Origin of the sequence: Bartonella sp. MR100HLJHH (assembly GCF_042194215.1) — a bacterium.
GTDB classification, from domain to species: domain Bacteria; phylum Pseudomonadota; class Alphaproteobacteria; order Rhizobiales; family Rhizobiaceae; genus Bartonella; species Bartonella grahamii.
The window spans coordinates 1-57,671 of the sequence record NZ_JBHIMR010000003.1 but is presented as its reverse complement, the minus strand read 5'-3'; the positions used below and the strand labels follow the sequence as shown (position 1 = coordinate 57,671).

Here is a 57,671-nt window from a genome sequence, read left to right as displayed (position 1 = left end):
CACGTGTACGTGCCGTAGATAATTTTATCACTTTAGATATAAAGTTGTAGTTATAATGTTAAGCAAGAACTAATAAGAGGAAGGGTTTTTGAATTTGAAAAGACATGCCTCATGCAAAATTCGTATCGTTCTTTTACACGACTATGGCTTTATTATAATCGTATCTTCAATGACGGAGTTTATCAGATACCACATGTATTCCCTATGGGGCAAGCAGTAGAAAATAGAGTCATAGAAATTACAAGCATAGGAGCACGAAGCGGTTTTTCTGTGTTAATAGCTAAGAATTTACCTAATCTAGATGCAATAGATACAGGCCAATGCTTTCCACGGTATCTTTATAAAAATGTTGAATCTTCTATAACTGATCATGATGAGAAACAATCCCATTTGTTTACAAATTCAATAAAGGAAAGAAAAACATCTGGTTTACAGAGGCGTGATGCCATCACTGATAAAGGATTAGCGCATTTTAAGCTGCTTATCCTAGTGAGACCATAACTAAAGATGATCTATTCTATTACGCTTACGGATTATTGCATTCAAAAGATTACCGTACTCGCTATGCTCATAATTTATGAAAAATTTATGCAAAGAATTGCCTCGTATCCCTTGTGTAAAAAGCGCTGAAGATTTCTGGATATTGTGACAACAGAGTGTGAATTTGATCACTTGCACATGAATTATGAAAGTGTGGAGCCTTATCTTGTGACCTTTAAAAAAGGGTAATCCAAAACTGACTGACATCTCTAATCCCGAAAAGTTTTATTACGTGACAGAAATGAAATTCGCAAAAATTAAAAATAGTAAGGAAAAGGATAAATCTACTTTATTTACAACAGCAATATCATCATGACAGACATCCTTCTTGAAGCTTATGAGTATATCGTTAATGGCAACCCCACTCTTGAATGGGTTATGGAGCGTCAATATGTAAAGACAGATAAAAAGAGTGGCATTGTTAATGATGCCAATCGCTATGCTCTTGGAACCATTAGTAACCCTGCTTATCCATTAGAGTTGTTTCAAAGGATCATACTATAAATTTAGAAACAATGAAAATTATTAAGAAACTACCAAAATTAGAAGTGTGAGAAACCGAATAGACTTATGAGGTTAACACACCTCATAAAGGTCTCTTGTGTATTGCTTTAAAACGGCAGTCTATAACTTTAATCATCTTATTAAGTTTATTACCTACAATCTTAAAAGGATAGCTTATCATGCGTTATTCTAAAAAAGAAGCTTTGCACTTTTAAACACTGTTATTTGGATTGCTTTTAAAAGATTATATCGTAATCTAAAATGATAGCTTTATTGTTTTGAAAAACTCTGTTGAAAAAGAGCTTTATGTATTCATTTTACTTATAGATTTTGAAGGTGTCTAAAATCCTAAAAATCTTCAAAAATCTCAAAACTAATAACCATAATGGTCTTAATAGCATTTTTTATGACTAGAACCTATCTTTTGAAATGGCTTTAAAGAATCACATGCTTTTCATAAGGTATATTTAATCACTGACTAAAATGATCTATTTTGTCGATTCAATTTACTGACAGAAAAATGACAAAAGTCTATTAAAAGGGAGTTTGCTGACCTCTATAATTATCAGTCTCTCTTTAGATGTTTTTATAAAAGGCAATAAAGCGCATTATCATCTTTATCTTATGAAAATGAAAAATGGTGCCATGACTATAAAAATATAATAGCTATAGAGCATGCGTGAAAAAAGCAAGTTTTCATAATCACAATGCAAATGAACGCGTTGGTTATAAAGAGCGCGGTGCCTATTAAAGTTGTTCAAATTAGAGCCCCTTATAAACAAAATCTACAAAAATCATTAAAATCATTTAGTAAAAAACTGATACGTTATAAAGCTAAAAATACGCATGATGAGAGCGTTTATAAATATTATTAATGTTATAGATAATAAATAACGCAATTGTTTAATAAATTCCACAATATATCTTTAAAATACATAATAAAAAATAATCAAGTAATAATCATATAAACAATATTTACACATAATATATTTAAAAAATATAAAATTGTAAAATATTTATTTACAATAAATACGTATCGTGTTACATAAATTATAGATATATTATTTTATATGTTACGAAAAAGCCTTTTCCATACCTTTAAAATACTGATTGTCTTTTATGCTTTTGTTAGTATATGAGTACTTTGTCGGGTGTAGCTATGCCATACAATACCCTTTTATGGGAAATGCAACGCCACTCGTAATCTACATATCATTCAATATAATTTGAAACACAATACCAACAAAAATATCACATATACCATTGATATAACCAAATTAAATGATATCAACCGTCGTAATAGCCCCTATTCAATACCGGCCTATTTATCGAAGATAAGGAGTTAAATCACTCATGAAACGTACCGTAACATTTATTGTTTTATCTTCTCTATTGATCATTTTGTTTGCTGTATTAATATCACTTGGATATACCAAAGTGAATGATCTGAATCCGTACAACGAACTTTATCAGTCATACCTAAAATAACAACTATAGAAATTCAGAATATCGCTACAAAAAGGAAATAGCAAAAGAATAAATTATCTGTATAGAGAAAATGATACCCTGTAATTTTCCTACCCGTTTTAGAAATACATCTATTGCCTTCATGCTGACTGTATAACTATATCGTATAATGGTACAAAAAGGTATAAGAAGCCCCTTGAGATCTAGCTACTAAAAAATGGAAGAAGAAAAATTTAAAAGCGCACTAGATATGTTTAGCTAACAAAAAAGTTTTTGTTGCCCGTCTCTGCAAAAACTGAAATTTTTTATTTTTATTCCATACTTTACTCTTGTAACAACAGAATAACACATATTGATATAATATAATCAAATACATGGAGTGAGAATAATAACTGTAAAGAAAAATATCTCAAATGCTGTTTTTCTCATGCATAAAAATTCAATTTATTAATATTTAATGATGTAATTAACACCTTAATTCTATATATTATAATCTCTATTTCTATCTCTTTACATAATATATTTCTTTTTTATATAAAAATAAATTTGAGTTATACATACACAGATCTATCGGCATTTTTTCTACTGTCTTTTTAGCTTACTGAAAGATTGATATCGTAATTTTTGTATAATAAAATGCTCTTTCATATAAGCATCGTACATTGAATTATAATAACGGACTATTAAACGCAAATTATATTTTTTATCCCTTTTAAAAGTGAAAAATATTATTTTCAGACCTATTCATAAGTGGGATGAGCTATGTGAATAAAAAATGTTTGATAATAAGCTTAAGTATATCTTTTATGAGCTATCTTTAGCACAAAGGTACAACATTAAGATTACGGAAATATCGTGATATTATTGGGTATAAAAATCACACTGCCCAAGAGATTTTTGTATTGTACCCTTTATGAGAAATGTTAAAAGAAAGGCAGGATATGCTCTCTAGAGCAAATGAGTGAATGAGCCACCACGGTGATATGCATTTTTTAAAAAGTAGGAAGTCTCTTTTCTTCAAATTTAATAGGCACATTCTAAAAATAAAGGTTCTACAGATTCATTCCAAATAGAATAGTAATAAGACAAAAATTTTTCAGCATCTGTTTGTCCCATTGCAACAACCTCTTCTAAAGGATTAAGAAAATTTGTTTCATCAAAACCATTCGTATCATACTGTTTGCGATTTTTTAAGCCTTTGCGGGCAATAGCAAGAGCTTGTCGTGCTAACTCTAAAAGAATAGTTTGACGAAAAGGAGTTTTTAACCCTTCTTTAGGAACGCGTTGGCGCACATCTAAAACTTCTTCAAAACACCAATCTTTTGTCAAAGCTTCAGCCTCATTAAGTGCTTCCCTATCATAAAGAAGCCCGACCCAAAAAGCCGACAACGCACAAATGCGCTTCCAAGAACCGCAATCAGCTCCTCTCATTTCTAAAAATCTTTTTAAGCGGACTTCAGGAAATAACGTTGATAAGTGATTAATCCAATCTCCCATGTTTGGAATTGAATTTGCAACTTGTCCTTTTAATGCTCCATTCATAAACTGACGAAATGTTATATGTGTACAATCATAGTAACGACCATCACGCACAACAAAATACATTGGAACATCAAGAGCCCATTCAACATAATCAGCAAAACCAAAACGCTCAGAAAATATAAAGGGAAGAACGCCTGTCCTCTGATTATCCGTATTACGCCAAATTTCAGAACGCCACGACAAAAAGCCATTTGGGCGTCCTTCTGTAAAAGGTGAACTTGCAAATAATGCTGTTGCAATGGACTGTAACTTCATCGATACTTGCATTTTTCGCCGCATATCACTTTCAGATGAAAAATCAAGATTAACCTGAACTGTTGATGTGCGATACATCATATTAAGACCATTATGCCCCACTTTAGGCATATAATCAGTCATAATCTGATAACGTGATTTAGGCATTCGCGGCGTTTCAGCTAAAGTCCACTTTGGACTAGCTCCAAGACCTAGAAAACCTATACCCAATGGTTCTGCAATTTTTTTGAGAAGAGTTAAATGCTCCATCAACTCGTGATATGTATGGCCTACTGATTTTAATGGTGCACCAGATAATTCAAATTGTCCTCCAGGTTCCAAAGAAATGGCTCCCTGATCAACTGATCCTACAAGCCCAATAATATTCTCTTCATCTAAAATAGGTTTCCATCCTAAGGCGCTTTGCATCCTCTCTAAAAGCGCTTGGATTCCCCTCTCTCCTTCATAAGGAACAGGGTGAAAACCATCTTTATAAAACGGAAACTTTTCATGTTCTGTACCGATACGCCAATCATCTTCTGCTTTATACCCCCCTTGGAAATAGCTAACCAAGGAATCTAAGTTATAAATTTCACTTTCATCAGTTATATCAAGCGCCATAACTTATCGTATCCTATCATTGGTATCATCATCTTAAATGAACTGTTTAGAATGATTTTACAGATTTCTCAATCCATTGCCCAATCCCCCACGGTAGCATTAAGAAGAGCCAAAGCAGCAACAGCGGCAGTGTCAGCGCGTAAAATACGCGGACCTAATGATATTGGAACCACAAAAGGATGTTTTTTTAAAAAGCTCCGCTCTTCTTCACTAAAGCCACCTTCTGGTCCAATAAGAATACCAGGTGTTGTAACGTCACGCTTTTTAAAAGAAGGTAATGGATTATGCGATTTATGCTCTTCATCACAAAAAAATAAAGGCTGTGTCTCATCCCACCGTACTAAAAGTTCTGCTAATGATAGAGCAGATACGCATTCAGGGAGAGATAAAATGCCACACTGTTCAGAAGCTTCAATAACATTGGCTTCCATACGCGCCATATTGATACGCGTAACCTGCGTATGATGCGTTATAACAGGCTGCAAAATCGATACCCCCATTTCAACAGCTTTCTGCACCATATAATCCAACCGAGCGTTTTTGAGTGGAGCAAAGCAATAAATAAGACTGGAATGCGTCGTTTGTAATCTTTCTTGATGGATAAGTTGAACCACAACAAATTTTTTCTTAACAATGATAAGTTTAGCAAGCCACTCACCATCCTGTCCATTAAAAAGTAAAATTTCTGCTCCTTCTTTCATACGCAGAACGTGCACAAGATAAGAAGCTTGTGCCCCCTCTATCTTTATTTCTTCATTCAAAGCCAATGTCTGTCGTATAAATAATCTTTTAAGTTTATAATTTATGCGCATAAAAATTTTGCCAATGCTCACTATCGTCATCGAAAAAATAAAGAAAAATATATAGCAAAAAGAAAAAATTATATCTATAGAACTATAATATATTAAAGAATTATAGAGTTTTTTTAGCTTTATGAGATAATGATAGGAACTTATAGATCCTTAAGTGATTCTACTTTCATAAAAGTTTAAATAATGCACCATTCATCTTTGCATTCAGTCATTGATGCATCCGTGGAGGAAAAATATGTCTGCTAAAAAAGCTACAATTATTACGATTACAACCCTCTTAGCCTTTATTTTGATTACAGTGGGAATTGGTTCTGTTGGAGCAGATGGGAAGCATACAATTACCAAAGATGGTTATGGTATTTCTTCTGGGATTCAGTAAGCACTGGCCGACATCCCCCTTAAAAATTTAATGTTTTTTAGAAACTTTTATAAGATTTGCATCAATATTATGAATTTCTTGTATTTGAAAGATTCCATAAGAAGGATTTTTATTCCTCTCTTCAATCATTTATCTATATCAACCACACTTATGACGGAGAGAACGATTTTTACTGCTTCACCACGAACGGATTTAAAATGAGAAAATCTTCCGATAGAGTGGGACCTCTGATTTAAATTAAAAGACAATTTTAAGTTGCAAAAAGACGAATTACTATTATAAGATGGAGTGCTATATAGATAAAAAACAATTCTCAATCTGCGTCAATGTCTTTTGTAACCCAAAAATTACCATGGTTTTGCCCTTTAGAGCGTAGAGAAAATGTAAAAGGCCATGCAAGGCTATTAGCGAGACATTGGACATCTTTACATAAAGTTTCTGATCTATAGTTTTTGCGTAGTTGTGCCTGTAATATCAATTCATTCTGCTTCCCTTGCGCGATATCAGTTGCAACGGTTCCTTGAATGGATAAGCTCAAGTCTGCTGTACGCATTAATGACTCTGTCACCTTCATCATACCTTCTGAAAAGCTTGTCTGAATATCCCAGTGATCAAATGTTGTTGAAAAAGTATCATTAGTCATTAAAAGAAATTGTTGTTTATTTAAAAGTCTTGTTTGTAATTCATTCAAATCATATCCTAAGAGCCGACCAGAAGACATCTTCAGTGTTAATTCACCCTGCATTTGCGTAAAAATTTCTCGCCAAGAATCAGCAAGTGTTCGTATCGTTGCAGTAAAATTCGTTTTGCTTTGTATAAATGGAATCAATCCCAAGGTTTCTAAAGTCTCCTGCATATCAATAGAAGCACCTGAAATATTTCCTCCTATACGCACTTTCTGTCCAGCTGGCGTAACTTCAATATTACTTTGCACGGATCCACCAAAAATATTCGCATGTCCAAGATCAAAAATACCATGCCCATTTCTTATTTGTATTGCAGCAGCTAAATTTGTGAGGGAAATATTTCCTATTTTAGCTTGTGGCGCAGAAAGTCGTATATCCACGCCAATACGATCAAAAATTGTCATATCAAAGAAGGAATTTTTCTTTTTACCTGAAAAAAACATTGAACCCAAGAGGCTAAGATCTAGGTTATCAAAGGCTAACGAGCCCATAACATTTGGTACATAATCTTGAAAATCGAGTTTTAAAGCTCCTCGCGCATTGGCTTTCCCCATCGTAAATGTAACATTGTTCATTTGAATATGCATTGGCTGCGCTAAAAAATGAGATTCCCATACAATGGGTATTTTAAATTTATGTCCCCAAAACTGATTTCCACCAACCCAAGACAATGTCTGATTCCATCCCGGAGAACGCATCGATACTTTTCCGTCAAAAATATAGTATTCAGATAACCGAGCCTTTCCTGTAAAAGTTATTCCCCCACGTACAGAATTGAGACTTGCCCTAATATGACTTTTTCCTCCTGCAAGAAGCAGCAATGCTTGAGAAGCATCAATTGATAACTTTGTAAATTCTCCGCGCCAACGCGCATCTGCACGTAACCGTACTTCCTGAGTCGATTCCGGCCAATGTAAAGTCGCATTTAATCCTGTTATTTTTTCTGCCATCCCCGAAAAACTATCGTGATACACAAGAACACCATTTTTAATGACAATCCGCCCAAAAGGTTGTTTTAAAAGGTGCTCTATCTCTGGATGTTCAGGATTATGTTTTAATATTTCACGCGTATTGCGTATTGCCAACCCTAATGCACCTTGTGAGCGAGAAAACCGATCAAAAAAATCTGCTATTGTTTTAACAGGCTTTTCCATAACAAATTGAGGACGCATAATCCGCGTCTCTGAAAAAGAAACATGTCCCCAAAGAAGATCGACGACAGAAAGATCAACTTCTATTGATTCAGCTTCCATTAATGGCGCAACATCATCCATTTTTGATGTTAAAGTAACGCCAGAAAGAAATGCTTTAGGATAAGGAAAAAGATGTAACCGCGGTGGATCACGCAATTGAACATTGTAACCGGTCCATACACTCAAATCCTGCGCTAAACGAATACGAATCGCATCTGTAGAGATAAGATAAGGTAAAACGAGAATCCCCACTCCAAATAAAAAGATAATTGTAATAAAAATTCCGCTCAAAAATTTTATTATTCTGATGCGCACAATATCCCTCTATATTTATCCCCCCCTATAACAGATTAAAAACAAACTTAAATGATTATAAAAAGTTTTTATAACCCTATAATTCACTATATCCACTTTGTATCTTCATTATTTTTGTTCTTTATCCAAAATTTATTCAAACAGCAATGTTGCTGCTTCTTTATAAAGCAATTATTTAAAAGTCTTCAAAACTATAAATCCACAACATTATAAAACCATTCTTACTGTTCTCACATGAATATTGCTATAAAACTCTATCGTATTATTAGAAAATGCTTTACAAAAAAACAAACAGCCTTACCGAAAGGATCTCTGAATGAATAATATTATCGATGGAAAAAAACTTGCTGAAGAGATTATTGCGAAAGTTAAGGCCGAAACAATAAAGCTCCGCCATCACTATAATATACAACCTAGTATCGCTGTTATTATCGTTGGAGATGATCCCGCAAGTCAAGTATATGTCACCTCAAAAAATAAAAAAGCCGAAGAATGTGGGTTTCTTTCAATCAAACATGTCGTTTCTAAAGAAACGCAAGAAAAAGAACTCCTTCAACTTATTGCAACATTAAATTCTGATCCAAAAATTCATGGTATTTTGGTACAGTTGCCTCTCCCTGCTCATATGAATACAAATCGCATAACACAAGCCGTTGCTTTCCAAAAAGATGTTGATGGTTTTCATTATATTAATGTAGGAAAACTCGCGGCAAATGCACTTGAAGATGCGATTATTCCCTGTACACCAGCTGGTGCCATGATGATGATTGAACGACACTGTGGGCAAGATTTATCTGGACTTGATGCTGTCGTTGTTGGACGCTCTAATATTGTTGGAAAACCTATGGCTGCCCTTTTAACAGCAGCCAATGCCACTGTGACAATTGCCCATAGTCGTACCCGTGACCTTGATGATGTGTGTCGAAGCGCTGATATTTTAGTCGCAGCTGTAGGCCGCCCACAAATGATTAAAAAAGACTGGATAAAAAATGGTGCAATTGTTATTGATGTTGGTATTAACCGCGTTGCTGCACCAGAAAAAGGTGTAGGGAAAACACGTCTTGTTGGTGATGTCGATTTTGAAAACGTAAAAGAAAAAGCTGCTGCGATTACCCCTGTTCCAGGAGGCGTTGGACCAATGACAATTGCCATGCTTATGGTTAATACACTCAAAGCCGCCGCGCGATCACACAATCTGCCTATACCAAAATTCTAAGAATTGTAACAATTCCTTGTATATGGTTTTATTGTACATGATTAAGCTTGTTTATTTTTGCATTTTTCATGTCATAAAAACAGATGCCCCTTGATCTGCACGATTAACGGATTGACGAAAAACATGAAAAAGTTCGCGTCCAACACCATGTTCGTTTTTTGAAAGATCAGGAGGTATGATTTTTCGCGCGTTAAATTTTGCTAAATCCTCCAAAAGAGTTAGTTTACCCTCATGAGCATCAAGAAAAACAATATCACCATCCTGCAAACGTGCAATGGGGCCATTATCCATTGCTTCCGGTGTCACATGAATGGCAGCAGGAATTTTTCCTGACGCCCCTGACATACGCCCATCGGTTATCAATGCTACCTTTTGACCGCGATCTTGTAAAACGCCTAAAATGGTCGTTAATTTATGAAGCTCTGGCATACCATTGGCTTTTGGTCCTTGATAGCGAATGACGGCGATAAAATCTTTATCATACAACACTCCAGATTTAAAAGATTTTTGTAGTTCCTCTTGATCATTAAAAACAAAGACTGGTGCTTTAATCTGCCAATACTCTGGTTTAACAGAGGAAACTTTTATAATAGCTGTTCCCAAATCTCCCGATAAAACACGAAGACCACCGTCAGGCTGAAATGGCTTTCTCCACCCTGCTAACACCTTATGATCACCACTTTCCTTGAGAGCCGCTTCACGCACCACATGACCATCAGCAGAAAGCTTTGCTTCAATTGCATAAGCAGTGAGATCTTTACCAAAAACCGTAGAAACATCTTCATGTACTAAACCTGCCTCGATAAGCTCGCGAATAATAAATCCCATCCCCCCAGCAGCATAAAAATGATTGATATCCGCTAAACCATTAGGATAAATGCGCGCTAAAAGAGGCACAGCGGATGAAATTTCTGCAATATCATGCCATGTCAATTTAATACCGCAAACAGCAGCTATAGCAATCAAATGAATCGTATGATTGGTAGAACCTCCTGTTGCATTTAATCCTACAATGGCATTTACAAAAGAACGCTCATCAATGATCATACCAAGTGGCCTATAATGATCACCAAGATCTGTCATTTCAAGTACACGTTTCGTGGCTTCTTTTGTTAAAGCATCACGCAACGGTGTATTCGCATTAACAAAAGAAGCTCCCGGCATATGAAGCCCCATCATCTCCAGTATCACCTGATTAGAGTTAGCTGTTCCATAAAATGTACATGTTCCTGGTCCATGATAAGAACGTGCTTCTGATGCTAGAAGTGTTTGGCGATCTATTTTATTTTCCGCGTAAAGTTGACGTATCTTCGCTTTTTCATCATTACCTTGACCACTTGTCATAGGACCAGCTGGTATAAAAATTCCTGGTAAATGACCAAATGTTAGTGCACCAATCAATAAACCTGGTACAATTTTATCACACACCCCAAGATACAATGCTGCATCAAAGACATCGTGTGATAAGCTTATAGCTGTCGCCATTGCAATTACTTCACGCGAAAAAAGGGAAAGCTCCATCCCCGCATTTCCCTGCGTAACACCATCGCACATCGCGGGAACACCACCTGCAACCTGTGCAACACCACCAACCATACGGGCCGACTCTTTAATTAAGTGAGGAAATTTTTCAAAAGGTTGATGAGCTGAAAGTAAATCGTTATATGCCGTGATAATGCCAATATTCCCAACGATATTTCCCTTCAAACGCTCTTTATCTATTGCACCACAAGCAGCAAAACCATGAGCCTGATTGGCACATCCTAAAAAACTTCGTTTGGGGCGATGAACTTGTGCTTTCGTAATACGATCTAAGTAAATTTCTCGTGTTGATCGAGAACGTTCATAAATCCTTCGTGTAACTGTGGCAATTGTCTTGGAAAGTGCCATATTCCCCTCCCTCTTTCATTGTTGCTTCCCCTCATTCATTGAGAGAGATTACGTTTTTATTCACCTTGTCTCTCATATTCTAATTCACTTATTTCATTATCTGCAGGCGACCAATAAACCTGCACAAGATGAGGGGAATTACGCAAAACTGCCCGAATAGGCATTTCTATTTCAGATCCATCCTGACAAGCTTTTTCAAAACAATCGCGTTTCTGAAAACCTTCGATATGGAGAATAATACAACGAGACTGCATAATAACTGGCAAAGTTAGTGAGAGTCTTGGCTCAACAGCACTCTTAGCATGAAGGGGCAGAACAAGTGCTTGTGTTCGCAGATCAAGCGCTTGCTTTAAACGATCAGCATCAGGAAAAAAAGAAGCCGTATGTCCATCACCCCCCATTCCTAAAACAACAACATCAAAGGGTTTAGGCAAAGTATTAATACGACTCGCCGCTGAAAAAGCAGCAAGTTCAGCAGTAATCGCTTTATGATAAAGCCCTACAAAACGCGCTTTTTCGGCAAAATTTTGTAACAAATGACACCGTACCATATGCTCATTTGAACGTTCATCGTGTGTAGGAACGAAACGTTCATCGACCAAAGTGATAATGATATTTTGCCAATCAATATCCGCTTTTGACAAATAATGAAAAAACAATTCTGGTGTTTTACCACCAGACACCGCTAAAACTGCTCTCTTACGCTCAAGAACAGATACACTAAGTTCTGCGGCTACTCGATCTGCTAATGCCAAGGCTAAAGTCTGAGGGGTTTCAAAATCTAAACGGTCAATATTCATTCTATACATACTTATTGCTCTAAACTAAATTGTTCCATATACGCCCATCACGTTCCATGAGAATCGTTGAAGCAGATGGCCCCCACGAACCAGCGTTATAATTGTGAAAAGGCTGTTTTATTGCTTCCCATCCCTCAATGATTGGATCAATCCAACGCCAAGCAGCCTCAACTTCATCACGACGCATAAACAGCGTTTGATCTCCACGAATAACATCCATTAATAAACGTTCATAAGCATCAGGATTACGTTCAGAAAATGCGGAAGCAAAACTCATATCTAATGGAATGTGACGAAACCGCATACCGCCGTAACTTGGATCCTTAATCATCAACCATTGTTTCACACCCTCATCAGGTTGGAGACGAATCACAAGCCGATTAGAAAAAATTTCATCTAAATCCACATTAAAAATATTATGAGGAATAGGTTTAAAAACCACAACAATTTCAGACATTCGCGTGAACATGCGCTTACCTGTTCGTAAATAAAAAGGCGTATTAGCCCAACGCCAGTTATCAATCTTAACCTTAAGCGCTACAAATGTTTCACTCTTACTCACTCTTCCCAGATCATCGAAATAAGACTCTACAGATATACCATTTGATAGACCAGAAAGATACTGCCCACGTACAGTATGCTGTCCTACATTATGTACATCAAGCGGTGTTAAAGAATGTAAAATTTTAAGTTTTTCATCGCGCACAGCATTAGCACTGTTGGTAAATGGTATTTCCATCGCAACCAAACAAAGTAATTGCAGCATATGGTTTTGGACCATATCCCGTAGAGCACCAGTGCTTTCATAATATTCTGTACGCCCCTCTAACCCTAAAGATTCAGCAACGGTTATTTGAACATGATCAATATAGTTGGAGTTCCATAGCGGTTCATAAAGTGTATTAACAAACCGCAATGCCATTAAATTTTGAACAGTTTCCTTCCCAAGATAATGATCAATACGAAAGATCTGCTCTTCATTAAAGACGCTTGCAAATGCATCATTAAGTGAAACAGCTGTTTTTACATCGCAACCAATTGGTTTTTCAATGATAATCCGTGTTTGTGGTGTCACCAAATCATTTTTTCCCAACTTCATCGCAATATCAGCAAAAAGTGACGAACTAACAGCCAAATAAAAAGCTCGAATATTCGCTGAATCTCGTGACAGAAGGAGAGCTAAATCCTCCCACCCTCGATTTGAGGAAGCATCAACAGAAACATAGCTTAAACGTGCAAGAAAACGATTGAGTTCTGTTGAATTGAGATCTTTTGGATGGATATGTTTTTCTAAAGAAGTGCGGACAAAATTTTGATATTCTTCATGACTTAAGGGAGTGCGGGAAGCCCCAATAATACGTGTTGGCTCACTGAATTGACCAACACACTGACAATGATACAAAGCCGGCAAAAGCTTGCGCGACGCCAAATCACCATTGCCACCAAAAACAATACAATCAAAAGAAGAAACTGGAATAATTTTATGCACCATGAACTTGTTTATTTTTCTATTCGATTATGAAATCCCATATCACTTATAAAAGCTTCGCTCATTAAAGCAAACAGATACTAAAGAAGCCATTAATTTGCTTCATTTCAAGCAATGTTTCCATCAAAAACGATCCATTAAAGAAAACCAACGCATTGCTAAAAATATAAGCGGATAACGCAAAACTCTTCCCCCCGGAAAAGATGAAATCTTCAAGTCTTGGAAATAGGAAAAACGTTCATATTTTCCAGTCAACCATTCTGCGTATAATTTTCCTATGAAAGGAGCCAGCATAACGCCATGCCCTGAATAACCACCACAATAAGTCATCCTTGAGAAAAGTTGTCGAACATAGGGCATGCGCTCAACTGTAATGGCAACCGTTGCTCCCCAACAATGGCTTAAATTGATAGAGTGTAATTGAGGATAAACTTCAGCAATTTGCCGTTTTATACGTTCATCTAAATTTAAAGGATGTTTATTATCATAACTTTCTACGCCACCAAATAAGAGACGATTATCAACGCTTTTGCGAAAATAGCGAACCATAAAACGGGAATCATCAACCGATTCCCCGCCTGCGAGAATTGAACTGTGCTTTGGTAATGGGTCCGTTGCTCCAATATAAGAACGAATAGAAACAATATTTTTTTCAATAAAACGCTCCAGACCAAGTTTATACCCATTTGTTGCAAGTAACACATGCTCTGCTGTTACACTGCCTTTTTCTGTTATCACTTTCCAATGGGCTCCCGTGCGCCTTACGGTCGTTACTTGTGACTTCTCATAAAGCTTAGCACCAACATCTTTAGCTTTTTTTGCCAATCCAATAATCAATTTTAAGGGATTTATATGGCCGGTATCCGCATCATAAATACCACCACAATAAAAAGACGATCCAAGTCGCCTAGATGTTTCTGCCCTATCCATAAAAGTAAGCGCATGATAGCCATAACGCTGCATCACCTCAATATGCCGTTGATAAGAGAGAAGCTCACGCCTTTTATGTGTCACAGAAAGCTGTCCTCCTATCAAATCACACGAACAATTAGGCATCGCGCATAAAGATAAAATATCTCTTTTAGCTTCTTCTGCTAAATCAAACAGAGCCTTACTTCGCTCAAAACCATACTTTTTTTCTAATGTTTCTACCCATTGCCGTTGCCCTGTTCCCAGCTGTCCACCATTGCGCCCTGAAGCACCATCACCAAAACGTGATGCTTCAAATAAAACAACATCTACTCCAGCCTTGACTAAATGATAAGCAGCCGACAGACCCGTAAATCCGCCTCCAATAATGACCACATCACACTGTCTGTTTTCACAAAAAGAAGGATAAGAGGGACGTTCTTTTAAAGTATCTTCATACCAAGAAATTCCTGGAGAAATTGAATTATAATCAATCATCGTCATAAAATTTAAACATTCAGCAGAAGATATTCACGCTCCCACGGACTAATTACTTCCATGAAAGTTTCAAACTCTTGTCGTTTGATTGCAGCATAAGTACTGACAAACACATCCCCTAAAATAGCACGTATCGCTGTATCTTGTTCAAACAAATTGACTGCCTCAATGAGTCCACGCGGTAACTCAATATTATCAGCGTTTACATTATTTGTTGCTGGCTCATCCGGCTCAATTTTTTGTTGCAAACCAATAAGACCACACGCTAGAGAAGCTGCAAGGGCTAAATAGGGATTCGCATCTGATGAAGGAAGTCTATTCTCAACACGCCGCGCTTGAGGAGCAGAACGGGGAACTCGAAAAGCTGTAGTACGATTATCATATCCCCATCTCAAATTAACAGGAGCCGAATTATCAGGGACAAGACGTCGATAAGAATTCACATAAGGCGCAAGCATCACAAGTACCCCTGGCATATGTTTTTGCAATCCACCAATAAAATGGCGAAAACAGATACTTTCTTCACCATTTTCCTGTGTAAAAATATTCATACCGGTTTTCTTATCAACAACCGATTGGTGAATATGCATAGCAGAACCCGGCTGCCCTTGAATGGGTTTTGCCATAAAAGTTGCATACATATTATGTTTTAGTGCAGCTTCACGAATTGTTCGTTTAAACATAAAAACTTGATCCGCTAATTCAATAGGATCACCATGACGTAAATTGATTTCAAACTGACCTGCTCCTTCTTCATGAATGAGGGTATCAATTTCCAATCCTTGTGCCTCTGAAAAATGATAAATATCATCAATCAAATCATCAAATTCATTCACACCGGCAATGGAATACCCCTGTCCACCACCAATTGAACGCCCAGAACGACCAACCGGTGGAACTAACGGATAATCAGGATCGGGATTTTTTTGTACCAAATAAAACTCAATTTCTGGTGAAACAACAGGGCTTAAACCCATTTTTGTGTAAAAATGAACTACCGTTCGTAAAACATTGCGTGGTGTGTAATCCACAACCTGACCATTTTGATACACAAGATCACAAATCACCTGTGCTGTGGGAGCATCTTCCCATGGAACAATGCTTAACGTAGAAAGATCAGGCTCAAGGCGTAAATCACCATCTGCTTTAGGATATTCAAAACCATGACCATCTTCAGGATAATCCCCTGAAATTGTTGCCATAAAAACTGCTGAAGGCAATGCCAATGATGTTTCCGATGTAAATTTTTTAGAAAGCATCATCTTGCCCCGTGGTACCCCTGCTTGATCAGGCGTAATACATTCAATATCCTCTACCTTACGGAAAGCAAGCCATTGTGAAACTTGTTCCCAATTGCGCACACCACGTAAACTTTTGAGAAAACGAGAGACAGGTTTAAAATTTTTACTTTTCGTTTGTTTACCATTTTTTACAGCCATAACATACCAACTTTACAAACAATCAAGTTCTATTCTTATAGTATCAGCCCCTGCATAAACGACACGAAAAAAAATTATCAACTGATATTTTTGAAGAATACTATAAGATCTATCAAGGTAAAAGAACTTTACGCTCAACAAGCTATCCTATCACCATAGTGAAAAAGTTGATATTACACGCGATACATCGGTGCGAACCTTCTTCTTATATAAAACAGCGAGAAATACCATATTGTACGTAACCTAATTCCGATTCAAATAATCATATATAAGCAAACATTGGCGAGAATAATAAAGGTGAGATATTTAATTTCCTTTTGGTTGTAGTAATGCTTAATTAAAAGAAAAGAAACTTTTCTTTTAATATGAAGCAAGTTTTGTAACTCTATTGTTATCCACATAGAAGTAAACACCCTAGGATGGTGAGTAGCCTTTACAGCTAGTGCTTACAAACACTCACCCCGCCGTAATATGCGTAAATGTATTTTCAGGACAAGACATACGCTTAGCATTTCCGACATGAAACTTAACCATCCCCTGCATAATAGAGCTATCAACCTTGTTCTGAGCGGATACTTATAGACTCTGCACTTATATCAATTCCCACCGCTTGACATTGCACTTCGCACACAATATTTAGGGCTGAAAATACAGTAGAGCATACCAAATCCAATAGATAGGATTTTTTGCTAATTGCGCCATGCGGGATCCAACATTTGATAGTCTCCAGCCCACTAGGAGGTTTGTTATTTATATCTAAAAAGCCAAAAAATCAGGATATGAGAACACAATAATATCAATTTCCTTTGAACTAACGTCCTTCATCGTCGATCTTCCACCATCGTAAAATCTTTTTTGTATCAGTTGCTTTCATATACTTTGACTTATGATCTAGTGATACTGTGCATATTGAGTACACATCCCCAGAGCCCAGATTGTAATTAAGTTCGTACCATTCTGCTCTTTTATAGAGCTAATATTTGAAAATAAATAACCATAATCTTCAGATATAATACGCCTAGGTTCAATAATTACCGTAAGCTTATATAAATCACAACCCAATTGTGATAATGCCTCATAAATTTTACGAGGGTATTCGTCATTGACCGTCACGGCATCGCAAAACGCTGTGGAAATCGGATATCCCCCGCCTAGACTGATAAAACTTTTTTGATCCTTCAATGCGTAAATATCCTTTCCAGCCTTAGTTAAGGTGGATACTATTAACTCAGTCGAATTCAAATTAGAGCCCACATGCAAAGGCACCCTATTAAGCCTAGTCCTATTGGATTCTAGCAAAGATAATGCGGCACGTAACTCCGCCGCAGTCATACCAAAACGCGATCTATCCCCGTTTGCCAGTACATGGTACGATCTCAATGAGATTTTAGGTAATATGTCAAAATGGCGGGCAAGAGTGATGATGTCATGTAATTCGATAATATTATCACACTGGACATTTATATGTTTTCTAATAGATAATTCTATCTCTTCTCGAAGTTTTACAGGGATATTAAAAAATATATCTCTACCTTTAAAACCATCTTTTTGCGCTAATGATATTTCATAACCAGACGCAAATTCCAAGTCCCAGCAACATAACAATGATGCCCCGCACGTCCATTAAAATACCCTGCTTTTTCTCGCCCTAGGCATTCATAGCCCGACCACGTAAAACAGGATACCAATTACAATATCAGACCATAAGGCTGCAAGAGAAAGTTCTTTTATATTTTTATCTTTAGATTGCCTCTTAAACAAGCTAGCCTGTTCATATAGTAAGTTATATGTATAATACATATAACTTCTACAAAAGGAGGATTCATTATGTTCCGTGAAAATCTTTGGTAATACACTCGGGTGATTGGATCACCAGTCGCCCGTCAATAATATAGTGCAAGTTAAGAAATTGGGGGAGGTAAGCTATGCAACTCGTGGATCATCCTTTTGTGAAGTTCGATCAACTCAAGCCGATTTACGACTTCACATATCCGTTATTTTGCACTATTTTAAATGAATTTTACGATTACATAGACTTTAATAAACTAGCGCAAAGTAAGCAGATTCCACAAGCGCGTACCATTTCTCTTTATTTGCATATTCCCTTTTGCGAAACCATCTGTTCCTTCTGTCCCTTTCAGAAAGGGGCCTACAAGCACGTTAAGCAAATCGAATCTTATATGTCAGCGCTTACCACAGAGATCAGAACCAAAGGAAATTTCATTCGCTCGCTTAGAGGGCCCATCCGCAGCATCTATATAGGGGGCGGCACACCGTCGCTTTTGTCCGCAGATAATATCCGACACATCGGAAAAGTATTGCATGGCGAATTTGAGCTCTCTTCCTTAACCGAGTTTACACTGGAAAGCGAACCGAAGAGCGTCACACGTGATAAACTTTATGCTGCCCGTGAGATCGGCGTTAACCGGATCAGCTTCGGTATACAGAGTTTCATTGAGCGTTTCCGATCATTGTTTAACCTCACCTCAACACGTGAACAAATCAACAATACCGTGGCTTGGTCACAAGAGATCATTGGACATGTCGGTTTCGACCTACTATATGGCATGCACAGCCAGCAAGCCGAAAAACTATTATACGATTTGAAGCAAGCCAGCGAGATTCATCCTGAAACAATCAACCTCTATGCAATCAACAATCTGGCTATCACGTCGCAACTGCATAAGTCTTACGCACAAAAAGGGCTAAAGCCATCCAGCCTACAGCATCGACAGATGCTTCGCTTATTTAGCGACATCGTTATGCGCAGCTGCAGCTATGCGCCGTGTAATGGGCATTCCTATATCAAAATTGCCAATAACACTCCTCTAACGCTCGCTAAAACGAGTTCAGCTAATTATTTCCGCTATCACAAATATTTGCATGGTTATCATGACGATTATGTGGTTGGCTTCGGGGCGTCAGCACTGTCGGTTCTCGGCTCACTCGTCACACGAACCAATCCCTGTCGAAGCGGATACATTACCGACATACAACTTAAAGGCAAATCCAAAGTATACTACAATTGGGTATCAGCGGAGCAACAAGCCTCCAAGGCTTTGTGTATGCGGCTACCTTATAACGGTTATGCCAAAAAAGAAAGAATTGACTGGACCGCACTCCCCTCTTTCGTTTACAATAACCTACAACAGCTCATAGGTGCAGGTCTCATCGCAGAAAGTGATAACAATCTCCAGCTGACTCAGCGTGGTTGGCAATGGTATTCCAACCTTATGTATTTTCTTCTACCTCAGGCAGATGGGAATATCTTGGACGGCTATGTCTCAAACATGCTGAATACAACCGCCGTACTTGATGGACCTGCGGAAATCTGTGTGGCATCTTAAGGAGAAAAGAATGTTCACTCCTTTTGCCAATAAGAACATACGCTATTTTTGCCTAACCGTTAGTCTGCTCGCCTTACTCAGCGGTGCTTTGCGCACTGCCATCCCGCTATTAGCAAGACAATCTGGATATGGCGTAGTCGGAGTAAGTTGGGCGCAAGGTCTCTTCTCATTAGCGTGGCCAATTTTCGGAATCCTTGCAGGCACTTTACTTGATCGCTGCGACAAAATAAAACTTGCCACCTCGGCTCTCCTCATCTTCATGCTACTGCATATTGTACTGTTCGTACTGCTCATGATACAGATTGCTCCAGCCGAACAAATTTTCTTCTATGCAACCATTGCTGGATTCATCGTCGTTTCTGCCGAAGCTTATATAATGACGATTCCACCACTTATCATGGAGGGAGAGCGATTGATGACCTTCTACTCAATTGTCTTGTTTTTAGATTTCGGGGTCTCCTATTTTCTTGCCCCTGTCATAACAAGCAGCATTTTAGCGCATAGCACACTGCTATTTCTTGGCCTGTTAATCGTGCTTTTTATCACATTGATTTTTACCGCTCGCCATACTGTTCCGACATCGCCAACACCTGATAAAGAAAACATCACTTTTCGTTATATCATTGCCGGCTTTCGTTTTATTTTTTCAAATCGGCATCTTACCTCCCTTACATTACTCACATTCTTTCTATCGGTAGTATTTGGAGCATTCCTAACCTCGTTCATCTTCTTCGTTACCGACGGTCGGTATCTGGGCCTACATAGCAGCCAATATGGCGTGATGTTTGCAGCCTACGCGCTTGGTACAATGGCAGGTGCCCTATTTGCACCACATATACGCTATGCACCGGTGCGCCTAGCTGTTCTCACTGACGGTTTAGGGACGGTTATCTTGCTGCTGGTTCCAGCCTTTTCAAAAAGTGCTGTCGTCGTATGGGGCGTCACCTTTATCGCTGGCGTTGGAGCAAGCTTATGGTTTATTGGTGTTACCGCCTTCAGGCAGCGCCTCACACCAAAACAACTTCTCGGGCGAGCTAATTCTGCTTTTCGGGTGATCGGCTATGCTGGAATGCCGGTCGGAAGCTTTTTGGTCGGCGTCCTTGGTTCTTTTATATCATTGCAGTTTGCTGCCGCCTTTATCGCTGGACTACTATTGGTGGCTATCGCGATAACGCTTCCATTTCTTTGGCAGGCTGATCATATAGACACACCCAACCCTGCCACGAGGTAACAGCTGCCTTTTAAAAAAGACACGGTCAAAAAAGGCACACATACCCTATTACGCAATCGATTGACCTGTTCTTTGGACGAGGAAATTATAACCGTAATGGCTAATAGAGCCAGAGGCAATAATGGAAGCAGCTAAACAAGCGTTAAAGGCAAAATAGCCCCTTTTACGTTGCATTGGGCGATGATCTCAACGCCTATATGAAGGATGCAGAGAGCTTATAGCGTACGGAGCACAATTCTTAACTAAAAACTCCGCCCTAGCAATACCCACTTATACTCCAATTAATCTGTCACCCGCTGGACATCAAATGCCTCACCCCTTTACTGCTCCTCAAAATACATTTTGCTGCACTTACGCGCCGTATTCTTCCTTTGTAATTAAAAGAGCAGCCCTCCTTTCCTAATTTAAGATCTCTGTCTACAAAACGCAGCAACAGATGCGACCATATATGCAATCACGCCTTAGGACCTGCATAGTAGAAAGCTTAGTTCAAGAGATTCATAAAGCCTATATCCCAATAAATTTACCACCCAATTCACCTTTTAAAAGGGCGGCTTTATATAAACCGTTAGAGCAAGCTATGAAATCCTTAGGTGTATTAGAAATAATTGGCGGTTTTACCTCAGACCAATGTTGATTGACTTTTACTCGTGCATATACGCAAGCGGTGCTACTCTTTTCTCAGATAGAAAGGACATAATCGTTACCATCTGACCTATTATTGTTTGAAAATAAAGAAAAAGTATCAGTGTGACTGATGATATTGAAGAGCTATCTCATTATGTGGCTGTACTTAATTACGGCATTGGGAAGCTAGACACGCAATCACCCATTTCTGCGCGCCTTCTGCATGATATTCATAAGATTTTATTACGCGGTAAACGGGGTACGTCCAAAAGCCTTGGCGAATTTCGCAAAGCACAAAATTAGCTTGGCGGTACGCAACTAAAGACAGCGTCATTCGTGCCGCCCGCTCCTACCACAGCCCCCCACTTTCTCTACCACCATCCCCCGCTTAGAATCGCGCCAACTCATTACCAGAGCCTCGTCAAACACCACACCAGTCTCAAGGGCGATAAAATGCGCCTTGCCGCATTTAATCTTCAGCATTTCTTTAAGGCACAAATCAAACTCGCTATTCGTTCCTTTTGTTTCCAGTACAAAATAAAGCTTTTGCGCGCCTTCTCACTCTTAAACACCCCAAAATCCGGCGTGTAAGAGCCTATGAGCGTCATGATTTTAAAGCTCCTTGGCAATTAAAAAAATAATTTTACTTCGGAGGCATTATCATTAATTTTGCGCAAATTCTTTCTCAATTATAAACCACATGATCATATACACTCTTCTCACTCACCAGAGCTGTACGCTCTAAATTCGCCAAAAGTTAGCTACTTGCAAAACATTCTTGCACACTATAGTCTTGGCCAGCTAGTTTTAAATATTTAATACCAGCAATAGTAAAATTGACATACGCTTTATCGAGGATTTCCTCCGCGCACTCTAAAAAAGCTTGCGTTTTTTTGCAAAATCTAATACGCGCCCACTATTTAGCAAAACATCAATATCACAAGCTTCTTGATATGCTCGTTCGCGATATTTCTGGCTAATAGCCGCACAATCATTTGGCGCATTCAAATCGGTAAGCATCTCTACTAAAAACGATGGACAGCTATTAATTTCGACTCAATCCATATAAGATGACCCACACACTATTTTTTCCTGTGTCTTTATGTAAGTCATAGGCAAGTTCCTATTTAACAGTATCTTCACTTTCAAACCTTCTCGTCTTTTATTAACTTTTTATCAGTATAAAGCCAGGCCAAATTAAGCGGGATAATTAAACATATACAAAGCAAGGTGAAACAAAAAGCTGCTTCTATACAAACATTGTTCGCCAACCAACCAATCAGCACAAGCGCTAAAATACCAAAAATACGTGCAAGAAAACTAACAATGGATAAAACCGTATTTGCATTCTTTTGTTGAATATGTTTAAAAAATTCTGCTTCAAACTGCGTTACGGGGACAGAAAAAAAACTGTGAAATACGGTGAATAAAATAATGGGGGCCCAACTGTTTGCAACGAGAAGCAGAGCAAGCATAACAACAGCACTCAGGACTAGTGAGTACAAAGTTATCGCCATAGGAGCGTATTTTTGCATAAGATATTTAATTACAAAGCGATTAAATAAGTATTTTACGAGAGTATAAGACACAAAGCACAGGCCAAGAATAAGAATTTTAGTCTTTCCTGTTGCATTGTCTAATACTCCTGTTTGTCCCAAAATAAAAGGTTGCCAAAAATGAAATATTGGCTGCAATGCGGCAACAATAAAACCACATATCAATATATAATATAACCCGATTTTTGAGGTAACTAAATAAGCAAAAGCTTCTGTTGCATGCAACAAAGAACCTGAGTCTATTGGCTGACTATCCGAAACGGATGCAATACCTATCCCCGTCACCCGACTAAACAAGAATACAAGTACGAGAAATCCGAAAGAACAAAAATAATATGCCGACTGATAATTATCCATACACAAAACAATAAGAACACCTAGCGCACCAGCAACCGTATTCATGAATGCCGTTAGTTCCCGCTTATAGGCGTTTACTTGGTGGTAGATCAAACTATCCTTGTAACCACCGCCGTCGATTAAGCCTTTAATCCATGTGCTATCAGCGCCAGAACATAAAGCAAAGCCTAAAGCATAAATAATTTCTGCCGGAATTAAGACAGAAAGATTAGGCGCGTAGATACATAAAAAGAAGAAGAGCGAAAAAAAGAAACATGATAAGATAACATTTTGTTTAACGCCGATTTTATCTCCTAAAATCCCACAAGGCACTTCAAAAATACAAATAGCTACGCTAAACACAATTTGCAATAAAGCTAACTGTGTTATGCTAACGCCCATAGACAAGAAAAAAAAAGCATGGAAGGAACCTGTAATCAGCCGAACCCCACTCATTGCCGCACAGCCATAGAGCAACTTTTTAACTTCATAATCTATCGTCATTAATATATCCAAAGGCTATAAAGCTGCCAGCTTTATATATTCTAAAACCTCAATTCAGAAGGGAGCTTCGAGCAGCCATTTTCTGCTCACTTGCTCGGGCTTTGAGCACAGTAACATCACCCCGCTTAATTTGATTTTTTCAGTTGTTTATACATATTTTTAGTTTTCATAACTTTACCTCCTATATTAGAAGTGTGGATTATAGCTACTTTGTAGCCACCTTTTGTCAATTTATTATCTTGATATAAAAAGTTTGGCTGTCCTCCCCGCGCTCACGTTAAGTATTTCATGCACCAATCATTCTGCAACAACCACCGCAGCACTTGGAAACTCATGCGCCGCTTCGGGCAAAGTACGCTTATATTCACGCCAATTTGTCACCGGCTGGTCGTTAAATGCAACGCTCGTTTGCAGTGCAGCAAAATGCGCTTTGCCGCATTTAATTTTCAGCATTTCTTTAAGGCGCAAATCAAACTCGCTGTTTGCCCCTTTTGTTTCCAGCACAAAGTAAAGCTTTTGTTCGCCATCCCGCTCTAAAAAGACCGCCCAATCAGGCGTATAAGAACCAATGGGAGTGGCTATTTTAAAACTTCTTGGCAGTTTAAAAAACAATCTGACTTCAGGATCATTTTCAAGACTTTGTGCAAACTCTTTCTCCACACTGCTTTCATAAACCACATGATCATACACACTCTTCTCACTCACAACAGCTGTACGCTCTAAATTTGCCACAAGTTCTTCACTGGTAAAAAGCTCTTGCACACTATATTCTTTCCCGACCAGCTTTAAATATTTAATGCCATCAATTGTAAGATTAACATGGGTTTTATTGAGTATTTCTTCTATGCGCTCTAAAAAAGCTTGTGGATTTTTCACAAACTCATGCTCACGACCACTCTTTGTAAAAATACCAATAATTGTCTTTGCGGTTAATTTCAACTTTAAGGTCAGATAATGTACAATGTTCGGCAGTGCACACAAACTATAATCAAGCGTACTCTGCTTTAATAACTGCTCTTCGTAGGTCACACCAGCACTATCCAGTTCTATCTCTGCTGTTTGATAAACCAAATGCGCGGGCGCAACTGGCGCCATTTTTTTCACTGCATCCACTGCTTTGGCAACAAACTCTGTACGATCAAGCTTTGCACGATAAGTGGTTTTTTTATTGATCTTCTCCCACAAGGACAAAAACTCGGGCGAAGCCACTGTTTGCTTTTTAAGCTTAACCCGCACCTCGCGCGCAGCATTACGAATAATCGGCATGGCTTGGCTCGCTTCTAGCGCCTGCAGCACAGCCTGCTTTTGCCCTTTACTAAAACGTTCACTTAAATCCAACGCCCCAGTCGCCCATTGCGCTTTTAATGTATCTGTGATTTTTCCTGCTGATGTAAGCAAGGCTTTTTCACGCAACTCAACCAATATATCAGCAGCCTCTTGCGAAGACAGAATTTTTGTTTCCGTCACAGCTGTCATATAAATCAGATCTTGCAGCGTCTCAACATTAATAAGTGCGCCTGAATCAATTTTTTTCATAATTTCTTGACGCAATTCGCGTGGCATTTCCTCCGCCCCTATAGCTTCAAATTCGCTCGCCACTAAATCCTGATCTACTTTAACGACACCCGCCTCGTCAATCAAATCTTTTGCAACAAGCGTTTTAATAATTTTTTGTGCTTGTGGCACTTCCACTTTAGCGGCTGCATATTTTACATCTTCATAAATACGGCCAACCAACTCCTCCATCTGCAATGTACCAAATTTATAACCAATATCCGCCTCTAATTCTTTTTGCAATGTACTCACAAACTCAGCAAAGCTTTCATTCACCATGACATGCAGCACATTTATATCTTTATCTTCCACCCGCTCACCTTGTTGGTTTACACACAAACGCAAACCGCGACCAATCTTTTGCCGCGCGGTAAAATTCGATTTTTGCTCAATCAACATACACACTTGAAACACATTCGGATTATCCCAGCCTTCTCTTAATGCCGAATGCGAAAAGATAAAACGCAAGGGGCATGCAAAAGATAATAACCACTCCTTATCGCGCATAATCGTGTTATAAGTGTCATCATCAGCTTGGCTGTCGCCCTTTGTATCCTTATACACGCCTTTCTTGTCTTGCGAGAAATAACCGCCGTGTACGTTTCGAACATTTTGCGCAAACTCAGTTCGCAAGGAGGTATATTTCTTTTTCGCCAACAGCTCTTCATAACATTCTTCAAACATACGCTCATAAAGTGCTGGCTCTTCATCATTGCTACGATATTTAGCCACCTCATCAATAAAAAAAAGTGATAAAACTTTAATCCCTAAAGGCGCAAGCCGCAATTCTTTATCTAAATGTGTTTCTATAGTGCGATAAATTTGCGCGCGTTTAAGCTCTACTATATTCACATCACCAAGCGCGTGGCCAAACTTGACAATTTCAGTATCAGAAAACTCAACGGCTTCATCCCCCGCCATGCAATTGATACCCGAAACAATATAACCCCTATAAAGCTCACGCCCGCCCGTAACGCGATACAGATCATCGCCTTGTCTCACTGTAACTGTTTTGCGGCTCACAGTGCCATTCTTTCCCGCAATATCCAACTCTAAGCGCGCCTTAAAGCCATGTTTGTGTGATACGGATTTCAAGGCAATATAGGGACGGTTAAAATCTTGCTCTATCTGATTAGAAGAAACACAAATTTGCTTTACCAGTCCTTTTTGATAAGCATCAACAGGTGTTAAACGATATAAAAGATTAATCTCATCTTTATGCGTGGCACTATAGCGGAAAACACAAAGCGGGTTAAGGCTCGCAATAGCCTCCTTCGCTTTTGCTGTATTATCCACCGATTGCGGTTCATCTATGATCACAATCGGATTTGTATCTTGGATATAACGCATAGCACTTTCGCCATTCAGTCTATCTTGCGGAAGGTTGATAATATTTTCTGCTTTTTTAAATGCATCAATATTGATAATCATAATTTCAATATTGGTAGAGCTTGCAAATTGGCGAATTTGCGAAAGATCTTTTGAATTATAAATAAAATAACGATAGGGCAGATTATCAAACTCTGCTTGAAAATGCTCCCTTGTTACCTGAAGTGATTTATATACCCCTTCGCGAATAGCAACACTTGGTACAACAATAATAAATTTGGTAAAGCCATAGCGTTGATTTAACTCAAAAATCGTCTTGCTATAAACATAAGTTTTGCCTGTTCCCGTTTCCATCTCAATAGAAAACTGCTTTTGCTCTAGCGTCTTACTCGCCAAGAGTTTATTGTTCTGTTGCACCTCTTGTAAATTTGCTAATATGCTTTCATCACTAATTAATAATTGATTACCACAACCAAATTCATTTAACGCTAATTGTCCTTGTTCTGAATGCAAGAAAATAGAAGAATTCCGTCGTGGTTGGCCTTTAAATAAATCAATAACGCTTTTAACCGCATCATTTTGAAATTCTTGTTGTTTAAATTTAAGTTTCATATCGCCGCCCCAATCGTCTCTCTATAGTTTAAATTTTATCAAAACTTACTTCATTGTCTTTAAAGATAAAGTCGCAATTAATAAGCGCCTCATCACTTTTAAAGGCCGCATCAAGCGCTACGATTTTTACGGGCAAATACTTTATCATCTCTTCCGCATCTTCGGGTTCAAAGGGCGTGTCTATGGCTATAATTACCAAGACATCGCCTTCGCTCTCGCCTATATAATAGAATTTTTTGCCATTGATTGGTAAAGGGTAAATTTTTAAATCCAGTGGCCAACCATATTTAAGTATGATTTCGAAGATAATATCTTGATGAGAGCGCTCGGGATTCACCCCCTGCAAAATATGATCCAAGCGCATTTGCAATTGTTCTTTAACATCAAGTGCATTCGGATCAATCGGGCTATCGTCCCATATGGAAAAGTTGGAACTATCGAGCTCTAGAACGCGAAATCCGGTGTCTAGAGGCTGCTCACTTGTGAGTTCTGCTTCATGCTTTTGCTTGATTTGTGCACCAGCGCGGCGAATACGTTCAATACCTATATCGCAGATAGTTTTATAACCAGCTTTATAGGCTTCGCTCTTTTCATCACATAATTCAGGCAATTGCACCATGATGAATTTGCGATTACCACCATCTTCGGCATTCAAAGCCATCACTGCATGCGCCGTTGTACTAGAACCAGCAAAAAAATCGAAAATGATGTCGTTGTCACTGGTCGTCTGTTCAATCAATTGCTTTATAAGACTCACACCCTTGGGATGATCAAAAAATTGGCCGCCTAAAAGTTCTCGTAATTGTTTGGTCGCTATAAAATTCATATCTGTTTCAAGCATTGTACTAAATGGTTTAGTTTGAGATTTAACTTCTGTTTGATGACGTTTATAAGTAGGCGTACCTTGTCCGTTTTTTGGGAAGATCACCTTGCCTTCTTTGATGATGTTTGCCATTCGTCCTTTTTCATAAGCCCATACACGATTGGGATTACACTGGTAAACTACACCCGTTTGTGGATCAGTAATCGGGTAATTAAGATTTGGCCGCTCTGATGCTGTTTTATTGCATGTCAAATTATCAGCCATCCAAGGCCCGCGCGGGTCATTATCGGGGTTGGTATAATTTGCAAAACTCTTTTGTACTCCACTAAAAACAGTGTGCCTGCGACTATAACACAAAATGTAATCATGGTCTGTACTTACATTGTTTTGCGCATCATTAGCACCAGTGCGTTTCCTCCACACCAGCTGCGCAACAAAATTCTCTTCGCCAAAAACCTCGTCGCACACTTTGCGCAAATTATGCACCTCGTGATCATCTATGGATGATAAATATCACCCCATCGTCACGCAATAAGGTCTGTGCCAAACGCAAGCGCGGATAAATCATATTGAGCCAAGCCGTGTGAAACCGCCCCATTGTCTCAGGGTTCGATTTTGTCGTTTGGCTCGTCACTTCCTTATATCGCGCCAATGGGTCTTTAAAATCATCACCATAGATAAAATCATTACCCGTATTATAGGGCGGGTCTATATAGATCATCTTCACTTGGCCAAAATAAGCCCGCTGGATAAGTTTTAACACTTCGAGATTATCGCCCTTAATATAAAGATTATGTGTATTATCAAAGTTTACGCTCTCCTCGCGCTTCGGGCGCAATGTCGCAAATGAAGGCTTTTGAGCAAGCTTTAAACTTGCTCCTTTGCCCTTCCATTCAAATTTGAACTTCTCAAAATCATTATCAATATATTCGCCGCATAGATTAAGAAGCTGATCTATATTGAGCTTTCCCTCAGCAAAACATTGCGGAAAGGCTGCTTTTAACTTTTCTATGTCTGGATTAACTGGACTTTGACTCATGCCCTCTATTTTATCTTCACCTGCTATTATACTCATCTTTGCGCTTCTCCGTTACGCTTAGTATAAAATATGTCTATGAATATTTCTTTTTACTTACGCAAGTCAGCTAGATCAATTCGCATTACCACATGCGGCGATTTTATATTTTTTCTTGTGTGCTATTATGGCACTTATAAACATTATCAGTAAGCTTATCAATTGTCACAAACACATCCAAAATATGTCTATATTTTAGCATTGTCATATTTCTGACAAATCGAAGAGCTGTATCGTCAATTTGACGACATGCCACCATGGGTAATTTAAAAATTGCGTCACATGTGGCTTGGTCAAGCACATACAAGTACTATCACTGTCAATTAAAACATAAATTTCTTCATCATTTATTTCGACGCAATAAAAACCAATTTCACAAGAGATTATATCGGCATCCACTTCTAGTTCTCCCTTGTCCGTGCAAGCAAGATTTGTTAAAATACCTTTTACGGAGAGTAAGAACACCCTCAAACGCCCGACAGCATGTTGAAAATCCTCCCCATGCCATAAAACGCTTTACCTTTATAGGTCTTATACTGTGCGCCAGATTCATAATAAAATATAGCTCTTATCATTTTGTCCCTGAATAATTTATGTTGCCTTATCAATCATATAATTAGGCTCATGTGCAAACCATGCTTTTATAATCTGCCATAGGAATGTATTAATCTCTTGCACTCGCTCCTTAAATATATTGCGGCATGATTTTTACATTATCAGCAACGTTGGTATTAATTGCCAACCTTCATGACAATAAGCTTTAACAAAGCTTTCGCCTGCTTCTTTTTGTCGTCCAGTGAGCTAAACTCTTGCTCTAAGCCTTCTTCGGTGAATTTACGTCTATATATAGCGCCGCGTATTGATTTTATCGCTTGTTTAAGCACTTTTCTTGTCCCCTGTCATCCTCTCATCCACGCCTTAAAAGGACAAAAAATAAATGGCCATTCCAATTGATGTCGGTAATATGCTTGGCAATAGCTTTCAAGCTTTTGTAAATCTTTCCCTCATATTGATAGCCTTTTGGCACCACAAGCACATGATGCGTTTAGCCTAAATAATCGTCACTGAAATAAGTGTGTCATAAGGCTTTGGACTCCTGCATTGACGTATACTTTACAGTGGCTATTTCTTGCTCTAATTGCTTACAACTCATTGTCTAATCCTCTCAACACATGAATGTTCTATTTCCTCGATTAGTCAGAAATAGTGTGTGTTCACAAAGTTAGACCAAAATGCAATTATGTCGAAAAATAACCAACGCTCAGCGCAAAAAAACAATTTATTCTTTTGCATTGGATAGCTCAACCCCCTCCACGCTTAGAACCAATAAACCTAAGCTTATTGATCACGTTTTTCTGTATACCTCAATCGATCAAACACAATTTAAATAAACTCCTCAATAATGACGGTATCTGCTAACTATACACCTAAGCTTGTTACTGCTATAAGTCTACCGCGCACCCAAAACGAGAAATTTATATCCTATTGAAAAAAATAATAAATTTAGAAGATCCCTTCTTAAACGAAGTCTCGACTAAATAAGATGGTTTGGGTATTTTTAGCAAAAAGAGAAAAAAATTCACTGTCTCAAGGAACTTGAGCTACGTTATCGATCATATGCAAAAAAGGCTGAGAAGTGCAGATTTCTTAAAGAAACAAAAGAAATGAGAATAGTTTTATAAAGGAAAACGGTACTGCACGCGATACATCGGTGCTAACGTTCTCTTTAAAAACACACAGATAATTACAACCAGCTTCAAAAAACAGCCTTACCAATGAAGTACTCGCTAGAGGGTTGCGTGCACAACACAATAATGACACACTGATTCCCGCAAGCGTGCTTCACATATTGTACACGTAGCCTGTACAGAGTCTACCGCTCCTAAATACTCAGACGTAATGCTACTGGATCGTACAGTGACCGCAGTTGCACCCTTAAACACCGGTTCCTACCATATCATAATGCTTGACAAAAGCATCATGCCATCATAGCAACCGCTTTGCGTAGGGGTTCCACAACATAGTTCTACAAATTGTTGACGCATTGCCAAGCTAACAGTTTTCTTGCCCACCTACGCCAATGAGACCATCACTATCCTCTTTTTGAATCGTAAAACAAAATGATTTCCCATGAGCGATAAACCATCTGCTCAAAGTTCAGCTAGCTCAAACTCATAGCATTCTAAACCTTTAGGCTCGCTCTTCCCCCAAGGGGGCATAGTCAGATATATCACTTCCCTCACCTATTCACGCGCTGGGATAAAAAAATCTGAAACTACGAGGCAACGCTGCATTTGTATGCAGCGTTGTTGTTAGGAATAAGCTTCTATTGAGATAGTTCTAATGGGAAGCACCCACAGCTAATGGTATAGGGATTAATTTGAATTCTTTCGAAATGCTATATATAAATTTAATGTGCTGCCCCAAAACACACCACCAGTGAACCCACTTAAAAGACCAAAAAGAAGGTTAAAATCAAATGCATATCTCAAATCATGTTCAATCTTGAGAAAAGCAATCAATGTGAATTTGATGACAAAAGCGATAAGAATAAATGTCAGCGTCAACCGCGTACCAGGCAGAATAATTAAATCCGTTCCCTCTTTGATTTTTAAACGCGGAGTGGCATGCCAGAGCAACCAGCCAACGCCAACGCCGATCATCAGCCCCGCCAACATTGAGATTGCTCCCCAGCGCGGGAACACCAGCTGGTTAATCACATCGCTTGCGCCCAAAAAAAGAAAGATTATCGGCAATAGAAAAAGGCGGTAAACCTTCATTTCCCTATCTTTCAATGCGATTATTCCCCTCGCGATGAGAAAAATAAGTAAAATCCAGGCCCATAAAGGGGTTCCAGTCAGAATGTTAAACAATGACATATTATGCTCCATGATGTTTGACGCGATAAAAATATTGTATGATGTTAGGAAGATATTTAGAAAAAAGAATACCAACACAAATTAAACTCATAGTGACCAACCAAATCTGGGGGGTCCATGCAAAAAAAGCCACTAGAAGACCATTGGCAAAAAAGATGATTACCCAAATCCATGTAATATATTTATTGATGAGATAAAAGAGGATATGTTTGCGTTTTTCTTCAGAAACACCAGCAGGAGCATAAAAAATGGTAAAGGGTTTATTTACCAGCAAGCTCATCAATGAAACCAGAGCAAGTGACAGATAGCAAAAAACTGTGGGGTATTTCAGTAAAAGTGTAGACCATCCAGCGAAATAATTAACAAACAGGACAATAAATGTCAGAATGTTCGTAATCATCACGGGTTCTCCCTGTCGGATAATTTTAATATTCAGAGCAATAATGAACAATAAAAGCACAGTCAAGATGAGAGAGCGTTCGACCAGAGTTAAAACGTTTCCATTGATAACCCAGGAGTAAATACTCCACGGAAGAAAAGAGATTATTATGTTAAACATGGCGCATCCTCCTTTTTATATTTGATAGAAAACTTACCGCAAGTGCTTCGTTTTTTAGTTTCCGTATGAATATAAAAAACGCCACCCAGTTCACACTTTGTATCCTGTTTAATGGTCAACTGATAGGTATCTCTCGGATAAACTGCTTCAATGAACTTTACTTTTTTCAGCGCAACAGATGCGATATTTTTCGCCCTACCCTGCGTGGACAAAGCCAGAACCATCTCAATCAATAGTGAACCAGGACATACGGCGCGGGAGGGGAAATGTTCCTCAAAAAGCGGGTGATGCGCATTAAAGGAAAAAGTACAAGAATCTCCGGTTACGGAGGAAATCTTACATAAATCGCCTAGTAATGGAAGAGCGGCTTTCTCAGAACACGAGCTAAGGAAGCAGACCTTACTGACCATGATGATTGCCTGCGCAATAACGGCCCTGCCATTGCCGTATGGGCTGACCTTACAGTGAATACGGTAGGCCTCATTAATGCGTTCAATATGTCCTTCAACGCGCAACCGATCGCTATCAAAATGGGCGGTAGAGAAAAACTGTTCAACCATAACAGGGAGATAGCGATAAGTAAGATCCGAGTTTTTAGCCACCACGGTGGCGAATCGAACTGAAAACTGATGCAAGGCTTCGAGTAACAAGCCCTGTTTCAAATAGTTATGGGCTAAATCCCAGTGAGAAATATCGATTTGCCCGCAAGCACGCATCGGTGCGGTTAAAGTGATACTCTGACATATACCCAAGAAATTTGGCTCGGTGCGATGCTTCATAGCCATGATTGGGGGACCTTTTTATATTTTTCTCTTAAATCCTTTGATGATAAACCGAAGGAATGGCACTAAACCGCGCTTGATAGTGCGCGAGAAATATCGGCATATGACAAACGAAAAAAGCCAACAATCCCAGCTCAGAAGCAGCCCCATGTTTGCTCATGATGCTTGCAATTAGAAAATCGACATTGGGTTGCAGTCCTGTATTGTCCAAAATAGATCGCGCAAGCGAACTGAAGGGGCGCATAGGCGCCTGAAAGCGTAAAAAAAAAGAAATCAACCCGGACATCCCGTTGCATAATCGGATGACCAAACCCTAGCCAGGGTTTGTTTTTGCAATAATGCGTTACCACCGCCTCAAGATTCCCAGCTTCAATCTCATGGAGGACACTAGAAAGTCGCATGATAGCATATTTGCAAACTCCCATATGCGCGTGGCCAGTGGCACACCCTCCCCCCAATTAGTGCAGAAATGACGTCGCTCTTGGTACTGGACGCGTTACGTCGGTGCTAACCTTCTCTATTTTTTTGCAGAACAGAAAGCGCGTATCAGGCTCTCTAGCCATACTTAGAGTACGCAAAGTTATTCATCACTCTACAACACTTTAAGCGCGCAATTTTATGTTTTGTATTAAAGGATTTTTGCTTTCAAAATATACGAACAACATCACACAAAGTAGAATAAACAAGCTGCCCCCAACATTAAACCAAACCTTCTCTGTAACCAGCACTGTTGCACCGAAACAGTTAACAATAGCGTGGACAAAAAAAGGCGCACACGCATAAAATTTAGAGCGCGTAACAACACCACGATACGCCAAGCATGTATTGAAAATATGCATGAGTATGACGCTTATCAAAGCACACAAAAAAATACTCGCTTGCGTCCAGGAATAAAAAATTACATACTCATTGGCTAATAAGCTAGATCGAATAGGCCAACCATTATAAACAAGGAAAGGCCCTAGCGCCTTATGAACTAATTCGCATAAACCCCAGCCTATGCCAATATTCAGCGGCAAACGCCACAACAAACTAGGCGAGCACCGATAAAACTTAGTAACTAACCAACGACGCATAGCTTCTTCTGCTACAACAAAAAAAACCGAAAATGTTAAAAATAAAAAAACAAGCGCCAGCCCCTGCTCTGCACGACTCTTGGTTTCAACAATACTCATCATATAAAGCGTTTTTATTACAGATTGCTCCCAAAAAGCAATAAACCCGCCAGCAATGCAGCTAGCAACAAACCATCCCACAGCACCAGCGACAACCAATTTGAACTTCAGAAAATGATGAAACACACATAGAAGAAAAACAACGCCAAGCACTTGCAGTAAACGTAAGGCATCAAGTTTATGTTCTGTTTCCGAGTAACGCCATACTAACAGAACAATCACCCCAAAAACTATGCCGCTCAACAGCACATTTATCCAACTAAATGTAGAGCGAAAAAAATTATAAATGACAGCGCCATAAATAAGGCCTGCGAGAAGCGAAGTAATAAATAAAACCAACATTATTATGCCCCCTCATTTACTAAAGCGTAACTGCTATTTTTCTTCATGGATAATCTGTCTTGCACAAAATCATAAATTTGCCGCATAAGAGCAAACATAAGAATAGTAGCGATTGTATAATGCCCAATTGCAAGAAGTTCTGGCTCAGCGGCCCGCCATGAAAAGCGCGCCCAAGCCGCCAAGCATTGTAAAAGCAGGATAAGAACAAAAAAACGCCATTTCTTGTCAAGGCAAACCACAAGCATTAAAAAAGTTGATAAAAGATTCAGACCTATAATAAACGTATAATATATTACCGTCTCAAGTAAAAAAAGTAAGGCGTCCCTATCAAGACTAAAAGCCCCTTTTAGGATTTTCACAGTTTCTGGTAGAGATGTAAGCAGTGCAAGCCCTATAGCAGCCCCCCAAATCCCCATTCCCACGCCCAGTGCTGCCTCTACACCATTGCCATTATCTTCTGCCACCCAATGAGAGAGCAAAAAAAACTGCATAATCGCCATGCCTATAGGGAATAGACCAACAGCAAAAACAATATTAGGCGTACTATAAGCAGAAAAATCAAAAATCAAACTGCCTATCATACGCATAAAGCCGTATAGAAAAAAAATCAAAAGCACATAACAACCAGCGCTTGCCCCAATAATCGCCTTCGTGCCTTTAAACGTTTTAACCAAAGAGAGTAACCAGCGGTACCCCAATATAAGCGAAAGCGCCAAAACATAATAAGGAAAATAACTCGTAGCGCCATAAACATAAAGAAAAACAAGACACAAAACAACGAGCAAGAAAACCAAATGTTCAACCAATGTTTTTTTCTTCATCAAAGGGAAAATAATCAGCACCAGACAAAAAACGGCGCCGATAACAGATAATGTCAATTTGTCAAGCATTATTGCAAGCCTCAAAAATAGAATTTATTAATATTGCATAGCCTGAAGAAATGTCAAACATAAACAAAAGACCAACCGCAAAATGAATTACAAAAGGCAGATAGGAATAGACCTTGCGCTTATCTTGGAAACCAAGATACATAAAACGCGTATTTATAACATGCATCAATACAATCATGCCCGCGGCAATAAGATAGCTGATCGCTTGTGGACAAGATTCAAATGCGACATAGCCCACCATTTGTGGCGCCCTATCAACACGGTAATTCAAGTAAAGAAAAAGAGCTGGGAGGGTCTTATAGCATAAGTCTAGAACACCCCAGCCCAGCCCAAAATAAAGGACCTCACGCGCAGCTAATTCTGACTTATATACGCGAAGCAACCACAAACGCAAAAGCTCCGCAGTTAAAACTGATATCAAAAGGATAAAAAAGGGATAGTTTGCAGCAACCAAACTCATGTAATGCACCACCTGCTGCTGGCTATTATTAGCAGCAGACAAAGCAGGCAATGGCAACAAAGAGCTCAAATATACAAAACCTGCCCCAATACACAAGGCAGCAACTGCACCACAGAATCCAAGAACTAAATATTTATATAAGTAGTGCTCGTACAGAATTAAAAGCATGCCAAGATAACATACCAAAAGCAAAGATAAGTCTGTAAGCCCACTTTCACTATGTGGATAAGCGAAGATGATAGCGCAGGAAAGGCCAGCTAGCCCCCCCAAAATGACGCGCTCGCCCAACAAGCCATTGTTTTTAAGGAGACGAGGGCTGGAACTTATCCCAAAACTAAGCAGCATTCCAAAAATTAAGTCAGACATATAATTTCCTTAAAGCGCCTTGCCCTCCCAAGCATACCAAGATATTATTGCGGGAGAAAAACTCCCTGCTAAGAGGCTGATAGTGTACCCCTTAGCAAGGCCTTTACCTTGTTAAAAAAGCCAGGTCAAACAACAATTTCACCACTTAGAGCGAGCACAATCCCAACCAGCTTTAGCAATACCCGCGGCTGCGCCACGGGACCCCGCCTACTATTGCTCCAGAAACTGCCCCTCCTGGGTTGGCTGCTCTAGGCTTTAGGATAACCCAAAGAACTATAGCCTCCTGTCTTCTCACTCAGTTTTCTTTTTAAACGGGTTAATCACGCTAAGCTTCACATTCTTTGATTTAATGTAACGCGCGTACACATAAACAACAAACATCAAACAAATCCAATTTCTAACCATTCTATAGTCATCATCTGTATGAACAAACGCTACATAATAAGAAACAAAGAGGCTAAAAAACAGCTCTGCAAGAACATCAAGGACCAACCAATAATATTTCTTTGTAGTAACAAAGAGAACCATCAAAAATGTCAAAAAAACTTGGCCCGTTAGAATAGCAAAACCAAACACCGCATAATCAAACATTTTTTTCACTGCCTCCCTGTTTGCAAAACCTATCTGTTGATAGATTTCTCGAAGGTCTGATAAAAGCAGTGATGACACAAAAAAGATGCCTATGGCAAACCCACAGCCAATGCAAATGCTTAAATCTAGCACTGACATAGATTTTTCCTTCAAAGCTTTAGCAATTAGGACATAGCGAGCCCCCCCTATCATCAACGGAATAATGAAAAGCAGATAAATATAGCTCGAAAGCTGCAGATCAAAAAAATCTAACAGAAGGTCATCACTCACAACAATAAAACCAGCTGCGATGAAAAAAATGGGGCAACTTGCGATAATGGCCAAACTAAAGCATTTTATATTGTTTACTATATTGGGTATAAATTCAATGCAAAAAGAAAGAAAGAACATAATTATAGCAACATGAGAAGATGTTATCGACACATCGTCTATATACTCAAAGATATATATGATGGGAGGAACAACCAATGCCGCCACTATGAATGCAACCATGCTCCCCTTGTATAACATGCTTTTTCCATTAATAGCAATAGTTTTGAAGAATAGACACATGCCAAACCACAGACAAAAATAAGCGAGCACTAAACCAAACGCGCCCATAGCTCCTCCTGTGTAATATTCCAAACATAAAGGTGGCACCTTTTACAGTACCACCATTCTAGGCTTTAGGATAACCCAAAGAACTACATCAAAAGTGCATCAACATCCCACCACCTGAATTAGCAATAGATTGACCCAACAACTGTGTGCCACACTGGACAGCAGCCACACCATAACCAGCATAACCGCCTATGGTGTCTCCGAATTCATTGCCTACAGCTTGCCCAAAGCTTGCTACGGCCATGCCAGTCATAGGATTACGCCCCGCTGCCCATCCTAGGAAAAAACCACTCGCAAGGCCAACCTTACCACCATGCTTGCTACCAAACGCACTACCAGAGTTATATTTGCTACTAAAATTATCGGCACTGCAATAATCGTACGAACTACTTGAAAATCTCATTTATTTTCTAATTTAGTGTATAGATACCCCCCCCAAGGTTACTTATGTCCCCGCGCCAGAATGGCCTACCCATAATCAACCACCGAAACACCCCTGGAGATATGAATGCACTTTCATGCAAGTCCGCATTTATAATATATAGTTGACAAAATCAAGGTAATTGTGTCAAAAATATGTCATATTTTAGTAAATTTATGCTTACTTACTTATTTTATGTGTTTAAACTTAATGGTTTATATTATGAGCAATAATAATGAAAGTCGAATAAGATTCTCTTAGTTTACAAAATATACTAAAAGTATATAAATATACTGATAGAGATATTTATTGTTGCAATTGCAATCAGAATTATAGATTTAGTTAACCCGTTTATATTTCAAGCGATTATTGATCGTATCATTCCGTTTTGGGCAAAATTTGAGGAAAATCATCCGCGCAAGGTCTCTGCTCCGTGACGGCTCACACGCAAAAAATCCCGCCAAGCACGGCTTTTAACCGCCTCACAAAACGCCCAAAATAAGAATTAGAAAAGTTGTAACAAGATAAATGGTACGGTTGGTGGGATTTGAACCTACGACCTCTGGTGCCACAAACCAGCGCTCTAACCAACTGAGCTACAACCGCATAAAAGAAAATGTATCATAACTGTTCACGATTTCGTAAACATTTATTCTTATGCTTATGTGACATAAGGAAAATCAACAAAGTTTGCAAGCCCCTTTAAAAAAATCTCGCAATTTTTTGTGAAGAAAAAAGCGTTTTTACAAAGGAAATTTTGCCCAACGCTCAAGACTGTGATCACGATAGCCTTTTATGTTATCAACACCGTCTTGTTGCATCATCTGCAAAATCTCTTGCAGAATAGTTATAGCAAGATTTGGACCTTCATAAACCATCCCACTATATAATTGAATTAAATCTGCACCAGCTTTTACTTTTTCCAAAGCGGTTTGTGCGTCCTTTACACCGCCAACACCAATAATTGCAATCTCCTTCCCTAATTTTTGACGCATTTTTGCAAGCACAATAGTAGAACGCTCAAAAAGTGGACGTCCAGAAAGCCCCCCCTCTTCATTACTGAGGTGACTATTGCTAAGACCTTGGCGTGAAAGAGTTGTATTGGAAACAATCAGTCCATCAAAATCAGAAAGTTTTATTTCTTCTGCAATATCATCCAATTCTTTCTCTGATAAATCTGGAGCAATTTTTAAAAAAATGGGAATGGAAAATCCATGCTTTTTCTCTTGCTCCTTTCGCGCTTGCGAAACTGCACTCAACAAAAGATGCAAACTGTCACGGGACTGTAAATCACGTAAACCTGGTGTATTAGGAGAAGAAATATTAACCGTAAAATAATCAGCAACATCATAAAAATGAGCAATACCAACAGTATAATCATTAATCTTATCGACCGTATCCTTATTAGCTCCAATGTTAACTCCTACAACACCAGTTTTTTTACACGCGCGCAATCTGTTGTAAACAACTTGATGTCCGTCATTATTAAAGCCCATTCTATTAATAATCGCTTCATCTTCTTTTAAACGAAAAAGCCGTGGTTTAGGATTTCCAATCTGAGGCTTTGGTGTCACTGTCCCAATTTCAGTAAAACCAAATCCTAAACGAAAAATACCATCCACAACCTCTGCATTTTTATCAAACCCCGCTGCGAGACCAATAAAATTTTCAAACTCAAGCCCAGCAACAGTTACACACAAACGTTTATCGATAACCTTTTGACAGCCATTTAATCCACTTTTCAGCCCGAGAATCGCTAAACTGTGTGCTTGCTCTGGATCCAACATAAATAAGGCAGAACGGCCAATACAACGAAACAAACTCATCAATCCTTCTCCACAACATAAAAATAATCCATCGCACCTCACCTATATCTTTTAACATAAAAGATCACCAATCAAAGAGAGCATATTATCCAAATAATATTCCCCTTCTAGAAGAAAATTCATCACATAATAGCCATACATGTTTATATTGATGTATACTGTGTAAAAAAATTTTATTCTTAAAAAACGTTTTTCTTTTTCGACATTTTTCAAAGATTAAAACGTGAATCCTAATCTTATAAAATGCAGCATGAATTGAAACATCAATGGCTCTTCACTATAGCCATGGTTTTGTGACATCTCATGCAGACAAGCTCATAATTCTCTTAAAAATGCACGCAAATTATCCCTATTCCCAAAATTCCTTTGTGTAATATTGTTTCCAATAGAAACAGAGCTTGCTCTATAAAGCTATTTTTTCCTAGCATTTATAGAATACATGGTTCATAAAATTATCTAAATTCATACTATTGTTGCGCTATTTATTAGCAACAGGATATTCAATCATTTGTACTCTATTGATAAATTTTTGAAGAAACTGCATTGTTTGCTTTGCCATTTCTGATGCACTAAATACAATTTAGCATCTATAAGTGCTCTGTCTAACATATAGTTTAAGTAATGACAGTTGATCATTGAACTCCCACCTATCATACCAACGACTTCCAAACCAAAATAATCTTGCAAACCCTAGAGCTCTGCTATTTATAAACTGATACAATCTTCCAACAAATGAAATGTGTTTCTTCCATTGGAATTATCGCCATTTTAGCTCATGCAACCCAGTAAAAATAGCTTTTAGATAAGCCATAATGCCCTCCTAATTGCTATTATCGCTTACTGAATTAAGAGGAATTAAATTATAAGTTTTCTCCTGCCTCATCTATCTATTTCTTCCATCAGTGCTGAAATATATTTTTTATTTCAAAATTCTCTTTTTATAACAATACGTTATACCAATATATGCACTTCATCTGAGAAGCGTCCTGATAGCTCAACTTTCAACCCTGCTCATTTTGTGGTATTCTGTAAAAATCTTTCTTTTTAATGTTATCATAAAAATCTTGAGGCAATTATATAAATTAAGCTACGGTTTTCTACTTTCTGTTGAAAAAAGCATATATAGTTTTTATCAAAAAAGCTTTTTTCTCAGAAATGTTCTATGTACATTCAAATAGAGCCCTAATGCTCTTTATTAAGCCTTATAAAGTTCTTTGAAAATAATATTAATATTGTAATATAATCCTAAAAATAAAATCTGCCCTTTCCTTTTTCATCAAAAGCGGTAAGTAAATTACCGTATATCGCTTACATAAAGGGGAAAACGCAATGCTGAAAGAATTCAAAGAATTTGCCCTAAAAGGTAATATGATTGATCTTGCTATCGGTGTGATTATAGGGGGCGCTTTTGGTAGCTTGGTCAACTCAATTGTCAATGATATTTTTATGCCAATCATTGGACTGATTACAGGTGGAATTGATTTTTCTAATATGTTTATTCAACTTGCTGGCGAAAAACAAGCAACATTGAGTGCCGCAAAAGCAGCTGGAGCAACCATTAGCTATGGACACTTTATTACTTTACTTATCAATTTTCTCATTATTGCTTGGGTTCTTTTTTTATTCGTTAAAGCTATGAATAAAATCCGTAGAAAAGAAGAAGAAAGCCCAAAAAAAACGTCTTCAGAAGAACAACTTTTAACAGAAATTAGAGATCTTTTGGCTAAGAAAAAATAATTTTATGCAAGATTTACATCATGGAACACGAGGAAAAAACATTTCCACAGTTGTTCCATGATTGGGTTTTGAGAACAATAAAAATTGTCCCCCTCTTTCTTCCACCATTGCTTTACACATTGGGAGTCCTAAACCTGTTCCTATAAAAGCGCTATCTCCAGATCGTCCATCTTTGCGCTCTACTTGACCATAAGGTTTCAGTGCCTGTGCAATCTCTTCTTCGTTCATCCCTATACCATTGTCACTCACTGAAATTTTTACACGTTCTTTTCTATAAGAAACGTGAACAATAATCTGTCCACCCAAAGGTGTAAAACGAATAGCATTGGAAAGAAGATTCCATATAATCTGGCGAAACACTTGTTGTGATACAGGAATAAATGGAACGTGAGGTGGAGCAACAATGCGCATGATAATGCCGTTCTGATTGGCTTGAGTTTCAAGAAAAGCTATCGTCGCACGTAAACAAGATATCACATCAAATGTTTCAGAAATAATGGAAGAATCAATCTGGTTATTGGAACCAGAATAATTTATCTTCGAGCACTCTAGTAATTGATTAATCAGCAATAATATATGTTTTCCAGAGGAAATAATATCGCGTAAATATCCACGATAGCGCTCATTTTCTATCGAACCAAAACGGCCTTCTCTCATAATTTCTGCAAAACCAATAAGAGCATTCAAAGGTGTTCGTATTTCATGAACAACCCCAACAATTTTATCCTCTTCTGCTTTTTTTCCTCCTGATGGAACTGTTTGTGTCCTATCCCGCAACATAATAGCATAATTGCCTTGCTGTGCCAAAAATACAATCGTTATCAAAACGGTTATATTTTTATGATTTTTCGTCATTAAATCAGCTGTTTCTCTGCGATTTAAAACCTGATTTTTCCCCTCCACACGGATTGATTTAAAATATTTTTCAACGAAAAATCGGCTTTGCAAAGTAAATAATGAAGAGAGTGGCTGTCCTCGTAGTTCATTTATTTCATAACCCATCAATGCTAAGGCTGCCCTACTTGCTGATTGAATAAAGCCCTCTTCATCCAACCATAAAACACCATCTGTTGCTGTATCCAACAATGATAAAACTGCTGCGGGCTCTTTTACGAGAGCTTGTTCTATAGCATTTACCGGCAATGTTTGTGTATATGGTAACTGAATAGCTGTTTCTTCAACTAATTTTTTTTCTTTTACCGATGAATTCAATTCATCACGTAATTTCTCTGCAATTTCATGAAAAGCTGAACGTTCTATCTCCGTAAGACATGGCATTTCTGTTTCCAGCTTTTCATCTCTTTTTTCTTGGACTTTTTTTCGTATTTTTAAAATACCAAAGCCACGAAACCCCTTAAGCTGCTTTTTAACATCAAAAATTGGCAAAGCCGACAACTCAACATCAAGCCATTGTAAGCAACCATCAACAGGCCATTGAACAATCTCTTTACTCCAAGGCATAGCAGCTTCAATAAAATGACTGAGAACCAGATATCGATCATCATTAAATTGATGAGCAAGCTCACGAAAGCTACATCCTAAAATAGAGGAAGAGAGAGGACCAACAACTTCAGCTAGCTCTTTTGAGACTTCACAAAATAAACCATTATGATCGATTTCCCACGTAAAAGGCCGAGGCAAAAGCTCTGGTGTAAAACGAAAAGCTTCTTGCTGACATTTTAATTCATTTGTATTTAACTTCAATTCATCTGCTTTTAATGGCATAACTAAAACTAAAAAGTGTTGGATTTACTCTCAAATGAATAATGCTAATTTGTTTACAATTACCTGTTCTGGTTAAAATAACTTGATATCTCATATCAATTGTCTGTAGCAAAATTTTGACTGTTTCATCAACAAAACAAGAATAAAAAGAATCCTCCAACTCCTGTTGCTTATTCACCCATTATTGTAACAAATCTTGTTACAATAATGGTAACATCTCCCTCGCATAAATAGTACTCAAAAAGAATACACTTATTTTACACATTCATGTGCCTGTTTTAAAAAGATATCTCCCAAGCTCCCCAAGCTTATTTTACGACGGCATCCGTAAATGGTATAATGTAAAGTCCCCCATAACAGATAGCAAGGCATTGTACATTACATTTTTATGCTTATAAAATAGCTGGTTAAAACCATCATTATACTAATTTTAACCCCTAATGTTGTTACCAATAGTTCTTGGCATTTGAAGGCGTTCATAAGCAGCATTTTTATTTCTTTTTTTTTACTTTTTTACCCCTACATTATTATGATACGCAAGAAAATCGTTTTATTTGTTTCAACAGAAACAGATTTGAAATGAAAAAAAATTACGATATTTGAAATTTTTATTCAATATTTACAATGATAAATTATCATTATAAATCAATAAATCGCATTATAAAAATAGAAATAAAAATTTCTTTTTCACATAAAGTTTCTCGTAAGAACACCTTTCTTGTGCCAATAATATCAAATGATGACAAATTTAGTATAGTGCTTTAAAGCACCCAATGCAATAAAACTTGCATATTGGATACTCTTCTTATGATGCTCTCCATAATTCCCAAAAGACCTTTCTTTCATCAGAACCGCTATAGAAGAGAAAACAAAAATTATCTGTTCTCATATAAAGATTTGTTTAATTTCTTTACATTCCAGATCATCTAGAAATGTTAAAAATATCTCCCCTTTTGGTATCAGCAGTCAAAAGATCGCTTTTGCTTTATTACTCTCCACTCAATTTTTTAATATTATTATAAAAATAAATACATGGTCACATCTGCTTTGAAAAAATAAAACAAGCATTCGCTATTTAAATAATAACTGTCAAACATTTTAAAAATCGCATATTTTAAATCGCACATTTTAATGTGCTTTTTTATTTCCCTGCATTGAGTAAAATTTCACGTTTTCCCACATGATTAGCGGCTCCAACAATGCCTTTTTCTTCCATCCGCTCAACAAGAGAAGCTGCTTTATTATAGCCGATTGAAAGTCGGCGCTGAATATAAGATGTTGAACATTTTTTATCACGCATAACAATCTTTACAGCTTGATTATAAAGCTCCTCTCCCTCTTCATCAAAATTTTCTTCCTCAGAAACTTCAACCGTTGAATCGGCAGAAGCATCCTCTTTGTTATCGTCTTCGTTATCTGTGACGGTTGCTAAATAATCAGGTTTTCCTTGCAGTTTAAGATGTGCAACAATAGATTCAACTTCTTCATCAGAGACAAAAGGTCCATGAACGCGTACAATACGCCCCCCACCTGCCATATGAAGCATATCTCCTTGACCTAAAAGCGTTTCAGCACCTTGTTCACCTAGGATCGTACGACTGTCAATTTTTGATGTCACTTGAAAAGAAATGCGGGTAGGAAAGTTCGCTTTAATTGTCCCTGTGATAACATCAACAGAAGGGCGCTGCGTTGCCATAATAAGATGAATACCAGCCGCACGCGCCATTTGTGCTAAGCGCTGAATGGCATTCTCTATTTCTTTCCCTGCCACCATCATGAGATCAGCCATCTCATCAACAATCACAACAATATAAGGAAGCTGCGTAAGATCCATGGCTTCTTCATGATAAAGCATTTCCCCTGTTTCCTTATCAAAACCCGACTGTACAGTACACATGATCGTTTCACCTTTTTGAGCCGCAAGTGCAACGCGTGCATTAAAACCATCGATATTACGTACACCTAACTTAGCCATTTTGCGATAACGCTCTTCCATTTCACGAACCGCCCATTTTAAAGCTGTTACCGCTTTTTTAGGATCTGTTACAACAGGTGTTAAAAGATGTGGAATGCCATCATAAACAGAGAGCTCTAGCATTTTAGGATCAACCATGATCAAACGACACTGTTTTGGTGTCATACGATAAAGAATCGACAAAATCATTGTATTAATTGCTACAGACTTGCCTGATCCTGTTGTTCCTGCAACCAATAAATGAGGCATTTTTGCTAATTCTACAATGACCGGCTCACCACTAATCCCTTTCCCCAAAGCAAGAGCAAGTTTAAATTCACTTTCACGAAAAGAACGTGTTTGAATTAATTCCCGTAAATAAACGGTTTCACGAACCGCATTGGGTAACTCAATCCCAATAACATTCCGTCCAGGAATGACAGCAACGCGTGTAGAAATAGCAGACATAGAACGCGCAATATCATCAGAAAGATTAATAACGCGCGATGACTTTACACCCGCAGCAGGCTCAAATTCATACATTGTAACCACTGGCCCTGGATGCACATGAATAATTTCACCCTTAATGCCAAAATCTTCCAAAACACTTTCCAAAAGCCCAGCACCGCGTTCCAATGTTTCCTGAGGAATCATCGTACCTTCATGAAAAACAGGTTCCTGTAATAAATTGATCGGAGGAAACTCATAAACATCACTGTCAATAGATTGAATATTTTGCATAAAAGCAGAATCATAATTGCTTAATGGCACGCGGGTAGATTGCAATATTTTCGTTTTACGATTTGCTTGCATCACAGACAAATCTTTTGAATTCGGTGTGACATTCTTTGTTATACAATCGACAATATTATTGGTTTTTTTCGTCTCTATACTAGCCTCAGAATCGCTTAGTGCCTCAATATCGTTTAACGCCCTTGCATTACTTAACGTATGAGCGGAATCTTCAACAGAAAGCTTAGAATGACATTCTTTAGTAATATCATTATTTGTATGCATTAAATCAGAAATTTGCTCAACGCCTCGCATCCTTTCCGCTGGAGATTCCGATGTAATGGAATCATAGAGTTGCGGAAAGCGGTATTCGAGAACACGGTAAAGAGCAGTTATTGACTCATCAAAGACAGAAGGAATATCGGATGTAATTTTATTTGTCGTGTCAATCGATGTTTGATCCTCTTTTGAAGTTTGAGTATCCATATGTTCAAATATCAAAGATACGCATTCAAAAAATGCATCATCGGAAAGATGCCAAGCAGGATTCATTTTTTGTAGCACATTTTCTACTTGTAATTTATGCTCTTGTTTACCCTCCTCAAGAGGGATATTTTCTGATGGTATACGAGTAACTTGTCGTGACAACTGCTTCAAAACTGTTGAATGACAAACCGACGTTTTATTTTCTATTGATTGAGGATTAATGACTTTTTTTGTCGATGAAACGCTTGTTGTTTTCTTGTTACAACGTACAATATCTGTATCTGTATCTGTAATTTTTTTTTGATCTTGCTTCGTAAAAATTTTAAACTGCTTTGCAAAAACTGGATCTGTTTCTATACGACGACGCAAAATCTCAACTTCTGGAGTTCGCGTGAAACGGACATTTTTTCCGAGGGTAAATGCCTTTTTCCATACTTCCGGATAAGGAAATATCTCAGTAATCTTAATAGATAAATCTTCTCTTGATGCACCTTTCGTACCATCATCAGAAAAAGAAGACGCAGAAATAGATTTTGTTTTCGAATTATGCATGGCACCCAACAAATTTATAGCAATGAGAAAAATAACCTTTTCAAAAAGAATTCGTAGAAACTATCATACGAAGGTTAATAACCTTTTGCTGATGGTTACTTTTTAATGAAAAAAATAATGCCATAATGCATATTCATAATCTCTCTTCTGCATATTTACGATATAAATTGTCTATAGCTCTCTTTCTCTCTCATTTCATAAAAGCAATTAGTCCTAATAATACAAATGGGTATATAAGCATTGCTCTGTTGAATTCTCCATGCTCAGTTATCATGATACAATCTAATTTCTCGCGTTTTTATAAGATTACCCTTGTTATCCTCGTTTAAAACGGCTTAGACTAAGATAATCATAATTAAATAAACACAAATAGAAAAAAGGGAGTGAATTATGTTTAATAAACGGAAATTTTATATCAATGGTCTATGGGAGGACCCAAGAACTCCTCACGATTTTGACGTCATTAATCCATCAACAGAAGAGGCTTGTGCTGTCATTAGCCTTGGAAGTACAGAAGATGCCGATAAAGCAATTAACGCAGCTAAAGAAGCGTTTCAAAAATGGAAAACAACGTCACCAAGTGAGCGTCTTGGGTTCGTTGAAAAAATTCTAAATATCTATGAAAAACGCTCTAAAGAGATGGCAAAAACCATTTCAATGGAAATGGGAGCACCAATTGATATGGCACTTAATGCGCAAACCGCAACTGGCAGTTCCCACATTCGCAATTTTATCGAAGCTTATAAAGAGTTCTCGTTCCAAGAAACTTTAATAAAGGGAAATGAACAAGCAATTCTTCACTACGACCCTATCGGCGTCGTAGGATTAATTACGCCATGGAATTGGCCCATGAATCAAGTAACTCTTAAAGTTATCCCTGCTCTCTTGGCTGGCTGTACCATGGTATTAAAGCCCTCTGAAATTGCGCCTCTTTCTGCTATGCTTTTTGCTGAATTTTTAGATGAAGCTGCGCTCCCTGCCGGTGTTTTTAATTTAATCAATGGTGATGGTACAACTGTCGGCTCTTACCTCTCAGCACATCCAGATCTAGAAATGATTAGCTTTACTGGTTCAACTAGAGCAGGAAAAGATATTTCTAAAAATGCTAGCGCTACTTTAAAAAGAGTCTGTCTGGAACTTGGGGGAAAAGGAGCGAATATTATCTTTGCTGATGCCGACTCAGATGCTATTCAACGTGGTGTGCGACATTGCTTTTATAATAGTGGACAAAGCTGTAATGCACCCACTCGTATGCTTGTGGAACAAAGCATCTATGACAAAGCCATAAAAATAGCTAAAGATATTGCAGAAACAACAAAAGTAGGACCAAATTGCCAAGAAGGAAATCATATTGGTCCCGTCGTTTCAAAAAAACAATATGATAAAATTCAAGATCTTATCCAATCGGGAATTGATGATGGTGCAACTCTTGTTGCAGGCGGAACTGGTTTACCAAGAGGAATTGAACGCGGTTATTATGTCCGTCCAACAGTCTTTGCTGATGTAAAACCTCATATGCGTATTTTCAAAGAAGAAATCTTTGGTCCAGTTCTCTCGATTCTTGCTTTTAATACAGAAGAAGAAGCTGTCGCTTTAACGAATGACACTGAGTATGGTCTTACAAACTATATTCAATCACAAGATCGCAACAAATATCGTCGTATTGCGGCACAAGTACGCTCTGGTATGGTAGAAGTTAACGGACATGGATTACCCAGTGGAAGCTATTTTGGAGGTGTAAAATTTTCTGGACGCGCCCGTGAAGGGGGACATTGGGGAATTAAAGAATTCCTCGATAGTAAAGCAATTTCGTACTGGTAAAATCTTATTAAAAACTTAATAGGAATCGTATGGTAATACAAAAAATAACGGATGAAGGTGCTCTTGGGCAACGTCTTGATCAGTGGCTAGCAAAACAATATCATAATGTGTTCTCACGTTCACGTTTGCAAACCCTCATCCGTGAAGGCTATCTTAAAATTGATGGTCAATTCATAAAAGAACCAAAAACAAAATTAAGACCTAAGCAAATAATTGAATTGGCAATGCCTGACCTTCGTGATGCAGAACCTAGTGCTGAAGCTATTGCATTGGACATCCTTTTTGAAGATGATCATATCATTGTTATTAACAAACCAGCAGGTCTTGTTGTTCATCCTGGCAATGGAAATTGGACCGGTACGTTGGTTAATGCCCTTATCTATCACTGCGGTAATAGTTTATCTGGTATAGGTGGTGTTAAACGCCCCGGCATTGTCCATCGTCTCGATAAAAATACAAGTGGTGTTATGGTTGTTGCAAAAAATGATCTGGCTCATAAAAGTCTCAGTGCTCAATTTTCTGATCATGGACGTACCTGTGCATTAGACCGACGCTATCATGCCTTGATTTGGGGGACACCTCACCGCAATGTTTGGACAATTGATGCATCACTTGGCCGTTCGCCCCACAACCGAACAAAGCAAGCTGTTATCCATAAGCAAAACCCTTATGCTCGTCATGCTGTTACACATTTTTCTTTGCTAGAAAAATATGGCTCTCATGCAGACTCAACATCTTTTGCTAGCCTTCTGGAATGTCGCTTGGAAACTGGACGCACCCATCAAATCCGTGTTCATATGGCTCATATTGGGCATCCACTCATAGGCGATACAGTTTATGGAAACGCTTTTAAAACAAAATCAAACGCATTCAACCCCACTATTAGAAATGCAATCGATCAATTCAACAGACAGGCACTTCATGCCGCAAGTCTCACTTTTGAACACCCTTCTACCGGTAAAGTTATGTCGTTTTCCGCACCACTACCTCAAGATATGGCTAAACTTATTAAGCATTTTAAAAAAATGAATTGAAACTTTTCTCCTTCTCAAGATTTCACAATAAAATATCTTTTTTTGAACAAAATTGAAAAATATGCTAAAGTGAATGTGCACAGGTATTACTATCTGAAACATAGAATTTGCCTTATCAGGGAATTCAGACAAAAGGAGGGTGCTATTATGGCCCATATGAATTTGTTATCAGTAACCACAAGCGATGGCGGATTAAACCGTTATTTGGAAGAAGTACGTCGTTTTCCAATGCTTGATCCAAAAGAAGAATATATGTTAGCTCAACGTTACCGTGAGCATAATGATTTAAAAGCAGCGCATAGGCTAGTAACCAGTCATTTGCGTCTTGTAGCTAAAATCGCGATGGGATATCGCGGCTATGGACTCCCCATTGGGGAAGTCATTTCAGAAGGCAATGTTGGACTCATGCAAGCTGTTAAGCGTTTTGAGCCAGAACGTGGTTTTCGTCTTGCAACCTATGCAATATGGTGGATTAAAGCATCAATCCAAGAATATGTATTGCGGTCTTGGAGTTTGGTGAAGATGGGGACAACAGCTAATCAAAAGCGCTTGTTTTTTAACCTTCGTAAATTAAAAAGTAAACTTCAAGCACTTGATAACGGTGATCTCAATGCAGAACAAGTAAAAGAAATTGCAACTCAGTTGAATGTCTCAGAAGATGAAGTTATATCAATGAACCGCCGACTTGGTGGTGACACTTCACTCAACGCACCCCTTCGTACAAAAGAAGGGGAAAACAGCGAGTTGCAAGATTGGTTGGTGGATGAATCTAACGATCAAGAACAAGTTTTAATTGAAAAAAGTGAATTGGAGAATCGTCGTTCCATGCTTATAAATGCCATGGACAATCTCAATGAACGTGAAAAACGTATATTCAAAGCACGTCGTTTAAACGATATACCATTAACTCTAGAAGAACTCTCTGGTGAATTTAACATTAGTCGAGAACGAGTAAGGCAAATTGAAATGCGTGCATTTGAAAAAGTGCAAAATTCTATCAGAGATTCCGCTTTATCTCAAAGTCAAATATAAGACTCTAGAATTAGGTATGAAGCCAATTGTTTGCGCATTTTTAAAGTAGAAATGAGAAAAGCGTATGTTGGCTTTGTACTTGTAAATTAGTCTGTAGAATCCTTTGAGTTATAGTATACAATTTTATTGAGCGTGTTTGATATAACTAATAAAAATCAATATCGAGAAATAACCTTTTATTTTATTTGCATCTATGTTTTATTTTTCTGATCAAGAACTGTTAACTTATCTTGTTGTGCAAGCCATTGTCCAATAACTTTATTGAAAATAGACTCACCTGTTGGCCCTTTTGCAAAAGTTAATTCATTTATACGTCCGTTTTTATCCGTTAACACTAAACGCACCCAATCTAATTCTCGCATCAATTGCAAATTTCGATCAAGAAATGGATGATTACCACTCAATGCAACAAGAAAAAAATCATCGTTAATTTTTGTAGAAATAGTTCTTACTAAAGGCTGCCCAATAGATTGTTCACTTGCTTTAAAGGTTAATGCTTGAACACTGCTTATAGCTTTACCTGAGAATTTATCAGAAAGAATAAAAATAAGATCCATAATATATGCAGCAGGAAATGACCGATCGGTATTGCGACGTAAAATTAACCGTAATGATAGCCCTTCATCAGGAATTGTTATATCACCTTGTATGGCTGTTTCTTCTGGAGCCCCCTTCACATAAGACTCCTTTATAAGCGTCCAGCGAACACTTCCGGTTGCTATCTTTTCTGCATCATAATTTGTACGTGCTTGATAAAAAACAGCTTCACCTAATTTATCAAGCGATTGCAAATTGCTGGAAACAACGGTTGAAACTCCTTCTTCATCCGAAGAATCTGTCGCTTGTTTTAAACCGACATCAATTTCACTCCCATCCTCTAATAAACGTTGTGTTAACTTTCTCTTAACCGAAAGTGCCTTTGGTACTTCGTGAGAAACTTGAAGATTTTCTCCTAACACTTGATGATCATTTGATACAAATACACGCCCACCAATAAAAAAAATACCAATAGTAAAAACAGCAAAACTAACAATAGAAACAGCACTTATCACAATACGCCTTTGCACCAATGATTTATTAGCACGACGTAAAGCCTGAGAAAAAATATGCGAAACAATATGAGGATTATCTTCTTGCGACGAAGAAATCTTTAACTCACAGCTATTAACATGCTGAGAAGGTACATCAGCCTCCATATTAACAGGCTCTGCATCTGGTATATCTGATACCCAAGGCTCATCAAATAACTTGCTATCCTTTGGATGTGTAACAAAATCCTGCTTTCTTTTTATGTCTACCACTGAAAATTCATTATTCTTTTGTAATATAGTTTTTTTTGTATATTTCTTATCTTCATTTATATTTGTGGAATCCCACCCAATAACTGAAGAAAGCAACTTCTTTTCAACTGCTAAATATTCTTCTTCAACAGTTGCAATAGCACTCTGAAGAATCTTTCTTTGTTCATCTGCTATTGCTTGTGGTATTTTTGCTGTTACAAATTGATATTCTAGTGTTTCGATAGCCCGTTTATAAATCCGCTTACGCACTTGTGGTGTAACATTATTTTGTGCATTAATTGCCTTTTTTAAGATTCCAACGAAATCTACCATTTCCTCTATAATCTCTCTTAAACTAAGCAAAGAAACCCTAGCACTCAGGCTAAAACGGCTTTATTTTAGGCTCATAAGTTTATTGTCATTTATATTGGTACAACTATTGTCATAGTGTAAAATGAATATGAAAAATAAACAATGTCATTTTACACCTTTCTTTCACGCACTCTTAAAAACTCTTTTTGTTAAAAGATATAGAAGTGAACAAAAGATCTATATGGAAACCTAAAAATAATAATCAATTTGCAAAAGGATCTGTAATAAGAATAGTATCTTCACGTTCTGGACTCGTAGATAATAAAGCCACTTTTGTGTTAATCAGTTCTTCAATATAGCGTATATATTTAACAGCTTGCATTGGTAAATCTTCCCACCTCAATGCATGGGCTGTTTTTTCCTTCCAACCTTCTAATGTTTCATAAATAGGCTTCACACGGGCTTGGGCTCCCATGGAAGAAGGTAAATAATCAATCCTTCTACCATCAAGCTCGTAACCAATACAAACTTTTATTTCATCCAAACCATCCAAAACATCAAGTTTTGTCAATGCTATACCTTGAACACCGCAAACTACTACCATCTGACGGACTAAGACAGCATCAAACCAACCACATCGACGCTTTCGACCCGTTACAACACCAAATTCATGCCCACGCACTCCCAGAAATTCACCAATATCATTTATCTGCTCTGTAGGAAAAGGTCCTTCTCCAACACGTGTGGTATACGCTTTTGTAATACCCAAAACATAATGAATTGCACTAGGTCCCATCCCTGAACCTGTACATGCCTGCCCAGCAACCGTATTCGATGATGTTACGTACGGATAAGTCCCAAAATCATTATCGAGTAAAGCACCTTGCGCACCTTCAAAAAGAATGTGTTTCCCTCCTCGATAACCTTCATCTAAAAGACGCCACGTACAATCCATAAAGGGCAAAACTTTATCCGCAACTTGCATCAATTCATCATAAAGCGCTTGAGAATCAATCTCTACAACACCCATCCCACGACGCAAAGCATTATGATGCCTCAAAAGCCGCTCAATCTTAGCCATAAGTGTATCTTTTTCTGCTAAATCCATCACTCGGATAGCACGACGTCCCACCTTATCTTCATAAGCCGGTCCAATACCACGCTTTGTTGTACCAATCTTTAAACCAGATAAACCGCTTTCTCGAATTGCATCAAGATCACGATGCAAAGAAAGAATCAAAGGAGCATTTTCAGCAATACGTAAAATTTCCGGTGTGATTTTCACGCCCTGATCACGTAGCTTTTTTAACTCTGCTACAAAATGATGGGGATCAACTACAACACCATTCCCAATAATTGATAACTTCCCACGAACTAGACCCGATGGTAAAAGTGATAATTTATAACTAACTCCATCAATAACCAATGTGTGGCCAGCATTATGCCCCCCCTGATATCTCACCACGATATCTGCTCGCTCAGACAACCAATCTACAATTTTACCTTTGCCTTCATCACCCCATTGTGTACCGACAACAACTACATTGGCCATAACTTTCTCCGTCGTGTTTAGTCAAAAAAACCAGCATTCAAAAACAAACACTTCTTTATAACGAAACCTTAGAGCAAGTGCGACTCCTCATTTCAGATTTTTCTCAATCTTCAAGTTATTAAATTTTCAAATTTTAACGATAAGCAAATATCAAAATATTTTAAATCTGTCATTTTTGCTACAAAAAGTAAAAAAATAGAGATTTTAATTTGTGCGTATCCAACACCTGACAGAGCATTTATTCCTCCTCTTAATCTTTTACAATTCATGTAATATTTAGAGGCTGTTTGTCTGATACAAGAATACGAAAGATCATCATAATCTCTCGTATCCTTTTTCTGTTTAAAAACACCCTGTGAAAATCACCAGTAATTATTTAAAGCTGTGCTTTTTCAAATTGGAACGCCCACTCAAGCCATTGTGTTAAAATTTCAAGATCGGAAGCCTCAATTGTTATACCCGCCCAAATTCGAAGCCCCGGAGGAGCATCGCGATACGAACCAATATCATAAGCAACTCCTTCTTCATCAAGACGTTTCACAACCGCTTTTATGAAAGATACTCGCTTTTCCGTATCCAAAGCAGTAATCACTGGATCCACAATATCTAAACAAATAGCGGTGTTAGAACGCACTTCAGGATCTTTTGCCAAATATTCTAGCCATGGTGTTTTGCGAACAAAAGCATCAAGTACAGAAAAGTTTTTCTCCACCCGTGCTCTTAATGCCGCTGCACCTCCTAGAGATTTTGCCCACTTCAACCCATCAAGAAAATCCTCAACACAAAGCATAGAAGGTGTATTGATTATCTTTCCTTTAAAAATATCTTCGTTCAATTTTCCATTTTTTGTCATATAGAAAAGTTGAGGCATAGGCCAAGCTGGAACATAATTCTCAAGCCTCTCAACAGCACGAGGACTTAAAATCACCATACCATGCGCAGCCTCACCTCCCAAAACTTTCTGCCATGAAAAAGTAACAACATCTAATTTTGAAAAATCAAGATATTGCGCAAAAGCTGCAGATGTTGCATCACAAATGGTCAATCCAGCCCGCTTATGGGGAATGAAATCTGCATTAGGAATACGCACACCAGAAGTCGTCCCATTCCATGTAAAAACAACATCACGATCAAAGTCAAGTTGTGTTAAATCTGGTATTTCACCATAAGGAGCTTCAAAACGACGCACATCAGAAAGCTTTAATTGCTCGACAACATCTTTATTCCACCCAAATCCAAAACTTTCCCACGCCGCCATATCAATGCCACGCTCACCTAATAGAGACCATAGAGCAGCCTCAACAGCACCGGTATCTGAACCTGGCATAATTCCTATACGATGATCAGAAGGAACCTCAAGAATCTCACGGGTTAAATTAATAACTTCAGCAAGTTTTAATTCTGCTTCTCTAGATCTATGTGAACGCCCAACTAATGCATTTTTAAGAACATCAAGAGTCCAACCAGGCCGTTTGCTACAAGGACCTGAAGAAAAATTAGTATTATTGGGACGACTGCTTGGTTTTTGTAACATTATCATTATTTCTCCCCTTTTAGATGTGTTTTTCTTTATAAAGAAAAACAAATTATTATAAAGACTAATCAATAATCTTTTTAGAAAAAAGTCAAAAATATTTTCTATTATTTCGTATGCTTAAAATTCACTGAAACTTTATTAAAAAAACTTTCTTAATCATGCTTCTCGATTGATTCTTTTAATTTTTTGTATCATCACCACGATAAGACATTATTCTACTAACAATACACTAACACGTCCAATATGCCTATCAAATTTATTTTATGATAAAGATTCATTGATAACTCTCTAGAATAGGGAGATAAACTTATTAAAAAATCAATTATTTTTCTTTTGATGACTGGACAGAGAAAATTTTAATGTTATAACCGCAAGCGCTTTATATTTTTTATGAAGCATGCCCAGATAGCTCAGTTGGTAGAGCAGCGGACTGAAAATCCGCGTGTCCGTGGTTCGAATCCGCGTCTGGGCACCACTTTTTATTTTTCCTTATTTAGTATCTTGTTTTATTATATTTTTAAAACATGATGGATTCGTAAATAAAGGTTAGGGAATAGGATTTTGTGACATGCTTCTCAATTATTGCGAATCAGTTTTTTAAAGGGCATAATCAACTTCTTAATTAAGTAAATCTGAATGCGTACCTGTCCTATCAAAATGGATACGCTTTTCATCAACTATATAAATTAATAACCAATCGGGTTCTATATGAAGATCTCGACGAGGCTTCTAGTTTCCTTGTAATGTATGATCATTTAAAATAGATAGCAATTGCTTCTTATGAATTAGAAGTTGCATCACTCCTGTGAACTTTCGCATATCTTTTCCACGCTTTTTTGCTCATTTTACATCCTTTTTAAACTTTCCTGAATAACTCACTGAACGCATAATCAGATATCCAGTTGCTTAATCAAATCAGCAATATTTTCAGCATAAAAAAACATCTTCATTGCTATCGCTTTTATGAAAAATTTCAAGCGTTTCTTTATTGAGTATCTTATTATTTTCAACGTACACACAAATAAGATCACGTAAAATTTGAGATGCTGGACGGTGTTTTATTTCAGCTATAGCCATAAATGCGCTTTTTAGATTCATATCTACTTTAGCTGCTATAAGTCACTTTTTTCACTCATAATATTTCCTCTTTAAGAATTTTAATGATTAACATTATTTAGCTTAGTTAAAACATTTAACTTAGTTAAACATAGTGTTACTTATCATTAATATTAATTTCTTTTCTTAAAGAAAAAGTTTTTCAACTTTTTGTTAGCCACTTTTTGAGGTGTGAGAAGATACTTTCTAGAGTATCCATAAAGCGGGCAAAATCGATAATAAACACAAAGACAATGAAGGCAATCAATTTCATGAGGCGTGACATCATCTTTAAGCCTTGATAGGTCTCTATCATCTCATGAAGGAGCTGTTGTTCTTTTTCTGTAAGACCTTTATCTTTGCTGCTTCGTTTCTTGACCATCTTTCCAACCACATAAATGGG

General features: G+C 37.9%; 41 protein-coding genes, 2 tRNA genes and 3 pseudogenes (1 of these 46 running past the window's edge). 11 read left to right on the top strand and 35 right to left on the bottom strand.

The window, feature by feature from the left end; all coding sequences use genetic code 11:
* Positions 1–1,094 (top strand): annotated as a pseudogene (locus ACFIJ7_RS02735) (type ISP restriction/modification enzyme); its annotated part reaches 85 nt to the left of the window's first position; the annotation flags it as partial.
* A gap of 2,440 nt (positions 1,095–3,534) precedes the next feature.
* Here the strand turns inward: ACFIJ7_RS02735 and ACFIJ7_RS02730 are convergent.
* Positions 3,535–4,908 (bottom strand): glutamate--cysteine ligase, encoded by a 1,374-nt coding sequence (locus tag ACFIJ7_RS02730; protein ID WP_375635796.1) that lies wholly within the window; start codon positions 4,906–4,908, stop codon positions 3,535–3,537.
* A gap of 68 nt (positions 4,909–4,976) precedes the next feature.
* On the bottom strand, positions 4,977–5,720 hold the full coding sequence (locus tag ACFIJ7_RS02725) for a 16S rRNA (uracil(1498)-N(3))-methyltransferase (RefSeq protein ID WP_375644556.1): 744 nt from the start codon (positions 5,718–5,720) through the stop codon (positions 4,977–4,979).
* A 235-nt stretch (positions 5,721–5,955) separates the two neighbouring features.
* Here ACFIJ7_RS02725 and ACFIJ7_RS02720 point away from each other — a divergent pair, with 235 nt between their 5' ends.
* Positions 5,956–6,099, top strand: a complete 144-nt coding sequence (locus ACFIJ7_RS02720; protein WP_012754785.1) for a hypothetical protein — start codon at positions 5,956–5,958, stop codon at positions 6,097–6,099.
* 313 nt (positions 6,100–6,412) lie between these two features.
* Here the strand turns inward: ACFIJ7_RS02720 and ACFIJ7_RS02715 are convergent, their stop codons facing one another.
* A complete protein-coding gene (locus tag ACFIJ7_RS02715) occupies positions 6,413–8,293 on the bottom strand; it encodes an AsmA family protein (RefSeq protein WP_375635798.1) in 1,881 nt (626 codons plus the stop codon).
* 316 nt (positions 8,294–8,609) lie between these two features.
* Here ACFIJ7_RS02715 and folD point away from each other — a divergent pair, with 316 nt between their 5' ends.
* Complete coding sequence (gene folD / locus ACFIJ7_RS02710; RefSeq protein WP_375635799.1) at positions 8,610–9,509, top strand: bifunctional methylenetetrahydrofolate dehydrogenase/methenyltetrahydrofolate cyclohydrolase FolD; 900 nt, start codon at positions 8,610–8,612, stop codon at positions 9,507–9,509.
* A 66-nt stretch (positions 9,510–9,575) separates the two neighbouring features.
* On the opposite strand, the gene edd is transcribed toward folD, so the two are convergent.
* The 6 genes from edd to ACFIJ7_RS02680 form a co-directional block, all read right to left on the bottom strand.
* Positions 9,576–11,399 carry a phosphogluconate dehydratase gene (gene edd / locus ACFIJ7_RS02705; protein WP_375635800.1) on the bottom strand — a complete coding sequence of 608 codons (1,824 nt, stop codon included), beginning with the start codon at positions 11,397–11,399 and terminating at the stop codon, positions 9,576–9,578.
* A gap of 56 nt (positions 11,400–11,455) precedes the next feature.
* Positions 11,456–12,208, bottom strand: a complete 753-nt coding sequence (gene pgl / locus ACFIJ7_RS02700) for a 6-phosphogluconolactonase (protein ID WP_012754781.1) — start codon at positions 12,206–12,208, stop codon at positions 11,456–11,458.
* A gap of 10 nt (positions 12,209–12,218) precedes the next feature.
* Positions 12,219–13,691, bottom strand: coding sequence for a glucose-6-phosphate dehydrogenase (zwf, locus tag ACFIJ7_RS02695; RefSeq protein ID WP_375635801.1), 1,473 nt, complete (start codon positions 13,689–13,691; stop codon positions 12,219–12,221).
* Between the two features lie 120 nt (positions 13,692–13,811).
* Entirely contained in the window at positions 13,812–15,095 is a 1,284-nt protein-coding gene (locus tag ACFIJ7_RS02690) for an NAD(P)/FAD-dependent oxidoreductase (protein WP_375644610.1), read from the bottom strand.
* An 11-nt stretch (positions 15,096–15,106) separates the two neighbouring features.
* A complete protein-coding gene (locus tag ACFIJ7_RS02685; protein WP_375635802.1) occupies positions 15,107–16,534 on the bottom strand; it encodes a glutamine synthetase family protein in 1,428 nt (475 codons plus the stop codon).
* A gap of 891 nt (positions 16,535–17,425) precedes the next feature.
* Positions 17,426–18,121 (bottom strand): hypothetical protein, encoded by a 696-nt coding sequence (locus tag ACFIJ7_RS02680; protein WP_375635803.1) that lies wholly within the window; start codon positions 18,119–18,121, stop codon positions 17,426–17,428.
* Positions 18,122–18,459: 338 nt separating this feature from the next.
* Here ACFIJ7_RS02680 and ACFIJ7_RS02675 point away from each other — a divergent pair, with 338 nt between their 5' ends.
* Both ACFIJ7_RS02675 and ACFIJ7_RS02670 read left to right on the top strand, forming a co-directional pair.
* Positions 18,460–19,881, top strand: a complete 1,422-nt coding sequence (locus ACFIJ7_RS02675; RefSeq protein ID WP_375644555.1) for a coproporphyrinogen-III oxidase family protein — start codon at positions 18,460–18,462, stop codon at positions 19,879–19,881.
* A gap of 10 nt (positions 19,882–19,891) precedes the next feature.
* Positions 19,892–21,112, top strand: coding sequence for an MFS transporter (locus ACFIJ7_RS02670; protein ID WP_375644554.1), 1,221 nt, complete (start codon positions 19,892–19,894; stop codon positions 21,110–21,112).
* Positions 21,113–21,160: 48 nt separating this feature from the next.
* Here ACFIJ7_RS02670 and ACFIJ7_RS02665 read toward each other — a convergent pair whose 3' ends face one another.
* Positions 21,161–21,286 carry a hypothetical protein gene (locus ACFIJ7_RS02665; RefSeq protein WP_274532013.1) on the bottom strand — a complete coding sequence of 42 codons (126 nt, stop codon included), beginning with the start codon at positions 21,284–21,286 and terminating at the stop codon, positions 21,161–21,163.
* Positions 21,287–21,862: 576 nt separating this feature from the next.
* Between ACFIJ7_RS02665 and ACFIJ7_RS02660 the strand changes: the two genes are divergently transcribed.
* The gene (locus tag ACFIJ7_RS02660) at positions 21,863–22,042 is read left to right on the top strand and encodes a hypothetical protein (protein WP_375628256.1); all 180 of its coding nucleotides are present in this window, start codon (positions 21,863–21,865) and stop codon (positions 22,040–22,042) included.
* A gap of 27 nt (positions 22,043–22,069) precedes the next feature.
* On the opposite strand, the pseudogene ACFIJ7_RS02655 reads toward ACFIJ7_RS02660, so the two are convergent.
* The 17 genes and pseudogenes from ACFIJ7_RS02655 to ACFIJ7_RS02575 all read right to left on the bottom strand — a co-directional run bounded on the left by ACFIJ7_RS02655 (position 22,070) and on the right by ACFIJ7_RS02575 (position 40,419).
* Positions 22,070–22,347 (bottom strand): annotated as a pseudogene (locus tag ACFIJ7_RS02655) (hypothetical protein).
* A 537-nt stretch (positions 22,348–22,884) separates the two neighbouring features.
* Complete coding sequence (locus ACFIJ7_RS02650; protein WP_375635806.1) at positions 22,885–24,135, bottom strand: MFS transporter; 1,251 nt, start codon at positions 24,133–24,135, stop codon at positions 22,885–22,887.
* Positions 24,136–24,432: 297 nt separating this feature from the next.
* A complete protein-coding gene (locus ACFIJ7_RS02645) occupies positions 24,433–27,630 on the bottom strand; it encodes a DEAD/DEAH box helicase family protein (protein ID WP_375635807.1) in 3,198 nt (1,065 codons plus the stop codon).
* 28 nt (positions 27,631–27,658) lie between these two features.
* Positions 27,659–28,921 (bottom strand): site-specific DNA-methyltransferase, encoded by a 1,263-nt coding sequence (locus ACFIJ7_RS02640; protein ID WP_375644609.1) that lies wholly within the window; start codon positions 28,919–28,921, stop codon positions 27,659–27,661.
* A gap of 25 nt (positions 28,922–28,946) precedes the next feature.
* On the bottom strand, positions 28,947–29,528 hold the full coding sequence (locus tag ACFIJ7_RS02635; RefSeq protein ID WP_375644553.1) for a DNA methyltransferase: 582 nt from the start codon (positions 29,526–29,528) through the stop codon (positions 28,947–28,949).
* Positions 29,529–30,435: 907 nt separating this feature from the next.
* The gene (locus tag ACFIJ7_RS02630) at positions 30,436–30,564 is read right to left on the bottom strand and encodes a DUF2924 domain-containing protein (protein WP_375635809.1); all 129 of its coding nucleotides are present in this window, start codon (positions 30,562–30,564) and stop codon (positions 30,436–30,438) included.
* A 1,339-nt stretch (positions 30,565–31,903) separates the two neighbouring features.
* Positions 31,904–32,407 carry a hypothetical protein gene (locus ACFIJ7_RS02625; protein ID WP_375635811.1) on the bottom strand — a complete coding sequence of 168 codons (504 nt, stop codon included), beginning with the start codon at positions 32,405–32,407 and terminating at the stop codon, positions 31,904–31,906.
* Position 32,408: 1 nt separating this feature from the next.
* Positions 32,409–32,966: a hypothetical protein gene (locus ACFIJ7_RS02620; RefSeq protein WP_375635812.1), complete on the bottom strand. Its 558-nt coding sequence runs from the start codon at positions 32,964–32,966 to the stop codon at positions 32,409–32,411.
* The gene (locus ACFIJ7_RS02615) at positions 32,954–33,751 is read right to left on the bottom strand and encodes a beta-hydroxyacyl-ACP dehydratase (protein WP_375635813.1); all 798 of its coding nucleotides are present in this window, start codon (positions 33,749–33,751) and stop codon (positions 32,954–32,956) included. Before ACFIJ7_RS02615 ends, ACFIJ7_RS02620 begins: the two co-directional genes overlap by 13 nt.
* A gap of 28 nt (positions 33,752–33,779) precedes the next feature.
* Positions 33,780–34,034: a hypothetical protein gene (locus ACFIJ7_RS02610; RefSeq protein ID WP_375644552.1), complete on the bottom strand. Its 255-nt coding sequence runs from the start codon at positions 34,032–34,034 to the stop codon at positions 33,780–33,782.
* A gap of 316 nt (positions 34,035–34,350) precedes the next feature.
* Positions 34,351–35,265, bottom strand: a complete 915-nt coding sequence (locus ACFIJ7_RS02605) for a hypothetical protein (RefSeq protein WP_375635815.1) — start codon at positions 35,263–35,265, stop codon at positions 34,351–34,353.
* A 2-nt stretch (positions 35,266–35,267) separates the two neighbouring features.
* Positions 35,268–36,155 carry a hypothetical protein gene (locus tag ACFIJ7_RS02600; RefSeq protein WP_375635816.1) on the bottom strand — a complete coding sequence of 296 codons (888 nt, stop codon included), beginning with the start codon at positions 36,153–36,155 and terminating at the stop codon, positions 35,268–35,270.
* Positions 36,148–36,981 carry a hypothetical protein gene (locus ACFIJ7_RS02595; RefSeq protein ID WP_375635817.1) on the bottom strand — a complete coding sequence of 278 codons (834 nt, stop codon included), beginning with the start codon at positions 36,979–36,981 and terminating at the stop codon, positions 36,148–36,150. The genes ACFIJ7_RS02600 and ACFIJ7_RS02595 overlap by 8 nt, the downstream gene beginning before the upstream one ends.
* A 291-nt stretch (positions 36,982–37,272) precedes the next feature.
* On the bottom strand, positions 37,273–38,064 hold the full coding sequence (locus ACFIJ7_RS02590; RefSeq protein WP_375644551.1) for a hypothetical protein: 792 nt from the start codon (positions 38,062–38,064) through the stop codon (positions 37,273–37,275).
* Between the two features lie 196 nt (positions 38,065–38,260).
* On the bottom strand, positions 38,261–38,575 hold the full coding sequence (locus ACFIJ7_RS02585) for a hypothetical protein (protein WP_375644550.1): 315 nt from the start codon (positions 38,573–38,575) through the stop codon (positions 38,261–38,263).
* 547 nt (positions 38,576–39,122) lie between these two features.
* A tRNA-His gene (locus ACFIJ7_RS02580) sits at positions 39,123–39,199 on the bottom strand.
* 137 nt (positions 39,200–39,336) lie between these two features.
* Complete coding sequence (locus ACFIJ7_RS02575) at positions 39,337–40,419, bottom strand: quinone-dependent dihydroorotate dehydrogenase (protein ID WP_375644549.1); 1,083 nt, start codon at positions 40,417–40,419, stop codon at positions 39,337–39,339.
* A gap of 1,329 nt (positions 40,420–41,748) precedes the next feature.
* Here ACFIJ7_RS02575 and mscL point away from each other — a divergent pair.
* Positions 41,749–42,156 carry a large conductance mechanosensitive channel protein MscL gene (gene mscL, locus ACFIJ7_RS02570; protein ID WP_026500234.1) on the top strand — a complete coding sequence of 136 codons (408 nt, stop codon included), beginning with the start codon at positions 41,749–41,751 and terminating at the stop codon, positions 42,154–42,156.
* Between the two features lie 18 nt (positions 42,157–42,174).
* Here mscL and ACFIJ7_RS02565 read toward each other — a convergent pair whose 3' ends face one another.
* Entirely contained in the window at positions 42,175–43,881 is a 1,707-nt protein-coding gene (locus ACFIJ7_RS02565; RefSeq protein WP_375644548.1) for an ATP-binding protein, read from the bottom strand.
* Between the two features lie 1,141 nt (positions 43,882–45,022).
* Entirely contained in the window at positions 45,023–47,605 is a 2,583-nt protein-coding gene (locus tag ACFIJ7_RS02560) for a DNA translocase FtsK (RefSeq protein WP_375644547.1), read from the bottom strand.
* A 390-nt stretch (positions 47,606–47,995) separates the two neighbouring features.
* On the opposite strand from ACFIJ7_RS02560, the gene ACFIJ7_RS02555 reads away from it, so the two are divergent.
* The 3 genes from ACFIJ7_RS02555 to rpoH all read left to right on the top strand — a co-directional run bounded on the left by ACFIJ7_RS02555 (position 47,996) and on the right by rpoH (position 51,492).
* A complete protein-coding gene (locus ACFIJ7_RS02555; protein WP_375644546.1) occupies positions 47,996–49,426 on the top strand; it encodes an aldehyde dehydrogenase family protein in 1,431 nt (476 codons plus the stop codon).
* A 29-nt stretch (positions 49,427–49,455) separates the two neighbouring features.
* The gene (locus ACFIJ7_RS02550; RefSeq protein ID WP_375644545.1) at positions 49,456–50,460 is read left to right on the top strand and encodes an RluA family pseudouridine synthase; all 1,005 of its coding nucleotides are present in this window, start codon (positions 49,456–49,458) and stop codon (positions 50,458–50,460) included.
* 147 nt (positions 50,461–50,607) lie between these two features.
* The gene (rpoH, locus tag ACFIJ7_RS02545; protein ID WP_375635825.1) at positions 50,608–51,492 is read left to right on the top strand and encodes an RNA polymerase sigma factor RpoH; all 885 of its coding nucleotides are present in this window, start codon (positions 50,608–50,610) and stop codon (positions 51,490–51,492) included.
* A gap of 191 nt (positions 51,493–51,683) precedes the next feature.
* On the opposite strand, the gene ACFIJ7_RS02540 is transcribed toward rpoH, so the two are convergent.
* The 3 genes from ACFIJ7_RS02540 to ACFIJ7_RS02530 all read right to left on the bottom strand — a co-directional run bounded on the left by ACFIJ7_RS02540 (position 51,684) and on the right by ACFIJ7_RS02530 (position 56,176).
* Positions 51,684–53,105, bottom strand: a complete 1,422-nt coding sequence (locus ACFIJ7_RS02540; protein WP_375644544.1) for a hypothetical protein — start codon at positions 53,103–53,105, stop codon at positions 51,684–51,686.
* A 241-nt stretch (positions 53,106–53,346) separates the two neighbouring features.
* A complete protein-coding gene (locus tag ACFIJ7_RS02535; RefSeq protein WP_375635827.1) occupies positions 53,347–54,636 on the bottom strand; it encodes an adenylosuccinate synthase in 1,290 nt (429 codons plus the stop codon).
* 376 nt (positions 54,637–55,012) lie between these two features.
* A complete protein-coding gene (locus ACFIJ7_RS02530; RefSeq protein ID WP_375635828.1) occupies positions 55,013–56,176 on the bottom strand; it encodes a phosphoserine transaminase in 1,164 nt (387 codons plus the stop codon).
* Between the two features lie 396 nt (positions 56,177–56,572).
* On the opposite strand from ACFIJ7_RS02530, the gene ACFIJ7_RS02525 reads away from it, so the two are divergent.
* Positions 56,573–56,648, top strand: a tRNA-Phe gene (locus ACFIJ7_RS02525).
* Between the two features lie 143 nt (positions 56,649–56,791).
* Here the strand turns inward: ACFIJ7_RS02525 and ACFIJ7_RS02520 are convergent.
* The 3 genes and pseudogenes from ACFIJ7_RS02520 to ACFIJ7_RS02510 form a co-directional block, all read right to left on the bottom strand.
* Positions 56,792–56,884: pseudogene (locus ACFIJ7_RS02520) on the bottom strand (type II toxin-antitoxin system YafQ family toxin); the annotation flags it as partial.
* 216 nt (positions 56,885–57,100) lie between these two features.
* Positions 57,101–57,250: a hypothetical protein gene (locus tag ACFIJ7_RS02515; RefSeq protein WP_375635829.1), complete on the bottom strand. Its 150-nt coding sequence runs from the start codon at positions 57,248–57,250 to the stop codon at positions 57,101–57,103.
* Positions 57,251–57,431: 181 nt separating this feature from the next.
* Positions 57,432–57,662 carry a hypothetical protein gene (locus tag ACFIJ7_RS02510; protein WP_375644608.1) on the bottom strand — a complete coding sequence of 77 codons (231 nt, stop codon included), beginning with the start codon at positions 57,660–57,662 and terminating at the stop codon, positions 57,432–57,434.
* Positions 57,663–57,671: the final 9 nt, after the last annotated feature.

Bases quoted from the DNA above. Each gene is read 5' to 3' on its own strand.
- ACFIJ7_RS02730 (WP_375635796.1), bottom strand. From the start codon at position 4,908: ATGGCGCTTGATATAACTGATGAAAGTGAAATTTATAACTTAGATTCC.
- ACFIJ7_RS02725 (WP_375644556.1), bottom strand. From the start codon at position 5,720: ATGCGCATAAATTATAAACTTAAAAGATTATTTATACGACAGACATTG.
- ACFIJ7_RS02720 (WP_012754785.1), top strand. From the start codon at position 5,956: ATGTCTGCTAAAAAAGCTACAATTATTACGATTACAACCCTCTTAGCC.
- folD (WP_375635799.1), top strand. From the start codon at position 8,610: ATGAATAATATTATCGATGGAAAAAAACTTGCTGAAGAGATTATTGCG.
- edd (WP_375635800.1), bottom strand. From the start codon at position 11,399: ATGGCACTTTCCAAGACAATTGCCACAGTTACACGAAGGATTTATGAA.
- pgl (WP_012754781.1), bottom strand. From the start codon at position 12,208: ATGTATAGAATGAATATTGACCGTTTAGATTTTGAAACCCCTCAGACT.
- zwf (WP_375635801.1), bottom strand. From the start codon at position 13,691: ATGGTGCATAAAATTATTCCAGTTTCTTCTTTTGATTGTATTGTTTTT.
- ACFIJ7_RS02690 (WP_375644610.1), bottom strand. From the start codon at position 15,095: ATGATTGATTATAATTCAATTTCTCCAGGAATTTCTTGGTATGAAGAT.
- ACFIJ7_RS02685 (WP_375635802.1), bottom strand. From the start codon at position 16,534: ATGGCTGTAAAAAATGGTAAACAAACGAAAAGTAAAAATTTTAAACCT.
- ACFIJ7_RS02675 (WP_375644555.1), top strand. From the start codon at position 18,460: ATGCAACTCGTGGATCATCCTTTTGTGAAGTTCGATCAACTCAAGCCG.
- ACFIJ7_RS02670 (WP_375644554.1), top strand. From the start codon at position 19,892: ATGTTCACTCCTTTTGCCAATAAGAACATACGCTATTTTTGCCTAACC.
- ACFIJ7_RS02665 (WP_274532013.1), bottom strand. From the start codon at position 21,286: ATGCAACGTAAAAGGGGCTATTTTGCCTTTAACGCTTGTTTAGCTGCT.
- ACFIJ7_RS02650 (WP_375635806.1), bottom strand. From the start codon at position 24,135: ATGACGATAGATTATGAAGTTAAAAAGTTGCTCTATGGCTGTGCGGCA.
- ACFIJ7_RS02645 (WP_375635807.1), bottom strand. From the start codon at position 27,630: ATGAAACTTAAATTTAAACAACAAGAATTTCAAAATGATGCGGTTAAA.
- ACFIJ7_RS02635 (WP_375644553.1), bottom strand. From the start codon at position 29,528: ATGAGTATAATAGCAGGTGAAGATAAAATAGAGGGCATGAGTCAAAGT.
- ACFIJ7_RS02625 (WP_375635811.1), bottom strand. From the start codon at position 32,407: ATGTCATTGTTTAACATTCTGACTGGAACCCCTTTATGGGCCTGGATT.
- ACFIJ7_RS02620 (WP_375635812.1), bottom strand. From the start codon at position 32,966: ATGTTTAACATAATAATCTCTTTTCTTCCGTGGAGTATTTACTCCTGG.
- ACFIJ7_RS02615 (WP_375635813.1), bottom strand. From the start codon at position 33,751: ATGGCTATGAAGCATCGCACCGAGCCAAATTTCTTGGGTATATGTCAG.
- ACFIJ7_RS02610 (WP_375644552.1), bottom strand. From the start codon at position 34,034: ATGTCCGGGTTGATTTCTTTTTTTTTACGCTTTCAGGCGCCTATGCGC.
- ACFIJ7_RS02605 (WP_375635815.1), bottom strand. From the start codon at position 35,265: ATGTTGGTTTTATTTATTACTTCGCTTCTCGCAGGCCTTATTTATGGC.
- ACFIJ7_RS02600 (WP_375635816.1), bottom strand. From the start codon at position 36,155: ATGCTTGACAAATTGACATTATCTGTTATCGGCGCCGTTTTTTGTCTG.
- ACFIJ7_RS02595 (WP_375635817.1), bottom strand. From the start codon at position 36,981: ATGTCTGACTTAATTTTTGGAATGCTGCTTAGTTTTGGGATAAGTTCC.
- ACFIJ7_RS02590 (WP_375644551.1), bottom strand. From the start codon at position 38,064: ATGGTTGCATTCATAGTGGCGGCATTGGTTGTTCCTCCCATCATATAT.
- ACFIJ7_RS02585 (WP_375644550.1), bottom strand. From the start codon at position 38,575: ATGAGATTTTCAAGTAGTTCGTACGATTATTGCAGTGCCGATAATTTT.
- ACFIJ7_RS02575 (WP_375644549.1), bottom strand. From the start codon at position 40,419: ATGAGTTTGTTTCGTTGTATTGGCCGTTCTGCCTTATTTATGTTGGAT.
- mscL (WP_026500234.1), top strand. From the start codon at position 41,749: ATGCTGAAAGAATTCAAAGAATTTGCCCTAAAAGGTAATATGATTGAT.
- ACFIJ7_RS02565 (WP_375644548.1), bottom strand. From the start codon at position 43,881: ATGCCATTAAAAGCAGATGAATTGAAGTTAAATACAAATGAATTAAAA.
- ACFIJ7_RS02560 (WP_375644547.1), bottom strand. From the start codon at position 47,605: ATGCATAATTCGAAAACAAAATCTATTTCTGCGTCTTCTTTTTCTGAT.
- ACFIJ7_RS02555 (WP_375644546.1), top strand. From the start codon at position 47,996: ATGTTTAATAAACGGAAATTTTATATCAATGGTCTATGGGAGGACCCA.
- ACFIJ7_RS02550 (WP_375644545.1), top strand. From the start codon at position 49,456: ATGGTAATACAAAAAATAACGGATGAAGGTGCTCTTGGGCAACGTCTT.
- rpoH (WP_375635825.1), top strand. From the start codon at position 50,608: ATGGCCCATATGAATTTGTTATCAGTAACCACAAGCGATGGCGGATTA.
- ACFIJ7_RS02540 (WP_375644544.1), bottom strand. From the start codon at position 53,105: ATGGTAGATTTCGTTGGAATCTTAAAAAAGGCAATTAATGCACAAAAT.
- ACFIJ7_RS02535 (WP_375635827.1), bottom strand. From the start codon at position 54,636: ATGGCCAATGTAGTTGTTGTCGGTACACAATGGGGTGATGAAGGCAAA.
- ACFIJ7_RS02530 (WP_375635828.1), bottom strand. From the start codon at position 56,176: ATGATAATGTTACAAAAACCAAGCAGTCGTCCCAATAATACTAATTTT.
- ACFIJ7_RS02515 (WP_375635829.1), bottom strand. From the start codon at position 57,250: ATGGCTATAGCTGAAATAAAACACCGTCCAGCATCTCAAATTTTACGT.